At 38.6% G+C, this 57,671-nt stretch carries 61 protein-coding genes and 1 tRNA gene (2 of these 62 cut by a window edge); 21 read left to right on the top strand and 41 right to left on the bottom strand.

The features are described from left to right. On the top strand, window positions 1–405 hold the 3' portion of the coding sequence (locus H5159_RS07710; protein WP_002962772.1) for a hypothetical protein. Its footprint begins 3 nt before the window's first position; the window shows 405 of its 408 coding nt (coding positions 4–408); its start codon lies off the left edge, out of view; it ends in the stop codon at window positions 403–405. Window positions 406–593: 188 nt separating this feature from the next. On the opposite strand, the gene H5159_RS07705 is transcribed toward H5159_RS07710, so the two are convergent. The 8 genes from H5159_RS07705 to rlmE all read right to left on the bottom strand — a co-directional run bounded on the left by H5159_RS07705 (window position 594) and on the right by rlmE (window position 8,682). Then, the gene (locus H5159_RS07705) at window positions 594–2,219 is read right to left on the bottom strand and encodes a methyl-accepting chemotaxis protein (protein WP_182780097.1); all 1,626 of its coding nucleotides are present in this window, start codon (window positions 2,217–2,219) and stop codon (window positions 594–596) included. A gap of 208 nt (window positions 2,220–2,427) precedes the next feature. Then, window positions 2,428–2,512 (bottom strand) — tRNA-Leu (locus H5159_RS07700). Between the two features lie 80 nt (window positions 2,513–2,592). Continuing rightward, window positions 2,593–2,946, bottom strand: coding sequence for a preprotein translocase subunit SecG (gene secG / locus H5159_RS07695; protein WP_002962769.1), 354 nt, complete (start codon window positions 2,944–2,946; stop codon window positions 2,593–2,595). 1 nt (window position 2,947) lies between these two features. After that, window positions 2,948–3,697, bottom strand: a complete 750-nt coding sequence (gene tpiA, locus H5159_RS07690) for a triose-phosphate isomerase (protein ID WP_002962767.1) — start codon at window positions 3,695–3,697, stop codon at window positions 2,948–2,950. Between the two features lie 71 nt (window positions 3,698–3,768). Next, window positions 3,769–5,118 (bottom strand): phosphoglucosamine mutase, encoded by a 1,350-nt coding sequence (gene glmM, locus H5159_RS07685; RefSeq protein WP_002962765.1) that lies wholly within the window; start codon window positions 5,116–5,118, stop codon window positions 3,769–3,771. Next, complete coding sequence (gene folP, locus H5159_RS07680; RefSeq protein ID WP_154903580.1) at window positions 5,118–5,963, bottom strand: dihydropteroate synthase; 846 nt, start codon at window positions 5,961–5,963, stop codon at window positions 5,118–5,120. Before folP ends, glmM begins: the two co-directional genes overlap by 1 nt. Window positions 5,964–6,042: 79 nt before the next feature. Further along, window positions 6,043–7,986, bottom strand: coding sequence for an ATP-dependent zinc metalloprotease FtsH (gene ftsH / locus H5159_RS07675; RefSeq protein ID WP_220496439.1), 1,944 nt, complete (start codon window positions 7,984–7,986; stop codon window positions 6,043–6,045). Window positions 7,987–8,052: 66 nt separating this feature from the next. Next, on the bottom strand, window positions 8,053–8,682 hold the full coding sequence (gene rlmE / locus H5159_RS07670; RefSeq protein WP_182780095.1) for a 23S rRNA (uridine(2552)-2'-O)-methyltransferase RlmE: 630 nt from the start codon (window positions 8,680–8,682) through the stop codon (window positions 8,053–8,055). An 88-nt stretch (window positions 8,683–8,770) separates the two neighbouring features. Between rlmE and yhbY the strand changes: the two genes are divergently transcribed. Then, window positions 8,771–9,067, top strand: a complete 297-nt coding sequence (gene yhbY, locus H5159_RS07665; RefSeq protein ID WP_002963153.1) for a ribosome assembly RNA-binding protein YhbY — start codon at window positions 8,771–8,773, stop codon at window positions 9,065–9,067. 82 nt (window positions 9,068–9,149) lie between these two features. Here the strand turns inward: yhbY and H5159_RS07660 are convergent, their stop codons facing one another. Both H5159_RS07660 and H5159_RS07655 read right to left on the bottom strand, forming a co-directional pair. Further along, the gene (locus tag H5159_RS07660) at window positions 9,150–9,650 is read right to left on the bottom strand and encodes a histidine phosphatase family protein (RefSeq protein ID WP_002963152.1); all 501 of its coding nucleotides are present in this window, start codon (window positions 9,648–9,650) and stop codon (window positions 9,150–9,152) included. Continuing rightward, the gene (locus H5159_RS07655; RefSeq protein WP_024597089.1) at window positions 9,647–10,801 is read right to left on the bottom strand and encodes a serine hydrolase; all 1,155 of its coding nucleotides are present in this window, start codon (window positions 10,799–10,801) and stop codon (window positions 9,647–9,649) included. Before H5159_RS07655 ends, H5159_RS07660 begins: the two co-directional genes overlap by 4 nt. A 112-nt stretch (window positions 10,802–10,913) precedes the next feature. Between H5159_RS07655 and H5159_RS07650 the strand changes: the two genes are divergently transcribed. From H5159_RS07650 to H5159_RS07625, 6 genes are all read left to right on the top strand, one after another. Further along, a complete protein-coding gene (locus tag H5159_RS07650) occupies window positions 10,914–11,717 on the top strand; it encodes a hypothetical protein (RefSeq protein WP_002963149.1) in 804 nt (267 codons plus the stop codon). 478 nt (window positions 11,718–12,195) lie between these two features. Then, window positions 12,196–12,978 carry a MipA/OmpV family protein gene (locus H5159_RS07645; RefSeq protein WP_259399101.1) on the top strand — a complete coding sequence of 261 codons (783 nt, stop codon included), beginning with the start codon at window positions 12,196–12,198 and terminating at the stop codon, window positions 12,976–12,978. Next, window positions 12,968–13,351, top strand: a complete 384-nt coding sequence (locus H5159_RS07640; protein WP_024597091.1) for a DUF3019 domain-containing protein — start codon at window positions 12,968–12,970, stop codon at window positions 13,349–13,351. The genes H5159_RS07645 and H5159_RS07640 overlap by 11 nt, the downstream gene beginning before the upstream one ends. Window positions 13,352–13,375: 24 nt before the next feature. Next, on the top strand, window positions 13,376–14,080 hold the full coding sequence (locus H5159_RS07635) for a response regulator transcription factor (RefSeq protein WP_004335749.1): 705 nt from the start codon (window positions 13,376–13,378) through the stop codon (window positions 14,078–14,080). A 19-nt stretch (window positions 14,081–14,099) separates the two neighbouring features. Further along, window positions 14,100–15,392, top strand: coding sequence for a HAMP domain-containing sensor histidine kinase (locus H5159_RS07630; protein ID WP_182682682.1), 1,293 nt, complete (start codon window positions 14,100–14,102; stop codon window positions 15,390–15,392). A 204-nt stretch (window positions 15,393–15,596) separates the two neighbouring features. Next, a complete protein-coding gene (locus tag H5159_RS07625; RefSeq protein WP_138488731.1) occupies window positions 15,597–16,952 on the top strand; it encodes a sodium-dependent transporter in 1,356 nt (451 codons plus the stop codon). A gap of 78 nt (window positions 16,953–17,030) precedes the next feature. On the opposite strand, the gene H5159_RS07620 is transcribed toward H5159_RS07625, so the two are convergent. Then, window positions 17,031–17,480: a GNAT family N-acetyltransferase gene (locus tag H5159_RS07620; protein WP_004335742.1), complete on the bottom strand. Its 450-nt coding sequence runs from the start codon at window positions 17,478–17,480 to the stop codon at window positions 17,031–17,033. Window positions 17,481–17,549: 69 nt separating this feature from the next. Continuing rightward, entirely contained in the window at window positions 17,550–18,293 is a 744-nt protein-coding gene (locus tag H5159_RS07615) for a sporulation protein (protein WP_004335740.1), read from the bottom strand. A gap of 266 nt (window positions 18,294–18,559) precedes the next feature. Between H5159_RS07615 and H5159_RS07610 the strand changes: the two genes are divergently transcribed. Together H5159_RS07610 and H5159_RS07605 are read left to right on the top strand one after the other, a co-directional pair. Continuing rightward, on the top strand, window positions 18,560–20,134 hold the full coding sequence (locus H5159_RS07610; RefSeq protein WP_004335737.1) for a cation:proton antiporter family protein: 1,575 nt from the start codon (window positions 18,560–18,562) through the stop codon (window positions 20,132–20,134). A 350-nt stretch (window positions 20,135–20,484) separates the two neighbouring features. Further along, window positions 20,485–20,706, top strand: a complete 222-nt coding sequence (locus tag H5159_RS07605) for a DUF3820 family protein (RefSeq protein WP_024594942.1) — start codon at window positions 20,485–20,487, stop codon at window positions 20,704–20,706. A 91-nt stretch (window positions 20,707–20,797) separates the two neighbouring features. On the opposite strand, the gene H5159_RS07600 is transcribed toward H5159_RS07605, so the two are convergent. The 6 genes from H5159_RS07600 to ilvY form a co-directional block, all read right to left on the bottom strand. Then, window positions 20,798–22,045: an ATP-binding protein gene (locus tag H5159_RS07600; RefSeq protein WP_182695457.1), complete on the bottom strand. Its 1,248-nt coding sequence runs from the start codon at window positions 22,043–22,045 to the stop codon at window positions 20,798–20,800. 25 nt (window positions 22,046–22,070) lie between these two features. Beyond that, window positions 22,071–22,763 carry a response regulator gene (locus tag H5159_RS07595; protein WP_004335729.1) on the bottom strand — a complete coding sequence of 231 codons (693 nt, stop codon included), beginning with the start codon at window positions 22,761–22,763 and terminating at the stop codon, window positions 22,071–22,073. 14 nt (window positions 22,764–22,777) lie between these two features. Further along, on the bottom strand, window positions 22,778–23,158 hold the full coding sequence (locus H5159_RS07590) for a DUF3019 domain-containing protein (RefSeq protein ID WP_024594944.1): 381 nt from the start codon (window positions 23,156–23,158) through the stop codon (window positions 22,778–22,780). Between the two features lies 1 nt (window position 23,159). Continuing rightward, window positions 23,160–23,972 (bottom strand): MipA/OmpV family protein, encoded by an 813-nt coding sequence (locus H5159_RS07585; RefSeq protein ID WP_182780093.1) that lies wholly within the window; start codon window positions 23,970–23,972, stop codon window positions 23,160–23,162. A 401-nt stretch (window positions 23,973–24,373) separates the two neighbouring features. Then, on the bottom strand, window positions 24,374–25,420 hold the full coding sequence (locus H5159_RS07580; RefSeq protein WP_024594946.1) for a GGDEF domain-containing protein: 1,047 nt from the start codon (window positions 25,418–25,420) through the stop codon (window positions 24,374–24,376). 116 nt (window positions 25,421–25,536) lie between these two features. Beyond that, window positions 25,537–26,442: an HTH-type transcriptional activator IlvY gene (gene ilvY, locus H5159_RS07575; RefSeq protein WP_024594947.1), complete on the bottom strand. Its 906-nt coding sequence runs from the start codon at window positions 26,440–26,442 to the stop codon at window positions 25,537–25,539. A gap of 138 nt (window positions 26,443–26,580) precedes the next feature. Between ilvY and ilvC the strand changes: the two genes are divergently transcribed. Then, a complete protein-coding gene (ilvC, locus tag H5159_RS07570) occupies window positions 26,581–28,053 on the top strand; it encodes a ketol-acid reductoisomerase (protein ID WP_182724519.1) in 1,473 nt (490 codons plus the stop codon). Between the two features lie 192 nt (window positions 28,054–28,245). Then, window positions 28,246–30,165 (top strand): methyl-accepting chemotaxis protein, encoded by a 1,920-nt coding sequence (locus tag H5159_RS07565; protein ID WP_182737838.1) that lies wholly within the window; start codon window positions 28,246–28,248, stop codon window positions 30,163–30,165. A 94-nt stretch (window positions 30,166–30,259) separates the two neighbouring features. Here the strand turns inward: H5159_RS07565 and H5159_RS07560 are convergent, their stop codons facing one another. Further along, on the bottom strand, window positions 30,260–30,589 hold the full coding sequence (locus H5159_RS07560) for a GIY-YIG nuclease family protein (protein WP_024594786.1): 330 nt from the start codon (window positions 30,587–30,589) through the stop codon (window positions 30,260–30,262). Between the two features lie 107 nt (window positions 30,590–30,696). Between H5159_RS07560 and H5159_RS07555 the strand changes: the two genes are divergently transcribed. Then, window positions 30,697–31,056, top strand: a complete 360-nt coding sequence (locus tag H5159_RS07555) for an outer membrane protein assembly factor BamE (protein WP_004335706.1) — start codon at window positions 30,697–30,699, stop codon at window positions 31,054–31,056. A gap of 132 nt (window positions 31,057–31,188) precedes the next feature. On the opposite strand, the gene H5159_RS07550 is transcribed toward H5159_RS07555, so the two are convergent. After that, window positions 31,189–31,512 carry an RnfH family protein gene (locus H5159_RS07550; protein WP_138488725.1) on the bottom strand — a complete coding sequence of 108 codons (324 nt, stop codon included), beginning with the start codon at window positions 31,510–31,512 and terminating at the stop codon, window positions 31,189–31,191. Then, the gene (locus H5159_RS07545; RefSeq protein WP_182715998.1) at window positions 31,509–31,949 is read right to left on the bottom strand and encodes a type II toxin-antitoxin system RatA family toxin; all 441 of its coding nucleotides are present in this window, start codon (window positions 31,947–31,949) and stop codon (window positions 31,509–31,511) included. The genes H5159_RS07550 and H5159_RS07545 overlap by 4 nt, the downstream gene beginning before the upstream one ends. A gap of 146 nt (window positions 31,950–32,095) precedes the next feature. On the opposite strand from H5159_RS07545, the gene smpB reads away from it, so the two are divergent. Together smpB and H5159_RS07535 are read left to right on the top strand one after the other, a co-directional pair. Continuing rightward, window positions 32,096–32,575 (top strand): SsrA-binding protein SmpB, encoded by a 480-nt coding sequence (smpB, locus tag H5159_RS07540; protein WP_004335699.1) that lies wholly within the window; start codon window positions 32,096–32,098, stop codon window positions 32,573–32,575. Between the two features lie 425 nt (window positions 32,576–33,000). Beyond that, window positions 33,001–35,592: a TonB-dependent receptor gene (locus H5159_RS07535; protein WP_182737844.1), complete on the top strand. Its 2,592-nt coding sequence runs from the start codon at window positions 33,001–33,003 to the stop codon at window positions 35,590–35,592. Window positions 35,593–35,679: 87 nt separating this feature from the next. Here H5159_RS07535 and H5159_RS07530 read toward each other — a convergent pair whose 3' ends face one another. Together H5159_RS07530 and fadR are read right to left on the bottom strand one after the other, a co-directional pair. Next, window positions 35,680–36,285, bottom strand: coding sequence for a peroxiredoxin (locus tag H5159_RS07530; RefSeq protein ID WP_007378637.1), 606 nt, complete (start codon window positions 36,283–36,285; stop codon window positions 35,680–35,682). A gap of 362 nt (window positions 36,286–36,647) precedes the next feature. Then, window positions 36,648–37,361 (bottom strand): fatty acid metabolism transcriptional regulator FadR, encoded by a 714-nt coding sequence (gene fadR / locus H5159_RS07525; RefSeq protein ID WP_004335692.1) that lies wholly within the window; start codon window positions 37,359–37,361, stop codon window positions 36,648–36,650. 529 nt (window positions 37,362–37,890) lie between these two features. Here fadR and dsbB point away from each other — a divergent pair. Both dsbB and H5159_RS07515 read left to right on the top strand, forming a co-directional pair. Next, the gene (dsbB, locus tag H5159_RS07520; protein WP_024595347.1) at window positions 37,891–38,409 is read left to right on the top strand and encodes a disulfide bond formation protein DsbB; all 519 of its coding nucleotides are present in this window, start codon (window positions 37,891–37,893) and stop codon (window positions 38,407–38,409) included. 1 nt (window position 38,410) lies between these two features. After that, a complete protein-coding gene (locus tag H5159_RS07515) occupies window positions 38,411–38,713 on the top strand; it encodes a DUF6170 family protein (RefSeq protein ID WP_024595348.1) in 303 nt (100 codons plus the stop codon). A gap of 24 nt (window positions 38,714–38,737) precedes the next feature. Here the strand turns inward: H5159_RS07515 and H5159_RS07510 are convergent, their stop codons facing one another. Continuing rightward, the gene (locus H5159_RS07510; RefSeq protein WP_165723515.1) at window positions 38,738–39,034 is read right to left on the bottom strand and encodes a helix-hairpin-helix domain-containing protein; all 297 of its coding nucleotides are present in this window, start codon (window positions 39,032–39,034) and stop codon (window positions 38,738–38,740) included. Between the two features lie 314 nt (window positions 39,035–39,348). On the opposite strand from H5159_RS07510, the gene H5159_RS07505 reads away from it, so the two are divergent. Then, on the top strand, window positions 39,349–39,666 hold the full coding sequence (locus tag H5159_RS07505) for a YebG family protein (protein WP_004335683.1): 318 nt from the start codon (window positions 39,349–39,351) through the stop codon (window positions 39,664–39,666). A gap of 272 nt (window positions 39,667–39,938) precedes the next feature. Here H5159_RS07505 and putP read toward each other — a convergent pair whose 3' ends face one another. Further along, window positions 39,939–41,417, bottom strand: coding sequence for a sodium/proline symporter PutP (gene putP, locus H5159_RS07500; RefSeq protein ID WP_149602304.1), 1,479 nt, complete (start codon window positions 41,415–41,417; stop codon window positions 39,939–39,941). 331 nt (window positions 41,418–41,748) lie between these two features. Between putP and H5159_RS07495 the strand changes: the two genes are divergently transcribed. After that, window positions 41,749–42,975 (top strand): EAL and HDOD domain-containing protein, encoded by a 1,227-nt coding sequence (locus H5159_RS07495; RefSeq protein ID WP_182780092.1) that lies wholly within the window; start codon window positions 41,749–41,751, stop codon window positions 42,973–42,975. 145 nt (window positions 42,976–43,120) lie between these two features. Here the strand turns inward: H5159_RS07495 and H5159_RS07490 are convergent, their stop codons facing one another. From H5159_RS07490 to ccmA, 10 genes are read right to left on the bottom strand one after another with little or no spacing between them, the layout of a single operon-like run. Further along, window positions 43,121–43,852: a VacJ family lipoprotein gene (locus tag H5159_RS07490; protein WP_182780091.1), complete on the bottom strand. Its 732-nt coding sequence runs from the start codon at window positions 43,850–43,852 to the stop codon at window positions 43,121–43,123. A 9-nt stretch (window positions 43,853–43,861) separates the two neighbouring features. Beyond that, on the bottom strand, window positions 43,862–45,115 hold the full coding sequence (gene ccmI, locus H5159_RS07485) for a c-type cytochrome biogenesis protein CcmI (protein WP_024595353.1): 1,254 nt from the start codon (window positions 45,113–45,115) through the stop codon (window positions 43,862–43,864). Next, the gene (locus tag H5159_RS07480) at window positions 45,116–45,577 is read right to left on the bottom strand and encodes a cytochrome c-type biogenesis protein (protein WP_002959280.1); all 462 of its coding nucleotides are present in this window, start codon (window positions 45,575–45,577) and stop codon (window positions 45,116–45,118) included. It lies immediately after the preceding gene. After that, window positions 45,577–46,146 carry a redoxin family protein gene (locus tag H5159_RS07475; RefSeq protein WP_024595354.1) on the bottom strand — a complete coding sequence of 190 codons (570 nt, stop codon included), beginning with the start codon at window positions 46,144–46,146 and terminating at the stop codon, window positions 45,577–45,579. Before H5159_RS07475 ends, H5159_RS07480 begins: the two co-directional genes overlap by 1 nt. Then, window positions 46,143–48,113 carry a heme lyase CcmF/NrfE family subunit gene (locus tag H5159_RS07470; RefSeq protein WP_002959282.1) on the bottom strand — a complete coding sequence of 657 codons (1,971 nt, stop codon included), beginning with the start codon at window positions 48,111–48,113 and terminating at the stop codon, window positions 46,143–46,145. Before H5159_RS07470 ends, H5159_RS07475 begins: the two co-directional genes overlap by 4 nt. 2 nt (window positions 48,114–48,115) lie before the next feature. Further along, window positions 48,116–48,595 (bottom strand): cytochrome c maturation protein CcmE, encoded by a 480-nt coding sequence (ccmE, locus tag H5159_RS07465; protein ID WP_002959283.1) that lies wholly within the window; start codon window positions 48,593–48,595, stop codon window positions 48,116–48,118. Further along, entirely contained in the window at window positions 48,592–48,795 is a 204-nt protein-coding gene (gene ccmD, locus H5159_RS07460) for a heme exporter protein CcmD (RefSeq protein ID WP_002959284.1), read from the bottom strand. Before ccmD ends, ccmE begins: the two co-directional genes overlap by 4 nt. A gap of 2 nt (window positions 48,796–48,797) precedes the next feature. Further along, complete coding sequence (locus tag H5159_RS07455; RefSeq protein ID WP_002959285.1) at window positions 48,798–49,535, bottom strand: heme ABC transporter permease; 738 nt, start codon at window positions 49,533–49,535, stop codon at window positions 48,798–48,800. Next, window positions 49,535–50,221, bottom strand: a complete 687-nt coding sequence (gene ccmB, locus H5159_RS07450; RefSeq protein ID WP_002959286.1) for a heme exporter protein CcmB — start codon at window positions 50,219–50,221, stop codon at window positions 49,535–49,537. The genes H5159_RS07455 and ccmB overlap by 1 nt, the downstream gene beginning before the upstream one ends. Continuing rightward, the gene (gene ccmA / locus H5159_RS07445; RefSeq protein ID WP_152609331.1) at window positions 50,221–50,841 is read right to left on the bottom strand and encodes a cytochrome c biogenesis heme-transporting ATPase CcmA; all 621 of its coding nucleotides are present in this window, start codon (window positions 50,839–50,841) and stop codon (window positions 50,221–50,223) included. Before ccmA ends, ccmB begins: the two co-directional genes overlap by 1 nt. A 103-nt stretch (window positions 50,842–50,944) precedes the next feature. Here ccmA and H5159_RS07440 point away from each other — a divergent pair, with 103 nt between their 5' ends. After that, the gene (locus H5159_RS07440; protein WP_182780090.1) at window positions 50,945–53,398 is read left to right on the top strand and encodes a flagellar hook-length control protein FliK; all 2,454 of its coding nucleotides are present in this window, start codon (window positions 50,945–50,947) and stop codon (window positions 53,396–53,398) included. Between the two features lie 2 nt (window positions 53,399–53,400). Beyond that, window positions 53,401–53,709 (top strand): EscU/YscU/HrcU family type III secretion system export apparatus switch protein, encoded by a 309-nt coding sequence (locus H5159_RS07435; protein ID WP_138488715.1) that lies wholly within the window; start codon window positions 53,401–53,403, stop codon window positions 53,707–53,709. A 29-nt stretch (window positions 53,710–53,738) separates the two neighbouring features. Here H5159_RS07435 and H5159_RS07430 read toward each other — a convergent pair whose 3' ends face one another. The 6 genes in view from H5159_RS07430 to H5159_RS07405 are tightly spaced (at most 24 nt apart) and all read right to left on the bottom strand, a layout consistent with a single transcriptional unit that may run on beyond the window. Further along, complete coding sequence (locus tag H5159_RS07430; protein ID WP_024595394.1) at window positions 53,739–54,140, bottom strand: DUF2802 domain-containing protein; 402 nt, start codon at window positions 54,138–54,140, stop codon at window positions 53,739–53,741. A 17-nt stretch (window positions 54,141–54,157) separates the two neighbouring features. Continuing rightward, window positions 54,158–54,655, bottom strand: coding sequence for a chemotaxis protein CheW (locus tag H5159_RS07425; RefSeq protein WP_002959294.1), 498 nt, complete (start codon window positions 54,653–54,655; stop codon window positions 54,158–54,160). 24 nt (window positions 54,656–54,679) lie between these two features. Beyond that, the gene (locus tag H5159_RS07420) at window positions 54,680–55,471 is read right to left on the bottom strand and encodes a chemotaxis protein CheW (RefSeq protein ID WP_024595393.1); all 792 of its coding nucleotides are present in this window, start codon (window positions 55,469–55,471) and stop codon (window positions 54,680–54,682) included. 3 nt (window positions 55,472–55,474) lie between these two features. Next, window positions 55,475–56,245 (bottom strand): ParA family protein, encoded by a 771-nt coding sequence (locus H5159_RS07415; RefSeq protein WP_002959298.1) that lies wholly within the window; start codon window positions 56,243–56,245, stop codon window positions 55,475–55,477. 12 nt (window positions 56,246–56,257) lie between these two features. After that, a complete protein-coding gene (locus tag H5159_RS07410) occupies window positions 56,258–57,217 on the bottom strand; it encodes a flagellar motor protein MotB (protein ID WP_182721174.1) in 960 nt (319 codons plus the stop codon). Between the two features lies 1 nt (window position 57,218). After that, window positions 57,219–57,671, bottom strand: partial view of a flagellar motor protein gene (locus tag H5159_RS07405; RefSeq protein ID WP_024595391.1) — the 3' portion only. It continues 312 nt past the right edge of the window; the window shows 453 of its 765 coding nt (coding positions 313–765); its start codon lies beyond the right edge, outside the window — the gene reads right to left on this strand; the stop codon is at window positions 57,219–57,221.

Below are 57,671 nucleotides of genomic sequence, written 5' to 3'. Positions count from 1 at the left end.
AAAAAATTAATCCTAGCTAGTGCGCTTTCATTATGTTCTTTCGGTGCTTTGGCTGAAGTTGCAGTAATTGTAAATCCTGGTAATGCAAATGCACTTGATGCAGAGACTATTAAGAAAATTTACTTAGGAAAGGCCAAGTCGTTTGATAACGGCAATAAGGTCAACCCAGCAACTCAAAACGGTACCGCTATTGCTGATGAATTCAATTCTAAAGTGGTAGGTAAATCGAGCAGCCAATTAAATGCCTATTGGTCAAAACTTGTTTTTACAGGTAAAGGAACACCGCCTGAAAAGTTTGATTCAGATCAAGCTGTCATTGACTTTGTTGCCGCTAATGGTGATTCAATCGGCTATATAGATAGCAGTAAAGCAACTGACAAAGTTAAAGTGATTGCTACCTTTTAATTGCTATTATTAAATTAAAAAAACCACCTAATCGGTGGTTTTTTTATAACTTAACTTTAATAACAATTCGCTCGATTAAGTAAGATATTTTGAGGGAGAAAAACTGTTCAATAGAAATTTTAACACAGCTAGCGTCTGATCTGCCCTCTCAAATTGAATAAGCATTACTTCGAATTGATTTAGCTACGTTACTCAATTTTAAATTTAGCCGTGGCATCTAATAGGTTATCTGAAAGGTAATGAAGGTTTTTAGCTACATCCCTCACAGCCGTTAGCGAGTCCATTGTATCTTCAAATGATACGTGCATATTTGTCACGTTTTCTACAACCATAGCAGCAACTGATGTTTGCTCTTCTGTGGCAGCAGCAATTTGTGAGTTCATTCCATTTATTTCTAACATTTGCTCTGCAATTTTCTCTATAGAAATACCCGTTTTTTCTGCTGCAGTTGCATTATCTGTAGCCATATCTCTTGCAGTCGTCATTGCAGTAACTGATTCGTTAGCCGCTTCAGTTAAAGTAGTCAACAGCTCTCGAATCTCATTTGTAGAGTGAGCAGTTCGCGATGCAAGCTCTCTAACTTCATCAGCAACAACAGCAAAGCCTCGGCCATGCTCACCAGCACGGGCAGCCTCAATGGCAGCATTAAGTGCAAGTAAATTTGTTTGCTCCGCTATTGATGTAATAACATTTAATATTTGCGACACATTTTTTGTATCGTCTGCTAATTTATTGATAGTTGTAGCAGCGTGATTAATCTCATCACTTAACGTACGAGAAGCGGTTACTGATGTTTGTACTTGAGTTCGACTTTGCTCAACTTCTTTCTCAGCCGTTTGCGCTGCATGAGAAGCACTTGCAGCTGATTGAGAGATATCTCCTACACTCTGTTTCATCTCTTCCATCGATTGCTTTACAATCTCAGCATCAGTGGTTTGTTTAGTCGTTGCACGCTCCGCTTGTTCCATCCCCTGCACTAAGCGAGTAGAGTTTTCCATTAACGGTTCGCAAACCGCGATAATTTCTAACACCGTTTTTTTCAATATGCCAATAAAAGAGTTGAAGTTTATAGATACTTGGCCTATTTCATCTTCAGAGTTAACTGTCAATTTAGTGCTTAGCGAGCCTTTACCGCTTGCTAATAAGCTTAAATTATTTGCCGCATCACTTGCCGAAGAAGCAATTCGCTTAGCTATCCAAATAGCCATAAAGAGTAATAAAATAAGCGATACAATAGAAACAGCTAACATTAACGTAAGGGCGTAATCAGAGCGGTCCTTTGTGCTTGCAACAAGTTCAAAAAAACGATCGTCAGCTTTGACTTGTGCTGCCTTAAACTTTTCTAGGACATCGTTATAAAGCGCTGTTTTCCTCTGTGCTTGTTGTTGAATTTTACTAAAATCTGCTGTTCCATTTACCATGCCATTTGCGATAGTCGCTGATATTTTTTCGTAATTTGCGAGCTGCTCTTTAGTGTCACTGTGAATGTAAGAGGCATTTATTTTTTCTATCGCAATAATATTCAACTCAAGTTGCTTGTATGTGTCAGATGCTTTCTCGACTAAATCTTGCTCACCAAATGTTACGGCTTGGGTGTAAAGTTCGTCCAGCTTCTCTAAAATGCCAACATTAGCAGATGTTAACTTAACAACTTTGTAGGATGATTTTTCCATTTCATCAAGTGCAATTCTATTATCATTCATAGCAAAATAGTTGATCAGAACAATCACTAAAAATGCAACGACAGCAATACTCGTAATCGCATGTATTTTTTTACTTATGCTGAGATTTTGAAAAGTGAAGCCTGAAGCCATTGTGGATACCTTATTTTATTGTCTAAATCTATTATCGGCTTATTACTCATAAGTGTTAACTAAATTTGTAAAATTTCTAGTTTTTTTACAAATAATTCAAAATTCTACATAACTAATTGCCCTTTAAAAAAAGAAAGTACAAATAACATTCAATTTAAATCGCAGGCACAAAAAAACCAGTAACATTTCTGTTACTGGTTTCTAAATTTGGTGCGGATGGGGGGACTTGAACCCCCACGCCCGAAAGCACCACCCCCTCAAGGTGGCGTGTCTACCAATTCCACCACATCCGCATTTTTAAGCTTTCGCTTATTTGTTAAACATATGATTTATTTGAGGAGTATAAATCGTTTAACGATAGCATTACGCTAAATTAGTTCGGTACGTCAGAGCTTTGCTCTTTCGTAGATGTTACCGGAACATCTTCTTCAACAGGAACTACAGTTTCTACTGCAGGAGCTGCTTCTAGGTTTTCCCACTCGTCAGTCTTTTTAATTTGACCTGCAGTTAAGTTACCTAGCACAATGCTTAAAACAAAAAATACTGTTGCTAAGCTTGTGGTTGTTTTTGTCATAAAGTTACCAGCACCAGACGAACCAAAAACCGTGCCTGAAGCACCAGCACCAAATGAAGAACCCATATCTGCGCCTTTACCTTGTTGAATTAAAACCATTCCAACTAGAGCTAAAGCCACAACTAAATAAACTACTAATAAAATTTCGTACATCTTATACAGTCCCTTTTGCACTGTTACAGATTGCAGAAAAAGATTCTGCTTTTAGACTTGCGCCGCCAATTAAGCCGCCATCTATATCTGTTTGTGCAAATAATAATTCGCTATTTTTTTCATTAACGCTACCACCATATAAGATGGAAAGCCCTTGTGCTAAAGTGCTATCAAGTGCAGCAATTTTATCACGGATAAATTTATGAACAGTTTGTGCCTGCTCTGGCGATGCAGTCTTACCTGTGCCTATGGCCCAAACGGGCTCGTATGCTATCACAGAATCTTTCAGTGCTGCTACACCTAATTTTTCAATTACTGCATCAATTTGTGCAGCAACTACTTGTTCGGTTTGACCGTTTTCTTGCTCACTTTCACTTTCGCCAACACATAAAATTGGTGTTAACCCAACTTCTTGTGCTCTAGCAAACTTTTCAGCGACAGTTTCATTACTTTCGTTATAAATACTGCGGCGTTCAGAGTGACCAACGAGTACGTAAGTTGCACCTAAGTCTTTTAGAAGCTGTCCGTCTACTTCACCGGTAAACGCACCAGGTGTATTTTCAGAAACAGTTTGAGCACCTGTAGAAACACCACTAGCTATCATCGCAGGTACAAGTGGGAATGGAGGAAATAAAACAATGTCCATCTCTTGTGATTTTACATCGTTAATAGCATCAGACATTTGTTTAACTAGCTCTAACGAACCATTCATTTTCCAGTTGCCTGCGACCATCGCCTTGCGTATTGCCATTTTCCACTCCACATTAGAAAGCGGGCGAGATATTAACTTTTCTCGCCCAAAGTTACAAGAGGTTATTGTTATTAATCAGTCTGTTTGCTCATAGATTCTACAACAGCTGCAATTTTTTGAGCGCTGTCTATTACAATTTTTTCTTGCTCGGCTTCAACCATAACACGAACAACAGGTTCTGTGCCTGATTTGCGCAGTAAAACTCGGCCTTTGTCGCCTAAAGCAAGCTCAACTTCTGCTACAGCTGAAAGTACCTCTGGCGCTTTTGTCGGATCTGTTCCAGCGGTATAGCGCACGTTAATCATTTTCATTGGATATTTAGTAAAACCAGCACCCAAATCTTGTAGTGTACGGTTTTGTGCAACCATAGCTGCAAGTACTTGCAAACTTGATATAATGCCATCACCCGTGCTAATTAAATCTAAATTTAATACATGGCCTGAGCTTTCACCGCCAATTTTCCAGCCTTTTTGCTGTAGTAATTCCATTACATAGCGGTCACCCACTTTACTGCGAGCAAACTCGATACCTTTTGCTTTTAAAGCATTTTCAAGACCCATGTTAGACATTACAGTGCCAACTACACCTCCACCCAACATATCATCTTCGGCAGCTTGGCAAGCAATAATATAAACTAAATCGTCACCATCAAATACACGACCATTATGATCAACCATCATTACACGATCGCCATCCCCATCGTATGCAATACCTACGTCAGCTTTAAATTCAAGCACTTTGCGTTTAAGGGTATCTACATGAGTAGCGCCACATTCATGATTTATATTAACGCCATTAGGCTCGCATGCATGTGTTATAACTTCAGCGCCAAGTTCGCGCATGACAGAAGGAGCTATATGGTATGTAGCGCCATTTGCGCAATCGACAACAATTTTAAGCCCTTCTAAAGATAACCCTTGGGGGAACTGGCTCTTACAAAACTCTATATAACGGCCGTCTGCACTAACTAAACGCGAAGCTTTACCTAGTTTATCTGAAGCAACACATGTCATTTGCTCATCAAGCATCGCTTCAATTTGAAGCTCTACTTCATCGTCAAGCTTTAGACCCTGCCCATTGAAAAACTTAATACCGTTATCGTAATAAGGGTTATGTGAGGCACTAATTACTATACCTGCCTCTGCACGAAATGTTTGCGCTAAATACGCAACTGCAGGTGTCGGCATTGGACCCAGTAATACAACATCAATACCAGCGGCAATTAAACCAGCCTCAAGTGCAGTTTCAAGCATGTAGCCAGAAATACGCGTATCTTTACCTATAATGACTTTTTTAGTACCACTTTGAGATAATACGCGCCCTGCAGCCCAACCCAACTTCATTGCAAACTCAGGGTTAATAGGTGGCGTTCCTACTAGACCACGTACGCCATCAGTACCAAAATATTTTCTTTCTTTCATTATGCAATTCCTTTCTCGCAGGCTTGATATACACCAAGTACGTCTGCGGTTTCTTTAACGTCATGTACACGAATAATTTTTGCGCCATTTTGCGCCGCGATTAACGCACCCGCTAAGCTGCCCGCTAATCGCTCATTTGTTTCTCTATTTAATAGATTACCTATCATCGACTTACGAGATAATCCGGCCAATAATGGCAAACCTAACTTGTTAAAATCATCAAACTTAGCCAATATTTGATAGTTATGGCTAAGTGTTTTTCCAAATCCAAAACCAGGGTCTAGAATAAGTCGCTCAAACTTAATCCCTGCTGTTTCACATGCTTTAATACGTTCACTAAAAAACATATTTATATCTGCAAACAGATTGTCGTAATGAGGTGCGCACTGCATGCTGCGGGGTTGCCCTTGCATATGCATTAAACAAATTGCTACATCTTCATACTGCGCAACCGTTTCTAAGGCGTTTATTTCTTGTAGAGCTCTTACATCATTGACTATATCTGCCCCAGCGAGTATTGCTTGCTCCATTACTTGTGCTTTACTGGTATCAATTGAAATAACGCAATCACTGTACTCACGTATCGCTTTAATAGCAGGAATTACTCGGGCTAGTTCATCTTTCAAACTCACATCTGGCGCGCCGGGGCGGGTAGACTCTCCCCCAATGTCTAAAATTTGCGCACCATCCCCTAACAATTGCATTGCGCGCTTTAGCGCTATTTTGGGGTCTAAAAACTGCCCGCCGTCAGAAAATGAGTCTGGCGTTACATTCAATATTCCCATAATAACAGGCTTTTCAATATTGAGCGTACGTCCTCTGGGAAGCTTTAATATATTAGTCATTGCCAACCTTTATTCTTTTTCTAAATAGCTGATACAAAAAAGCCCCGAAATTCGGGGCTTTCACTAACTATTTTAACGATTATTCAGCTTTATCATCAAGGTTTGTTTCATCTTTTTTCGATGAATCATCAGTCTTTTGACTTTCATCAAGCACTGGCTCTTGAGGTTCTTGCTCTTTTACCGGCTTAGCTTCATGGCGGTCATGAGCATCGCGCGGCTCACGCACTGGTTGGCGCGCCATTAAATCATCAATTTGCTTAGCGTCGATTGTTTCGTATTTCATTAACGCGTCTTTCATTGAGTGAAGAATATCAATATTTTCTTTTAATATTTCTTCTGCTCTTTGGTAGTTACGATCTGAAAACAAGCGTACTTCAGCATCAATTATTTTAGCAGTATCATCCGACATACTAGATGCACGGCTTCCGCCACCACCCATATACATCTCGTTTTGATCTTCAGCGTAAAGCAATGGACCTAGCTTTTCACTTAAACCCCAATGTGTAACCATTTTACGTGCAATATCAGTTGCGCGCTCAATATCGTTACTTGCACCCGTTGTTACTTTGTCAGCACCATAAATAAGCGCTTCAGCAATACGGCCACCATAAAGGCTTGAAATCATTGATTCTAAAAGTTCTTTTGAATGACTAACACGGTCTTGTTCAGGCAAGTACATTGTTACACCTAGCGCACGGCCACGTGGAATAATAGATACTTTGTAAACTGGATCATGTTCAGGAACCATACGGCCCACAATTGCGTGGCCTGCTTCGTGATATGCTGTCATTTCTTTTTCTTGCTCGCTCATCACCATGGTTTTGCGCTCTGCGCCCATCATGATTTTATCTTTAGCAGCGTCAAATTCAGCCATACTTACAACACGTTTATTACCACGTGCAGCATAAAGTGCAGCTTCGTTTACTAAGTTCGCTAAATCAGCGCCAGAAAAACCAGGTGTTCCACGTGCTATAAGAGCCGCTTCTACGTTATCGCCTAATGGCACTTTACGCATGTGTACTTTAAGTATTTGCTCACGACCACGTATATCAGGTAAACCTACTTCTACTTGACGGTCAAAACGACCTGGACGAAGTAATGCAGGGTCTAGAACATCTGGTCGGTTAGTTGCCGCAATAACGATAATACCTTCGTTACCACCAAAACCATCCATTTCTACTAGCATTTGGTTGAGTGTTTGCTCACGTTCATCGTTACCGCCGCCCATACCTGCGCCACGTTTACGACCAACCGCATCAATCTCATCTATAAAGATAATACAAGGTGCCGCTTTTTTAGCTTGTTCAAACATATCACGTACACGTGACGCACCCACACCGACAAACATTTCAACAAAATCTGAACCAGAAATTGTAAAAAACGGTACTTTCGCTTCACCCGCAACAGCCTTTGCAAGTAACGTTTTACCAGTACCAGGAGGACCAACCATTAGTACGCCCTTAGGAATACTACCGCCAAGCTTTTGAAACTTAGAAGGGTCACGTAAAAAGTCTACCAATTCGGTAACATCTTCTTTCGCTTCATCACAACCAGCAACATCTGCAAACGTGGTTTTAATTTGATCTTCGCTCATTAAACGGGCTTTACTCTTACCAAATGACATAGCGCCTTTACCGCCACCGCCTTGCATTTGACGCATGAAGAATATCCATACACCAATAAGCAGTATCATCGGGAACCAAGAAATAAATATACTTGCTAAGAATGATTGTTCTTCAGGTTGTACACCCTTCACATTTACATCATTTTTAAGTAAATCATTTATTAAGTCTTCATCGTACATTGGCATCGTTGTTTGAAAACGCTCACCACTGCTCTTAGTACCAGTAATATTTCCTGTACCGCGGTCGATAATAACTTCTTGTAAAGAGCCACTGCGGACATCTTTAACAAATTGAGTGTAACTTGTTTGACGATCAACTTGCTCGCCACCATTAAAGCTCTGAAAGACTGACATCAGCACAACTGCAATCACCAGCCATAGTATTAAATTTTTCGCCATATCGCTCAAGGGGTTAACCTCTTGTATCCAATTAATTTAAATTCAACTAAACGCCAAGCAACTGTACTACAGTTTGTATCCAGTCGCTACTATATATACTTCCCGAGAACGGGCACGTGAGGCATCAGGTTTGCGTATTTTCACTGCTTTAAAACTATTACGTACATCTTGCAAGTATTGATCAAAGCCTTCACCTTGGAAAACCTTAACAATAAATGCGCCATTTTTCTTTAGTACTTGACTACACATATCCAGCGCAAGTTCTACCAAATACATACTACCCGCTTGATCTACTGAGTTATTACCACTCATATTTGGTGCCATGTCAGAGAGTACCACATCAACATTTTTACCATCAATACGTTTTAGCAACGCATTTAACACAGCTTCTTCACGAAAGTCACCTTGTAAAAAGTCAACACCCGCAAGTGAGTCCATAGGTAATATGTCACAGGCAATTACTTGACCTTTGTCACCTACTTTTTCTGCCAAATACTGTGACCAGCTTCCTGGAGCTGCTCCTAAATCAACAACGGTCATACCAAGGCGAAGTAACTTATCTCTATTTTGTACTTCATCTAATTTAAAAACCGCTCGGGAACGCCAGCCTTTTTTTTGCGCTTCTTGAACATATTTATCATCAAAATGTTCTTTCAGCCATCGCTGTGAACTGGCTGACTGTTTTTTATTTGTCATAAATTAACACGCAACTAATTAGTAATATTCTCTAGATGGCGTTAGAATACCCTTAATTCAAGCCATATTCAGCAAAATTTGTATAAACATGACATTATCAAACAAACAAAAGCAGTTTTTAAAAGGTCAGGCACATAGCCTCAAGCCTGTAGTTTTACTAGGTTCTAACGGTTTAACCGAAGGCGTAGTAGTCGAAATTCAAAGTGCATTAGAAATTCACGAATTAATCAAAGTTAAAGTTCCAACTGATGATCGTGAAACAAAAGCACTTATTTTTGAAGCAATCGTACGTGAAACTGGTGCGACTAAGCTACAAACGATAGGTCACACTATTGTGCTTTATCGTCAAAGTGTTGAGAAAAAAATACATTTACCACGTAACTAATTAATCCTATTTAAAGGATTTAGTACGTTTAAATTAAAAAACCAGCTTAATGCTGGTTTTTTGTTATATAACACTTTTTAATTTAAAAGCTCATTGTATGGTGCGTTACATCATAATCAGTGCCATTACTTCTGGGCTTATTATGCAATATAAAATACTGAGTAAATTGTGTCTCACTCATAGCTGGCACTTTTTCATTGGAGAGTAGTTCAGCCAGTTGCGGCGTCGTATTACTGTGCCCAATAACAACAACTACACCCTTTAGTTTGAGTAACTCATTTTTTAAATCACCTAGCTCACCTGCGTTATACACATTTAATTTGGTATTAAAATGTGCCTGCAAAGGTGCGGCTGTCTGCAACGTGCGTTTATAGTTGCTGCTAAAAAGATGTATATTTTGATGTTCTTTAAACAAAGTAACTAAATTATTTGCACGTGCCTTCCCCTCTTCTGAGAGCGCTGGGTTTTTCCCCGTTAACTTTTCGCTATGACGAAACAAATATACCTCGTCAGGTGCGGCAAATGCCAAACTACAATTAAATGACAAGGCTAAAAAAGTGATTGCTAATATTATTTTATTCATATTTTTTTACCTCGTTTGTATTCTAATAGCCTGTCGATAAATTCAGTTGTTAATTCATTTATTACGCCGGTTTCAGCATTAACGATTAAACTAAAACCAACATTTAAGTGGGGAAACACAACCACATCGCTTCTATATCCTTGCACCCAGCCACTATGATAGTAAAGCGTTTCATCAGCGTAATTATAAACCCGCCAACCTAGTCCGTAATAAGCCTCATTAAGGTGTTTTTTCCACACCCTGCGATGCATTTCTTTTTTTGTATGTGTATAAGGACGCGTTTGCTTTGCTAGAGTATCCAATGACAAAACATCTGGGTATTGCCCTAGCTGGGCTTTTAACCAAATGGCCATGTCATTTGCGCTTGCGTTTACACCCGCTGCAGGTCCCACTTTATAATAATTTTTTTTAAGCTTAGCGCTATACCAACGTTTTGTACCGCGCACGTGTGGTAATGCGTAATTTTCATCCTGAACCATAGATTCAAAACCTAAGCTGGCATCACTCATTTTTAAAGGCGCAAAAATAGTTTCTCGTAACCACTGCGCGTAACTTTTACCGCTGCTTTGTAATATCACATTACCTATAAGGCTAAACATAACATTTTGATAACCATAACATTCGCCTGGTTTGCAAATAGGTTTAACACTAAGTAATTTTTCAACAATACTGGGGTAATCCATACGAGACTCTATCAAATTATCGTACGCATTAGGCACTAAACCACTTGCATGACTTAGAAGGTGAAATACCTTTAAATCATCTTGATAAACAGTCCCTTTGAACTCAGTTATGTAATCGCTAACAGCTTTATCTAATTTAAGTAAACCCTCATTGGCTAATTTAGCTGATAACGAGCCTGCAAATGTTTTAGAAACAGACGCGAGCCTAAACCGGGTATGCTTATTTACTTTTTGTCCATTTCGGGTTTTAGTTACACCCATGGTGTGGATGTAGTCTGAGTTGTTTGTACTTACAATCGAAAGTGCAGCGCCTGGTATACCTTTATTTTTCAGTTTTTTTTGCGCATAACGGCCGTACTTTTTTACAAATGCATCCCAATCAGGATCTGCTTTTGCTGCAAAACTCACAGAGCTAAACAACAAACACAAAGCAGGTAGGCTATACAATAAAGATTTGAGATACTTCATTTTTATAAATTTTATCTTTTTAACTACATCTATGTAGATAATATCATGAAGTTTTGTTTGGACTAACGTACAATACGACGATTATTTGGTTTTTAGTGAGTGTTTAGTACTTATGCGTTTTTTAGTTGTGTCACTTTTTGTTATATTATCAACTGGTTGTACTCTTACAAAGCAGCCGGCCGAGCCACTGGCTATGCCATTAAAGCCAACATTAAAAAGTCAGACCTACCAGCTTGAGTACACCACAGAACACTCATCCCCAAAAGTTAAATCCGTTCAACTTCCTGCACATAAGGTGGTTAGAAACCAAACAGTAAAAATTATTACCGATAAGGCAAGTGTAACCGATAAACTTTTATCGCAAATTAGCCAAGCACTTAACGATAAACAGCTAAAAGTAACCACTAAAAATAACAGCGACTACACACTAACTATTCAGCAACTTGATTTAACTTTCACTGACGATGTTAAGTACGCAATAAAGCAACCTGAGAACCCTTTTACATTATATTCAGATATTGCTCAGCAATACCCAACTCAGGAATGCGCTGCAATATTTGCACAAGTAAGTATGCGCCTCACACACAAAGCATCAGGTGATGTTGTTTGGTTTGCTAAATCTTCTATTGATAGTGCAAGTTTTCATCGTGAGCCACTAGTTTATAGTTTCACCGAAGAGCAAAAAATAACTAATGAGCTTGAGGTTGTCGCTTTTGTCCATCAGCAAAATACTGATGAAGCCCGCATGGAAAGACTTGGAAAAGACATTCAAATTCCTCAGTACAAAACGTTGTCAAAGTTATCTAGCCTTGCCAAGCTTAGTGGTCCATGTAACAGAACAGAAGTAAGCGCATTAACGCCTATGATGCAGTTTTACTTAAGCAGTATATTAATCGATAAAATTAAAGTTCAGTAAATTAGGGTCTGTTGATCTTTACGGATTAAAATTTGTTCAAACTAGGGGCTATTTAATCGCGGCGCTCGGTTTGTAGCCTAGTGGGCTCGATAACTGCTCCTGCGTTATTCTAATGGCTTACATCCATGTAAGAATAAGTAAAAACCGAGCAACAAAGCGTAAATAGCCCTTAGGAAGAACCCATTGGGCAGCGCCTGTTTGGCATTAATGCTACGTTATCGCCCATTTATGGGGAATAGCCACACTGCATAGGCTCTGCCTTGCCTATATACCAAACAGACTGCTGAAAATTTAACCTTGAAAGTTCAACAGACCTAACACTTACTACATTTTTTTACAGATTAAAGGAACGAATTAACAATATACTACGCCTAATAACAAATAATAATTAGGCCCCATAGGGATGAGAAACACTTTGCTTAACCATACTTTAGTTAGCATAACATTGCTTTTTTGCTTTATTTTTAGCACCACAAGTATGGCAAGTAATCGCTATTATGCAGACAATACGTTAGAGCCAACCCAAGGCTTTGCCTGGGATTGGAGTGCAGGTGCGGGCTTTTATATTGAAGATTCTTACCTAATCGGTATCGAATCTTACGATAAGGGCGTTGAGCTTGATTTAAGTCTTGCTGTTTCTTACGATAAATTTTATCTTGATTTTGATCACAATCAACTCAGCGGTGGTCTTGTAATTGGTTACAGCCTTATAGATAAATTTGATTGGGGCTTAGATATACTTGGCACAAATACTCAAGCCGGGTTTGACGAAACAGGCCTCGGGTTTTATAACCATGGTGTTATAAAAGAACTCCAAGGTATTAAAAAACGTAATTACGATTTTGATGTTGGTCTTAGGCTCTCGCGCCGATTTGAAAACTCACAATTCTCCTTTGAATACCTTCATGACATATCTGGTGCCCATAATGGCTGGGTTATAAATAGCTTTTTTAGCCACATTTTGCCATGGCGAAACTGGGAGTTTAGGTCTGGTGTTGGTTTAAGCGCCTACTCTGCTGACTTTACCAATTATTACTTTGGCATTGATAGCGATGAAGCCACCAGCCTTCGCCCGATTTATACCAGCAATGCCAGTACTAGTATTATCTTTGAGTTCCATGCTGAATATCCAATAAGCCAAGATTGGGTGTTTTTATCCGGTTGGCTTACTACATGGTTTTCAAAAGAAATTGACGACAGCCCAATTATTTCCCAAGGATATCAACATAAAGCCAAGGTAGGCCTACGTTATGTATTTTAGATGGATCTGGGTATTACTGATCTTTCCCAGTACCTTTACTGTTAAAGCGCAGGACCCCCCTGAAGCACTCATAGCACTACCCGACACTTGTGTTGCACTGCGCGAAGGGCGTAATTGCTATGCCGATGTCACACTTACGTGGGAGCAACCTATCATTGGCAATTACTGCCTACGCGATGCAACTTCAAAGTACATTATGCAATGTTGGCTAAAGCAACAAAGTGGTACTTTTAATTATGCTTTTGACTCACAGCAAAGCATTTCATTTGAACTATTTGATAGCAATACATCCAAAGTCATCAGTACAGCAGAAGTAAAACTACAATGGGTTTATCAAAACAGACAAAAAAAACGCCGCTGGCGACTATTTTAATACCAATCGCATTAGGGATATTTTATGGATAACTACGGCACTATTTTACTTGTTGAAGACGATGCATCACTAGCGCAATGGGTTGCTGAATATTTAACAGAGCAAGGCTATACAACGCATGTTTGTCATCGTGGTGACGAAGTTGTTAGCAAGGTCAAAACGTTAAACCCAAATATTGTGCTCCTTGATATTATGCTCCCGGGGCAAGATGGTATCAGCGTATGTAGAGAGCTTCGTAGCTTTTATAATTCGCCTATTATAATGCTCACCGCACGCGATGAAGAGATGGATGAAGTTATTGGTTTAGAAGTTGGCGCAAGCGACTACATAATGAAACCGGTGCGTCCGCGTGCATTACTAGCGCGAATAAAAGCAGCACTGCGTCAAAACAATGAACCAAATAAACCACAGGTTAGCCAAAGCATTATTCAAGTTGGTGCACTTAGTATTAATACCGAATCTAGAAATGTGACCCTTAACGAGCAAGATATAAACATATCAAGCGCCGAATATCTATTATTACACTACCTTGCAAGCAATGCAGGTCAAGTTGTCTCACGCGATGCCGTATTTAAAGCGACGAAAGGTAGAGAGTACGACGGGCTTGATAGAAGTGTTGATGTACTTATTTCTGCACTTCGTAAAAAATTTAATGATGATCCACAAAACCCCGAAAAAATTAAAACTATTTGGGGCCGTGGATATTTACTTGTTTCTACCGCGTGGTAATAGAGCGATGAATAAATAAATGAAAAAGTTTTATATATCGCTTCTAGGCAGTGCACTTTTATCTATTGTGGTATTGGGCTGGCTTATTGATGCTTTTAGTCAACAAGCGCATACCCCACAAGATGAATTTAGTCAGCAAAGTAAAATGATCATGGGTTTTAATAAGCAGTTAGCTAACATACCTACATCTGAGCGCAGCGATTATGTAAAACAACTAGCCCGAGAGTTTGATGTTTTAATTGACTACAAGCCAAATGAGTCACTCGCCTTACCACCTTCTTTATTATTACAAATGCACACGCCAGGTGGGCTGATTTTAGAGGATCAGCAAGGCTTTTATATGCTTTATAGTAGCGACGTTTTAAATCCTTTTCACTTATCAATGCGCTTAGATAAAATTTTTGATAGCGAGCAGCATAACGACATTATATTAACTCTACTATTTTACGCAGGCCTATGTGTATTTATGGGGTTTATTATCGCGCCCTTAGCTAAACGGCTAACTGTCTTAAATGAAGCCGCTAAAAAGTTTGCCTCTGGTAATGTTCAAGCCCGAATAAAGGTATCGCACTTTACCTATATAAAAGATGTGGAACTTACTTTTAACCGCATGGCTAGCCAAATAGAGAAACTCGTCGCCGAAAACAAACTAATGGCCTCGAGCTTGTCTCACGACATCCGCACCCCTATCGCGTGCCTGCGATTTGGTTTAGATGCGGCATTAGATAGCCATGATGAGCAAAAAGTAAAACAGTATTTAACCCGTATGGAAAACGATTTAGATCATATGGAATCGATGCTTAGTAGCTATTTAGCATTTGCTACTTTAGAGCAAAACGCGAATAAACTAACCTATTCATCAACCAATATTAAATCCTACCTTGAAGATATTTTAGTTCAACTTGCACCAAAACTTGAAATGCAAATGCTCAACGTACAACTCAATAGTACAGATAAAATAATAAATGCAGATCTTCACTGGCTGGCCCGTGCAATTACTAACTTATTAACTAACGCATGTGATTTTGCAAACCAACATATTTACCTCAGTGCAAAGTTACACGAGCAACAGCTTATAATAACGGTAGAAGATGACGGCCCAGGTATCGCACAAGAGAACTTTAGTAATGTATTTAGCCCATTTTTTAGAGAGGAAGATCACCGTAACAGAGCCGATAAGAGTTATGGCCTTGGCCTAGCCATTGTTACCAAGGTAGCTGATTGGCATCATGGCAGCGTTAAAGTAAGTAAAAGCACCCAGTTAGGGGGGGCGTGCTTTACTCTCACTATTGCACAGCACCATAATCCGTAAAGCAATAGTTACAGACTGTAATTAACAATTATTAAACAAAATCAACTCGTTATTTTAAACGACTTAATAACAACAATTAAAATCGATGGTTATAACATACACTTTACTTATTAATTTGTGCTAGATCAGCAAATAAGCACTTTTTATTTTTTTACATTTCCAGTAGATTGTCACCGCCGTCACACAATAGAGAAGTACAATAATATGAGCGCAGTTAGAGGCGAGTTTAGCTCTCGCTTTGGTTTTATTATGGCCGCCGCGGGTTCTGCCGTTGGTTTGGGCAATATTTGGGGATTCCCTACACAAACAGCAAGTAATGGCGGTGCTGCATTTTTAGTCGCATATTTAGTGCTTGCGTTCTTTTTAGCCTACCCTGCTTTAATGGCTGAACTTATGATTGGACGTCATGGCCAAGCAAACGCAGTGTCATCACTTCAAAAAATATCTAATAAGCCATGGCAAAAACACTTTGCCTTTGCTGTTGGTTTTGGCGGTATTTTATGTGCTGGCTTTATACTAAGCTTTTACGCCATTGTTGCCGGTTGGATGCTCAGCGCCACAGCTGAACCCATAGCCACTTTAGTTGGTGCCAACACAGCATCTACATGGTTAAGCGAGCAATCACTTACTCGAAATATTATATTCACTATGATCTTTATCGTACTAACAGTCGCTATTATAAGTAGAGGCGTTGAAAACGGTATTGAGAAGTGGTCTAAGCGTTTAATGCCTGCACTTTTAGGCATTTTATTTGCACTTATTGCTTATGTGATGACGCAAGATGGTGCTATGGAAGGCTTAAAAGCCTACTTAGTTCCTGACTTTTCATCTATTTTTGACGCAAAACTATTAGTAAGTGCACTAGGGCAAGCTTTCTTCTCACTATCGCTTGGCACTAGCGTAATGATTATTTACGGCTCGTACATTAGTAAAAAAGAAAACCTCGTTTCTTTAGGTGCCTATGTAACCCTTATTGATGTATTTATAGCCTTTGTTGCAGGTTTACTGATTATTCCGGCTATGTACGTAGCACAAGCTCAAGGCGTTGAAATATTCTCGGCCACAACGGGTAAGCTACTCTCTGAAGATACATTAGTGTTTCAGGTACTCCCCGCTTTATTTGATGGAATGGGCGAAGTTGGCTTATTTGTGGGTTTTTCATTTTTTGCGTTAATGAGTATTGCCGCTTTAACATCATCTATTTCAATGTTAGAGGCGCCAGTATCATACACCGTAGAGCGCTTTGGGATGAAACGCGTTCAAGCAACGTGGTTAATTGGGGCGCTAATCGCTATCGTCAGTATTACAATTGTGTGTAACCTTAGCAGCTTATTTGGCTTAGTAATCACTCTCACTACAAAAGTAGCTCAGCCTTTACTTGGTCTTATGTGTTGTATATTTGTAGGCTGGATTTGGTATAGAGGCTCATTACTAAAAGCAATTCAAGAGGGTAACCCTGAAGTTCACAATACATTGTTTTGGAAAATATGGCCTTGGTATACTAAGTTTGTATGTCCACTTGCTATTGGCATGGTGTTTTTACATTCACTATTGAGCTAAATAATACCTTAGCCTTAAAATAGTTTTAAATAAAATAGCCCACATTAGTGGGCTTTTTTATAGCTGCTTAAATTGGATTTATTGAGTGAGTTTTAAAATCATATCTTGATGAGGTATACCGTCTTCTAGATATTCACTTTTGTAATCTTCAAAGCCAAAGGAGCGGTAAAAATCAAGTAAGTAGGTTTGTGCGCCAATATAAATATCTCGTTCAGGCCACCGCTCTTTACAGCATTCTATAGCTTTACTTACAAGTACAGTGGCGTCGCCTTTGCCACGCGCACTTTTACTTACCAGCACGCGCCCTATTGCGCTGTATTGCTCATTTTTTTCATAGCATCGGGCATAAGTGTGTAGCCGCCCATTGTCTAGTGTATATAAATGCTGTGTATTTAAATCAATATCTACATCATCAAGTTCAGGGTAAGGGCACGCCTGCTCTACAACAAATACGTCTACACGTCCTCGCATAATAGTAAAAAGAGTATGCGCATCTAAAGCATTAAACTGCTCACATTTAAATTGCATTTTAAATCCTATAAACAATAAACCCAGCCTAGGCCGGGTTTAATAAAATTATTCACTTGTTAGTTTATATTAAGCAAATAAGCGCTCTAGTTGGTCGCACAACTGCGATAAATTCACGTGGTCATGCTCTATCGTTAAATCTACATAACCATCGCCTCTAAAGGCCCTGTCTAGCTCTATAAGCACGTGTGTTTTATGTGCCTCTGGTACAAATGACAACTCGATCTCTTGAATGCCAAATAAACTACGGCTATTTGGCTTATATTCAAGTTCCTGATAACAGCCCGATAACGATTGAAATGTTGAAGCGCGCAAATGGCCTTTTTCTACATCAGCTTTCATTAAGCTAAAACCTAGCTTTTCCATCGCCTGCATGCACGTTTTAACAGCTTCATTAGGGTAAATATGTAAATGGTCTTTATCGCTCGGATCAAGTGCTAAATCAATATCTAAACCTGTTTCAAGCCACACATGAGATTGATTGTAACCTGCATTAATTTCTGTAATAGGTGTTTCAGAATGAAGACGTGCTTCAAAAGGGATACTTTTAACTTCGCCAGGCTCAATTGTACCTATATCTGTAATTCGCCATTGGTCAATCACATGATTGGTAAAATAATCGCCATCATCACCTGCCACTTTAACACGGGTCATAAGTAATAAATCTAAGCCTGCAATATCTTGGCTAACATCACCTGCGGTAATGACTATTTGTGCATTAAAAAGCTGACCAGGTTGTAGGTGTTCAGTCTCTAAAACAGTATCTACTTTTGCAGCACCAATACCTACCGACGCTAAAATCTTTTTAAACATATATTTCTCCTTAAGCTGAGCGGTTCTATTATTTGCTCTTGCTTAAACTTCTTCGTTATTGCATCTTAACCATATTTAAAAGCCAATGTCAGTGAAAAAATGTTATTTACATGCTATTTACGATTAAATATATGTTTGATGCGCATTTTTTATACACAGCTAGGCAAGTATTTGATTAGACGCGTTCATTTTTAGGTCTATTTTTATTTTCAATGGTATAAATTTTTCGTTACACTGCAACCCCAAATGAAGTGATATTAAGAATTATGGAACTAATCTATTTTGCCGCCGCGTTTGTGTGTGGCTTTGCTGTTTATCAGTTAAAGCTGCCTCCTCTTATTGGATTTTTATTAGCAGGTTTTGCTTTAAATTTATCGGGTTATAAAAGTACAGAGTTGCTCGATACAATAGCAGCACTTGGCGTAACCCTTCTTCTTTTTAGTATTGGTTTAAAGCTAAAGGTAAACAGTTTAATTAAACCCCAAGTGTGGGCGCCTGCAACATTGCATATTATTTTTAGCAGTGCGCTTTTTAGTGGCTTTATGTTATTGCTTGGTGTTTTCGCCATTCCACTGTTTATTGATTTAAGTTGGCAAAGTGCTTTATTGGTTGGGTTTGCGCTTAGTTTTTCAAGTACTGTATTTGCAGTAAAAGTGCTTGAAGAACGCGGAGAAATGGCAAGTCTTCACGGTAAAATAGCCATTGGTATACTAGTCATGCAAGATATCTTTGCTGTTATCTTTTTAGCGATTAGTACAGGTAAAATTCCAAATGTATGGGCAATTGCATTAATAATTGCTCTGCCTTTATTACGACCTGTCATGTATGGCGTATTAAATCGCTCTAAACATGGTGAACTATTACCATTATTTGGTTTTTTCTTTGCTTTAGTTGCTGGTTATCATGCATTTGAATTTGCAGGATTAAAAGGCGACCTAGGCGCACTCATAATTGGGATGATGTTTGCACCACATAAAAAAGCAGGAGAACTATCAAAATCTCTGCTTAATTTAAAAGACATATTATTAGTCGGTTTTTTCTTAAGTATTGGCTTGAGCGCAGAGCTAACCACTAGCTCATTAATCGTTGCTATCATACTTGTTTTAGTTTTACCTATTAAAATAGCGCTTTATTACGTGTTCACAAATATATTCAAACTACGCGCACGTACATCATTACTTACCGCCTTTAGTTTATCTAACTACAGTGAATTTGGGTTAATTGTATGTGCAGTAGCAGCTAGCACAGGCATGATCACTTCTGAGTGGCTGGCCGTAATGGCAATTGCTGTTTCTATTACCTTTGTAATTGCCTCGCCGTTAAATAAGCGCTCAAACGAGCTATACGTAAAAATAGAGCACTGGCTATTAAAGTTTGAAAGCAAAACTCGTTTAGCTGAAGAGCTACCTGTTAACCTAAACGATACTAAAATAGTCATTTTTGGTATGGGACGTATTGGTACTGGTGCTTATGAAACAATCAACGCGACTCACCCAAATGTTGTTGCAGGCATAGATATAAAACCTGAAGTGGTAGATAAGCACGTTAACAGAGGCCGCAACGTATTAATTGCTGATGCAACAGATCCTGACTTTTGGCAACGAGTAAATCATTCGCAAGTAGAAATGGTCATGCTTGCAATGCCAAAGCATATGCAAAATATTTTTGCGCTAGAGCAACTACAAGCCTCAGGTTATAAAGGCCAAGTAACAGCTATTGCAAACTACCCTGATCAACAAAAAGAGCTAGAAGAAATGGGTGTTCATTCTACTTATAACTTTTACTTAGAAGCAGGTAGTGGTTTTGCAGAGCACGTTAAACAAGAGCTATTTAACGAATAATCACTTTTTATAACGTCTATAAATAACAAAGCCTTAAAATCATTAAGGCTTTGTTATTAGTTTTTAAATGAAAAGCAATTCTATTTACATTCCTTTACAAGCCATTTCACCACGACCATAAAAAACAGGTAGACTATCCATGTTGGTTAAATAAAACCCCATGTTCTAATAATAACTTAATTAGATCCCAGCTAATTAAAGTTCAAATAGGTTTATATTAATCAACAAAAAATTATTAAATCAGAGGGCCTACTCCCTCGCAAAATAGGCTGTTTCTTGCCCGTCACAGCCTATTTTATATTTCTAAAATCCCTTACACTTACGCAGACTTTAAAACCTAAGTAACTCTTATGGATCCAAAACAATTAAAAATAGCTGTAAATACAACGATGCCTTTTGGGAAATATGCTGGGCGCCCTTTATTACTACTACCAGAACCTTATTTGGTGTGGTTCAAACAGCAGGGATTTCCTAACTCGAAACTTGGTAGCCAACTAGCGATGATGTATGAGGTTAAACTAAATGGCCTTGAGCAAATGTTAATGCCATTACTTGAAAAAAATAAAAAATAATTGAGAACTTTTTTAAATACTTGCGGTCTATTATATTGCTACTTGTTGATTTTGGTTTTTAACCGCAAAAAAAGCGCCTTAGGCGCTTTTTTTATGTCTTAAATTTAAGAGGTAAATATACAATAAATTTAGCACCACCTAAGCTTGAGCTTTCTGCTTTACACTCTCCTTGGTGCCACGACACAATTTTAGCAACTATAGCAAGCCCTAAACCAAAGCCACCAGTGTCCTTGCCTCTACTTTTATCTAATCGAGTAAAAGGCTTAAATACGTTTTCTCGCTCAACGGGGTCAATCCCTTCACCATCATCTTCAACAATCAATACGATGTGAGTTGCCTCTTGTAGCAATGAAATTTTGACTTGTTGATGAGTGTATTTGAGCGCATTGCCAATTAAATTTTGAAATACTCGCGCCATAAAGTGGCTATCACAGTAGTAATTTAAATGCTCAGGGAGGTTTATAGAGAGCGTTGTTCTAGCTTCAAAATTTAGCTTTTCAACAGTGGTTTTTACCAGCCCAGCTAAATCGCAGTTTATTGGCTGTAAACTTGGTTGTTGAGAGTCTAATCGCGCGTATTCAAGCATTTCAGAAACTAGTGACTCAAGCTCACTAATATCTGTTTGCATGTTTGTTAGGTATTTTTCGCCTTTTTCGTCAAGCATTTGTTCTTGTAGCATGACTATTGCAAACTTTAAACGTGCTAGTGGTGTTCTAAACTCATGCGACACCGATGAGGTAAGTTCTTGCTGCGCACTAAGTAAAAACTCAATACGTTGCTGCATTACCTTTAATGTATCAGTTATAGGTAAAAAGAAAGACTTAGAAGAGTCATTTAGTTGAAAGTCTTGCAAACCCTCTACCGCTTCACACGCTTTACGTAGCTTTTCAAAGTCACGCCAGAGTAAAAAGCTCCATAGCCCAACTGGTATACCTACAATAATAAGTAGTAATAAATACGGCCAAACAGAAGATGATTGCTGCGTTAATACGCCTACCGGTCCTACTTGAAGTAATGAATCATTACCGAGATCTACATACCAAACAATGCGTTGTTGCTTATCATACAAATATAAGTAGTGGTTTTGATTTAGCTGCGATTGTTGTTTTTGAGGAAGTATTAAATCACGTCGTTCAATCACTTTACTTTCAAAGTTATGCTTTAGTTTTTTAAGACCATTTGGGGTTTGTGAAAGCAACCACAGTGATTGCCCAAACTCATCGTCTAAGAAGACCTGCTGCTGCGACTCTTCATAGGGCCACAGCTGCTCAATAACACCACTTACAACAAATAATGAAACAATGATATATAAGTATAAGCTGGTAAACAGTTTTCCCATTACAGCCGATTAACCTTAAATAGTTCTAAAGATCCCATGCATCAGAAACAAATAAATAGCCTTGTCCCCATACGGTTTTTATACGATACGGCTTATCACTATTATCGCCTAATTTTTTACGAATTCGTGATACGCGTACATCCACAGTTCTATCAAGTCCGTCGTATTGACGGCCAATCATATGTTGGTGCACATGTTCTCTGCTTAGTACTTCACCCGCATTTGACGCTAATAGCCATAGTAGTTCAAACTCGTGCGAAGTTAATACAATCTCTGAATCACTTAGTTTTACAATACGGCTTGTTTTATCGATGACTAAATCACCAAACTGCAGTTCTTCACTAGACTTTACTATTGGTTGCCCACGTCGTAGTAATGCATTGATCCGCGCTAGTAATACACGTGGCTCTGCTGGTTTTATTACATAATCATCAGCACCAAGTTCTAAACCAAGCACTTGGTCGAAGTCTTCACCTTTAGCAGTCAACATTAAAATTGGTAGAGTAAATTTATCTCTTACTTGGCGGCAAACGCTAAAGCCATCTTTACCTGGCAGCATAACGTCTAGAATCATTAAATCGGGTGTATTGTTTTCTAGGTAATTAAACACTTCGTCACCGCGGTCTAACACTTCGACTTCAAGGCCATTATGTTCAAGGTAATCTTTTGTTAGCTGTTGTAAACCGAGATCATCTTCAACAAGTAAAATTTTTGGCATTAGTTGCTCCTAAATTAAAAAAAGCTCCACGGAGAGCGAAGCCTACGCCTATTTTTTTTAGCATGGGCGCTTTGTACTTCAACCTGTGTTTTTGCTATTAACACACCCGTATGAGGATTGATTAAGGAGTATATGGTCTCCACCTGAACACGCGCTTTATAATTAAATTGCCCAGAACGCTGCTGCTGCCAGCATTGAAGTAGTTGTTCTTGTTGATACAAACAGACATCACTATAGGTGTTTAATAGCCATTTAAACTGTAAATCAAGATCGCAAAAATCCTGCTGTTCGGAAACCACGCAGACTTTTGGAGAAACACTAAAAACAGGGGTTTGTGCCACACTAAAACCACTAAAAAAAGTGGTAATAAACACAACTAATATTGAATACTTCATATTAAAAAGTACGATCGAATCCTATAAATGCAGTCATTGAATAAGTACGTTCAAAGAGCGGACTGCCATCCATAGCCGAATAGTCGTAATATGCTACATGAAAACGAAGAGAGTCAGCCTTACTCAGTGGCCAACGGGCGTCGATTTTAGCATAAGGTTGCCAACTACTACCAACGTCTATTTTGCCAAATTGAGTTTCACCCTCATTAAGTCCATAAAAATAGCTATTTAGTTCCGCAGATTTATAGTTTATTCCAAGTGTTGGCTTTATTTTAAGCTTTCCTAGCACAGTATGATATTGCCACTGCAATGCACCGCGTACACCTCGATAAACATCGGTTATATCATGCAGAGCCTGAACTGAAAAAACATGGTCATCATTTACATAGTGATATGCAATACCCGCATCCAAGGCAATTTGCCGTTTATGCAAATTATCAATATCAGCGTAGCGAGAGGACGAGGCTTCATTTTGCATTACAAACTGATTATTAAGAGCACTACTTTGCAATGCAAATACATTTTTAGGGTGCCAGTCTATAAAAAAGCGAGATTCAGAGTTGAGTTCACTAACTAGATTAAAGTGATGCTTTGGGGATTGTGAAAATGAATAGCCAAGGCGGCCATTATCAAAAAACCATTGCTCTGCATAAAACGCAATTTGTGGAATAAGCACAAGCGGAATATTATCTCCACCATGCAAAGGGTTGGTTATAACTCCAGCCCCAACGCTTAAACTCAAATGCAGGCAATCAGTTGTTATATCTTGCTCTGTATAATCGTCAGCATGCTTGCTTGCCTGTGTTGCTTGCACCGAAAGGCAAGCAAACAAAGTGCTAAAACATAGAGCAGTTAATAAGGAGAAGGAATACCGCATCAGCGTACATCAAAGTATTAAATTAAGTAAGTTCCCCATACTAGCAAGGTCTTTTTAAACTAGCTCTAGCTGGTTACAATTATTCACAATTTGTATACACAAATGTTAACTTTTGTGTTTTTGAAGTGACAAACCCTTCAAATTAGTTATGTGCGTTGGCTAAGCTGGCACTGCTTTGAGAAACTTTGGAAATGAGGGATAACCTCGCAAATGCTTTAATTCAAATAAAATCTGCAGGAAGCCAACTCTAACAACTTTTTTTTATTAACCTTACAAGCTACTAGGTTACCAAAGTTAATAGCGGCTTTAGCCGTAATAAATCAAGCTTCTGATGCTTATTAAATATCAGGGGCTATTTCTATTCGGTTTCGGCCATGTGTTTTTGCGATATATAAGGCTCTATCTGCACGCTCAACTAAAACTGAGCTATTAGTAAATGGACGTAAAATAGCTAAACCAAAACTTGCAGAAATAGCACGTTTAGCTGTTATATCATGCTTTTTACGAATCGCTAATTTCGCAATAGCTAAACGTATACAATCGGCAAACGCTATTATATCGTTAATAGTGTCAAAATAAGCTGTTATACAAAACTCTTCGCCACCGTATCTATATATATTTGCTGTTTCAGTTGTATTTTCTCTCACTTTTTTGGCAACTAACCTCAACACTTCGTCACCCTTTTGATGACCAAAGTCATCGTTAAAACGTTTAAAGTGATCAATATCAAACATAATTAGTACGGCAAGAGAATCTTCCTGTGCTTTCTCTGAGTATTCAAAACAAAATTTTACGATATCTGAATCAAACTTACCTCGGTTATAAAACCCCGTAAGCGTGTCGGTATCAGCTGCTTCTTTTGAAATATTAAGTGCTTCTTTTAAATCTTTTATTTCGTTGTAAGCAACAGCTAACTTAGTTTGAAATTCTCTAGCATAATCCTGCATAGCAATAGAATCGTCGGTTAAGCGCTCTACACAACCTAATATTTCATTATAAGAATTTACATCAGCAAGCATATTTAATTCATTTTGTGAATCAACTAAACTTGTTGTAAAGCTTTTGGAATGTTCAAGCGTGGTGCTTATATCTTGCTGGACTTGCTCCATGGTTGTATGGAACTTTTCAGTCATTTCTTGAAAGAAAGCCAGATCGTCTTGCGTTAAATGCTTATCAAAAATTTCTTTTGCTTTGTCTTGTGAGCATGTTTGTTGCTCAGCAATAACATGGTCTAATTCAGCATTTAATGAAGGGTTACTCCCTTGAATGTAACAGTACCAAATTGCATAGTTGATAGGCGTAACCGGCATGCGGTATTTTACCATCAAAGGAATCGCCTTTTTAAGGCATTGAGCAGAATGAGCAAGTGATACGGCGTGGTTCATAAATAAACTCTCAAGCGTCATTGTTTTTATTATTAGCACTCAATGTTAAGTAATAGTAAACTCATACGCAACCTATATTAATACTATTTAACTAATTTACTTGCTCTGTGTGTATATTAAATTGCTTTTGCTTCTAAAGTTTGCGCAATATTCCACAACGCACTGATTGCAGGGTCATTTAACTCTTTTCTTAATACCGCCAAACCGATATCAAACCCTTCAGGTGCTTGCATTTTTGGTGTTAGTATTTGTACCTTATCTTGCAGCGGGCTGTTATCTAGCACTATTTTAGGGACCATAGCGACACCTAGTCCTAAGCTCACCATAGATACCATTGCTTCATGTCCTGCAACTTGAGCGTAGATTTTTCCGTGAATATTATTTTTGCGCCACCAGTGCTCTAACCTTTGGCGAGAAAAACCTTGTTCTGGGACAATAAACTCTAAATCAGACCAATTAATGTCATCACTATTTTGTGTAAGCTTTTGTGTGATCGGACATTGAATTTTTGGGCCAATTAATAAAAGTGGTGAGTGCCCAATATCAACAAAGGCAATTTGCGACGGTAATTTATTAGGCTTAGCTGCAATTGCCATTAATTCGTGGCCATCAAGCACACGATTTATAGCAAGTGCTGGGTCGCCTGTATTTAATGTTATCTCTATGTACTGATGCTGCGCACGAAGTTGTTCTAATATTTGATGTAAAAAACTATAAGATGCAGTTACAGAACAATAAATACTTACTTTGCCGTAAATATGCTGTTGTGGGTCTTTTACATTCGTTTTAAAACGTTGCCAATTAGCAAGCGTTGCCGTTGCGTAATCAATAAAGGACTCCCCCTCACGCGTTAACTTAACGCTTCGGTTATCGCGGATAAACAATGCTACTCCAACTTCTTCTTCCAAATGTTTTATATTTCGGCTCAAAGTGGGTGCGCTTATGTGGCAAAGCTCACTTGCGCGCCCAAAGTGAAGTGTTTTAGCCAACGCTAAAAAGTAGTTTAAGTGCTTATGTTCCATCCAACCCCCTGCATTTCATATTATGAAACACTTTAATTCAAATATATCATTTTACGCAAGCAACGATTTTACATATGGTGTTTGTAAGCGCAGTAAACATTGCGCATCTAACAAACATGACTTTATAGGACACTAACAATGGCGAATTATTTCAATACCTTACCTTTACGCGAGCAATTAGCGCAATTAGCGCAATGTGAATTTATGGACGCAGGCGAATTTGCCGATGGCGTTGATGCACTTAAAGGTAAAAAACTAGTTATTGTAGGCTGTGGCGCACAAGGTTTAAACCAAGGCTTAAACTTACGTGACTCTGGTTTAGATGTTTCTTACACATTACGCGCATCAGCTATTTCTGAGCGTCGCCAATCATTTTTGAACGCATCTGAAAACGGCTTTACTGTTGGCACTTACGAAGAACTAATCCCAACAGCTGATGTAGTACTTAATTTAACACCAGATAAGCAACATACTGCTGTAGTAAGTGCAATTATGCCGCTTATGAAAAAAGGCTCTACACTTGCCTACTCTCATGGCTTTAATATTGTTGAAGAAGGCATGCAAGTACGTGAAGACATTACTGTAATCATGGTTGCGCCTAAGTGTCCTGGTTCTGAAGTACGTGAAGAATACAAACGCGGTTTTGGTGTACCAACTCTAATTGCTGTTCACCCAGAAAATGACCCTCAAGGTCATGGTTTAGCACAAGCTAAAGCGTATGCAGCAGGGACTGGCGGACACCGTGCAGGAGTACTTAAATCATCATTTATTGCTGAAGTTAAGTCAGACCTAATGGGCGAGCAAACCATTTTATGTGGCATGTTACAAACTGGCTCTATTTTATGTTTTGATAAAATGATAGAAAAAGGCGTTGATGCGGGTTATGCATCAAAGCTAATTCAATACGGCTGGGAAGTAATTACCGAAGCACTTAAGTACGGCGGCGTTACAAACATGCTTGACCGCCTTTCAAACCCTGCAAAAGTAAAAGCGTTCGAACTAAGCGAAGAGCTAAAACTAATTATGCGCCCGCTTTATAATAAGCATCAAGATGACATCATTGACGGCACTTTCTCACGCACTATGATGGAAGACTGGAATAACGATGACGTAAACTTACTTAAATGGCGCGCTGAAACAGCAGAGACTAACTTTGAAAAGACCCCTGCTGGCGATGTAGAAATCTCAGAACAGGAATTTTTTGATAACGGTATTTTAATGGTAGCAATGGTAAAAGCAGGTGTTGAACTTGCTTTTGAAACCATGACAGCAGCCGGTATTATTGAAGAGTCAGCTTACTACGAGTCTTTACATGAAACGCCATTAATTGCTAATACTATTGCACGCAAAAAGCTTTTTGAAATGAACCGTACAATTTCTGACACTGCAGAGTATGGATGTTACCTATATAACCATGCATGTTTACCATTACTTGCAGATTTTATGAAAAAAATTGATACAGATGTTATTGGTAAAGGCCTTGGCGAGCACTGTAACCAAGTTGATAACCAAACATTAATTCAAATTAACGCCGCCCTTCGTGAACACCCAGTTGAAAAAGTAGGTGCTAAATTACGTGGCTACATGTCAGCAATGAAAAAGATTGTTTAACCCTAAACGATAAATGTTTCGCTTGTTAGAAACCAAGCCCATATGCTTTGCTTATGGGCTTTTTTATGCATATTCATAAAAATTTAACCATAACACGCTACCTTCTATTCATTTCACAGTAGGCAATATCTAGCTCTAAATAAATAATGTGCTAGTATAGTCCTCTACTCAGTTGTAAAATTAATTAATATCATGACGATACAAAACCTTTCTATTACTCAAAAAATCACAGCTTTAGGCAGTGTTATTGCTATATGCGTAGCGGCACTGATTGGCTTGACCTCTTTATACAGCTCTAAAGACATAATTGAGCAACGTATGATCGAGTCAGAGCTACCTAGTAAACTGCAAACAATCAGTAATCATATAGGCGGTGAAATTAACGAGTTACTTGGTGCTGCTCAGCAACTATCATCAAACGAATTTGTTTTACAATGGGCTCAGTCTAGTAATCAAGACGACACTTTATTATTAAAAGAATTAAATCGTGTTGCCCAGCAATACGATTTAGCAACAGCATCTTGGGCAAATAGAGACACTGCACAGTACTGGAACCAAAATGGTTTTTTGCGTGTGTTAAAAAACGATACAGCTGATGGCTGGTTTTTTGCGTTCAAACAATCAAAACAACCTTATTCTATCAGTATTTATCAAGAGTCAGCCAATGATGTGAAAATGTTTGTAAATCATCAGCAAGCTAATGGTACTGGTTTAGCAGGTCTTGCAAAAAGCATCACTGATATGCAAAAGCTATTACAGCAATTTAAAATTGAGCAAACAGGTTTTGTATTTATTGCAGATAAAAATGGATTAATTCAACTTCATAAAGATGCCAATAAAGTAGCAAAAGCAAATATTGACGATTTATATACTGCAAATATTCACAGCCAACTATTTAATAGTAATGGCTTTGCACTAGAAGAAATTAGCTTAAATGGCGAACCTACTCTTATAGCTGCAACCCCAATTAAAAACACTGACTTATATGTTGTAGCTCAAGTACCAAAAAGTGAAGTATTCGCAAGTGTAAACACCCTACAATGGCAAATATTTACTTTTACAGTAATTACCGCGTTAGTTGCTAGCTTGATTAGTTACTTACTTGCTCGCTCTCTTTCATCTCCACTTTCTAAAATGGCTGAGTTATTTTCACGCTTAGGCTCTGGCGATGCAAACTTAGCGTACCGCTTACCAGAATCAAGCCAACCAGAGCTCAACAATCTAAGTAATGGCTTTAACCAGTTTATAAATAAAATAGAAACAGCGATTACTCAAGTTGCCAGTGAAAGCCACGATATTCGCCAAAGTTCTGATCATGTATTTGAACAGGCAAAACGAAACTCGCAAGCAATTGATAATCAAAAAGAGCAAACAATATCTGTCGCAGCAGCTATCAACGAAATGGGCGCTACAGTGCAAGAAATAGCACAAAGCGCAGCGAATACAGCTAAGTTAACCGATAACAGCCGTGAGAACACCATTCAAAGCCACAAACAAGTATTACAAAGCCAGGCAACTATCTCAGCCCTAGCTAGCGATATTGATGGCATAACAGAGCAAGTTACTTTGCTTTCTAAAAAAACGGTTGATATAGCAAGTATTGTGGATTCAATTAGAGGGATATCGGATCAGACTAATCTACTTGCTTTAAACGCGGCAATTGAATCTGCTCGCGCAGGTGAGCACGGCCGAGGCTTTGCTGTTGTTGCTGATGAAGTACGCGCTCTGGCAAACCGTACATCGCAATCAACCACCGAAATTCAATCTATGATTGAAGAGCTTACAAGAATATCTGATGATGTAGTTAACGATATTAGCCAATCAAAAGATAAAGCGCAGCAAAGCGTTGGAGCCATGCAAAGCTCAGTAGAATTACTCGATGCGATAGCCGAAACAGCTAATCAAATAAACGATATGGCTACGCTTATTGCAACTGCAACTGAGCAGCAAAGTAATGTGGTTGCTGATGTAGGTCGTAACATAGAGCAAATAAGTGAAATTAGCGATAAAGCAATGAGCGAGCAAATCAATACAGAGCAAGCTATTCGTGACTTGGCAAACAGCGCTCAAACACTCGATGCACTTGTCGCTACCTTTGAAAAACATCGCTAAGCAGCTATAACTGCTATATTTCCTTTGTGAGCAAAAGCTATATTAAAAGCTAGCTTTTGCCCACAGCGGATACGGTTTAATCTAAATAAATTAACTAAATGATTTTAGTGTCGCCGGTATTAAATGCTAAAACGTATGCTTCTTTTTTGGCTCTAGGGAGCTTTTTTAATTGATACTCAAGTTTACTTGCTTCACTTTTATTACCAACTTGTTGTTGATGAATAAGTAAAAGCGGCCCTTTCCCTCTAAGGTTTTTGGCCCCTTTGCCGGCTTGATGAGTTGCAAAGCGTTTTTCAACATTAGTTGTGATCCCTGTGTACCAATGACCAAATCGTGTCTCAACTATATATAAAAACCAAGTAGACTCCGTTTTTAAAATATTCGTTTCGATGTGCTGTAAACTTTTTTCATTATTTATGGTCAAAACATTACCTTAACGCCCTTAACATAAAACAATTGCTTAAAAGGGTTTTACCTTCAGTGACTAATCGGTATCATGCAGATTATAAAAAATAAGGATCACAACTAACAATGCAGTCGTTAAAAACTTTTTCTCTTTGGCTTATCGTTGCTTTAACACTTAGCTCAGCAGCAGGTTGCTCTAGCTGGGTATACCGAATTAACATCCCACAAGGCAACTTTTTAGAGCAATCGGATGTTGAAAAACTTCGTGTAAATATGACTCGAGAGCAAGTTGTTTACGTATTAGGCAGACCTATTGCCGAAGACGCCTTTGATAACAATACTTGGCGTTATATTTACAGCTTCAATAAAGGCCGTAAAAACGAGCAAAATAAAGAGTTAGTAATTAACTTTGAAAATGAAAAGTTAGTTTCAATTTCAGGTGATTATGACCAACCTGAAAACTTTACTACACCGCTCGAGCAATAAATTTCTCAAGTGGTAAAAAAAGGTGAGCATGGCTCACCTTTTTTATTGGTTTATTTAAAAGCTTTTACCATTTTAAACAACGTCAGCGTGTGATTTAATCCGTTAAATTTTCCACGTTTATATCGATTTTCGTTACTTTTCGAGTGGGCGGCCACCCGTTATTTTATTTGCACGCCCTTCTTCTTTAGCTTTTTCTGCACGCTTTCTACGCGCATCTTTAGGATCTGCAATTAATGGACGATATATTTCTATACGGTCACCGTCTTTTAACTCATAGTTAGCTTTTACAGTTCGATTCCACACACCTAAAGTTAGCGATGTAGCATCTATCTCAGGGCACTTTTGTATAATACCTGACTGAATAACAGCTTGCTCGACTGTAGTCCCTAGTGGCACTTCAATTGATAAACACGTGGCCGTGGTTGGTAATGCAAATACCACCTCAACATTAATCATGCTCTCGCTCCATAAACCTGTTTTGCACGTTGAGTAAATGCACTCACCATATTTTTTGCAACATCGTTAAAAATCTTACCAAAGGCAAGCTCTATTAACTTACTTGAAAATTCAAATTCTAGTTGCAAGTGAACTTTACATGCTTTGGCGTCAAGCTCTTGAAAGTGCCAACGTCCTTTTAACATCTTAAATGGTCCATCAACAAGGCTTAGTAACACTGTTTGCTCATCAACAAAGGTGTTTTCGGTGGTAAACCACTTTTTTATACCCGCCTTGGATATTTCTAAACTCGCGGTCATGTTATTATCATGCTGTGAAACAATTTTTGAGTCTGAGCAATTTGGTAAAAACTGCGAATAAGCTTCTACATCATTAACTAGATCAAACATCTCTTTAGTGCTGTACATAACCAGCGCACTTTTTTCTATTTGTGGCATACTCACTCCCAACTGTGTGGGCGAATTTTAGCAAGCTTTGCGCGTTTCCCCAAATTTTCATGCTGCTTAAATTAAAGCTTAATTTTTAAAAGCATTATTAAAAAATCGATGTAAAACATCTCACATTACGTATATTATAGGGCACTATGGCTAAGAAAAATTCATCAAAATCGACAAGTAATACCATCGCGCTAAACAAAAAAGCGCGACATGAGTATTTTTTACACGATAAGTTTGAAGCAGGTGTTGAACTACAAGGCTGGGAAGTAAAAAGTATCCGAGCAGGTAAGGTAAACATCACCGAAACTTATATTCATCTTAAAAATGGCGAAGCATTTTTGCTTGGCGCGCAAATCCAGCCACTTAATAGTGCATCAACCCATGTAATTTGCGATCCGTTGCGTTATCGTAAGTTACTATTAAGCAGACGCGAACTTGACCGTCTACTCGGTGCAACAGAGCGAGATGGCTATTCATTAATAGCTACAGCTATGTACTGGAAAAAATGTTGGGTAAAACTTGAATTTCATCTAGCAAAAGGTAAAAAGTTGCACGATAAACGTGACGACGGGAAAAATAAAGATTGGTCTCGCGAAAAAGAACGTTTAATGAAACACAAAGTATAAGCACAGCGCCTAACTAACAAGTTAGGCGTTTTTTTATTAAAAAACCAACTATTATTTGTTTTATTAATATACAACAAGATTACTATTCATTCAGAATATACATGTAAATAATTTATTACAATTTTATTGTGAATTAATTAATTTAATTATTACTCGCATTTAGGCTGTATTTGTTATTTCCAAAATAAAGCATATGCGCCTATTTCAACCTTCTTCAGCGCATAACATCTGTTTTAAAATCATCCAAAAACACACAAAAAACCATACTAAAATCACATTTCAGTCTAATTGCTAACACTTAAGTTACATGATATTAATGTCGTCGCTTGTTATATCAATCCGCTTAAATATGGGATTTATTTAACAATTTAAAAAGGATTGGTATAGAGCAACTAAATTTATAACATATCAACAAGGACTTAAGGATGAAGCAATCAACTGCATTTACACCTAGCTTAATTGCAGGTGCTACAATCGCACTTTCAGCAGGTTTTACAACAACAACTTACGCTGCTGAAGAAGCTAAAAAAGTAGAGCGCATTGAAGTAACTGGCTCACGAATCAAACGTTCAGATATCGAAGGACCTTCTCCGGTTCAATCAATCGCAAGAGCTGATATTGAGAACATGGGTTATGACAACCTACAACAACTCCTCGAAAGAATGCCTGTCGCGGGTAGCGGTACTTTCTCAACACGTGGTAACAACCAAGACTCAACTGCAAATGGGTCTGCTGCTGTTAGTTTACGTGGCTTAGGTGCTGATGCTACGCTCGTACTAATCAATGGCCGTCGTGTATCTATTAGTGCATTTGCCGAAGGTATCACAAACTCATTTGTAGATATTAACAGTATCCCAGTTTCTGCCATTGAGCGAATCGATATACTAAAAGATGGTGCTTCAGCTATCTACGGCTCAGACGCAGTGGCGGGTGTGGTAAACGTAATCTTGAAAAAAGACATTGACGGTGTTGAAGTTAATTTGGGCTACGGTGGTACTGATGGTCCCAATTATGAAGAAACAACAGCAAGTTTAGTATGGGGTACTACTAGCGAGAAAAGTAGCGCGTCAGTTATTATCGATTACTTTAAAAATACATCTCTTTCTTCTGATGAAATGGGCAGCTTAGGTACAGCAAATCAATCACCTTATGGTGGTGAAGATTTTCGCTCATCTCGTGGCTTCCCTGGATATTTTTATGTAGACGGTGTTAAAACAATTGATCCGGCTTGTCCTGCTGAAAATGCAACTTCAAGCGGCAGTTGTTTATTTGATTACGGCCCCTACGGTTATATCGCACCAGCGTCTGAACGCGTGGGTGCTATTTCTCAATTTGAATATAACTTTGATAATGGCATTACGGGCTTTTTAGAAATGGCAGTACAGCACAATACGTCTGTTGCGGCCGGAGCCCCTACTCCACTTGATGAAGATGCAGGCTTAACTGTCCCAGCTAGCCACCCTAACAATCCATTTGGTGAAGACATTCAAATTGGTCGTTACCGTACAGTTGATGCTGGCGCACGCCAATGGGATATTGAATCAGATACTCTTCGCTTTGTTGCAGGGCTTAGAGGTGAGTTTAATGACTGGAGCTGGGAAACTGCTGTACAAAAAGGCCGAAGTAAATCTTTGCAAACAGGTGATAGAACACAAGGTTGGGTGCGTACTGATTTCTTACAACAAGAAATTGATGCAGGAAACTACAATCCATTTGGTGGCACATACAACGACCCTGCTGTAATTGATCGTATTACAACAAGCTTAGTGCGTCGTGGTGAGTCTCACATGACTTCCTTTGATGCAAACATTACAGGTGAAGCATTTAGTTTTGGCGATGATGTAGTAATGATGGCTGCAGGTATTGAGTACCGTGAAGAAGACGTTAATGACATTCCAGATGATCAATTTCAACGTGGTTTAATATTTGGCACAGAGTCTGTATCTGCATCTGCAGATCGTGAACAATACGCAGCCTATGTCGAGTTTTCTATCCCTCTTGCTGATAATTTAGAGCTACAACTTGCTGGCCGTTACGATGACTACAGTGACTTCGGTACAACAACAAACCCTAAAGTAGCTCTTCGCTGGGCGCCTACTGATGAAATCACAGTGCGTGGCTCTTGGGCACAAGGCTTTAGAGCGCCTTCTTTGGCACAAGTTGGTTTAGGTCCATCTCAAGAAAGCCAATTCTTTGTAGATACATACCGATGTGAAGCAACGGGCCTTGATTGTGATGCACTTGATTACAACATTGAATTTGCTGGTAACCCTGACCTTGAAGCTGAAGAATCAGAATCATGGAATGTCGGCTTTATTTGGGCGCCTTCTGCTGAGTTTGGTTTAAGTGTCGATGTGTGGAGCATCACTCAAGATAACAAAATTGATGAGCAAGAGTTTGGTCCAATTTATAACTCTGAGTGTAATAACCAAGATAGTACTGTATGTGTGCGCTTAACACCTACAGGTGGCGATAGCTTAGGAACAATTCAAAAAATTTACAGCACATTTGAAAACGTTTCTTCGCAAGAAGTATCTGGAGTTGATGTTTCAGCTAACTACAATCACTCACTTGATGACTTAGGTTTATTGAAATTTAATTTAGAATGGGCATACCAAAATAAATTTGAAAAAGATGGCCGCGATTACACCGGTGAGTATGGCTATCCAGAGCACCGCTGGATTTTCTCTACAAACTGGGAAATTGGCGAGTTTAATACAAACGTAAACATCAGTTATGTAGGTGAGTTTGAAGATACCCCTGATATTGATTTTGACGGTAATTTAGACTTTGATAGCAATACATCACGTATGATTGATTCGCAAACATTGGTAGACTTACAAACATCTTATCGTGTTACTGACTCAACTAAAGTATCGCTAGGTGTAAATAACTTATTTGATGAAGAGCCACCATTTGCAATTGGTGATGGCGACGCTGATCTATACGGTTATGCCTCAGGTGTACACAACCCTAGAGGCCGATACTTCTACACTAAAGTTAGTTTCTCGTTTTAACTTTGCGAGCTTATTTTAAAGTGAGCTAACGCTACAAATAAAAAAACCGCCAATTGGCGGTTTTTTTATTTAAAACTAAGGGCTAAATTATAGCTCGCCTTCGTTTTCAGATAAGAACTTAGCAACGCCTTCAGGGCTTGCGTCCATACCTTTTTTACCTTCAGTCCAACCAGCAGGACATACTTCACCGTGCTCAGTGTGGAACGCTAGCGCATCAACCATGCGAAGCATTTCGTCGATGTTACGACCTAGTGGTAAATCGTTCACTACTTGGTGACGTACGTTACCTTCTTCATCAATTAAGAAAGAACCACGGAACGCAACACCCGCTTCTGGATGCTCAACGTCATATGCTTTACAAATTTCGTGTTTAACGTCTGCAACTAGTGCGTATTGAACTTTACCAATACCGCCGTCTGCAACAGCAGTGTTACGCCATGCGTTATGTGAGAATTGTGAATCGATAGAAACACCAATTACTTCTACGCCACGCTTTTGAAACTCTTCAAAACGCTTATCAAATGCAATAAGTTCAGAAGGACATACAAACGTGAAATCTAGTGGGTAAAAGAAGATAACTGCTTTTTTACCTTTAATTGTTTCATGAAGGTTATAGCTATCTACAATTTCACCGTTACCAAGAACAGCTGCAGCGGTAAAGTCTGGTGCCTGGCGGCCTACTAATACACCCATTTTATTCTCCAAATATTTTGAGTTTGTTTTCAATTGCTTTCGCAATGCTGGTACTTATATGGGCGCTAAAAATTAAAAACCAATAGCGCATACATATAATTAATTGGCATTCTAAAGTTATTCACTGCAAAAGAACAATCGCATTTAACGATGTGAGCAATCGAAAATAACGAACACTTGCAACTTGCACTAATATGCTTAAATAATAGGTCTATTTTAAAGGGTAAGTTGCGTTGTAACTAAGTAGAAATTTTAAAAATATCGAAGTGGTTTATACATTAAACTTTTTAGAATTTCATATACGGTGGCGCTAAATTTTATAGATATAAAAAAACCTGCAAATGCAGGTTTCTCGCTTAGACTTAGTCCATTATATCTGAGGGCATATCACCACGGATTTTTTGCCAAATCTCACCTGTTTGATGACCGTATTTACGCATCATCGAAATAGCACCATCATGCTCTTTATTTTCTGCCAAAATGGTTAAATCTTTATAAAACTGACGAGCAAGTTCACGAGTTCCGGCATCAGAGAAGTAATGACAACCAATCTTTGAATAAAAGCCTCTAAAACCATTAAGTATTAATACATAAATACGGTTATTACCCGCAACGGCTAATTCGTGATGCACTTTATAATCATAGTCGGCAAATGCTTGAGCGGTGTCTTCTAGCTCATGGCTTTGTGATAAAATTTCAATTACGCGTTCAGGATTTAACTTAATTGCAGCACGTGTATAAATAGCACTAATATTAGTACGTGCAGATAAAAGCTGATCTGTCAGCTCTGGCATCTTGTCTTCATCTAAGCGCGCTAATGTTTCAAGAATGTTTAAGCCAGACGTTTCCCAAAAGTTATTTACTTTTGTAGGTTTACCATGCTGAATTGTTAGCCAACCATCACGCGCTAAACGCTGTAGTACTTCTCTCAAGGTTGTTCTTGTAACACCAATTAACTCTGAAAGTTCTCGCTCGGCAGGTAAAATTGAACCTGGAGGGAAATCGCCGTTCCAAATGGACTCAACTATATATTCTTCAGCAAATCCTGCTGGGCTTTTCGCTTTAAAAATTCTCATCCAGTTCCCACTCGAATTAATCAACACTCATCGTTTTACACGAATAACTGACTGATTGTACCAGACGAAGCACAACTAACAAGTAAAGTAATATATATTAATAAAGCAAATGGGTAGAAATTTAAAATTAATAAATAATTAAATTTGGGTTTCTCTAATTTAGCTACAATGCATGAATATCTAGAGTAATATTCATTGTAGGTACATTGTTATTATGGAGATATTTTTATTTACGCAGCGCCTGAGCTTAATTAACTTATCCCGCACTTGCCATAAGAAAAGTACAAAAAAGTACAACCATAAAAAATTCTTTAGATGATGCATCACCTTAGTATAAGTAAGCAATATAACTGAGCTTATGTATCGATGGGAAAATAATAGAACGTCATTTAACCTTTGCTAAGGCTGAATTGAGTAGTCATTAATTTCATCTTATAAAAAGCGACTTCGGTAGCTTTTTTTTCCTTTTTGTTGCTGCATACTTTATCCTACGTCATAATCTAACGTCCTATTAAAACGCGGAATTTTTATGAACTGGCTTGCACAATTACCTACCCAACGAACCCCGTGGCTTTTATTTACAGCTATCGTTTTTTTACTTGAAGTTACCGCTCTTTTCTTTCAATACAAAATGGGGTTAGCGCCTTGCATAATGTGTATATATCAACGCACTGCAGTATTGGGGTTATTAGGCGCAGGGATTGTAGGCTCAAGTAAACCACAAAGTAAAACTGTGCGTATGATAGCGTATGTTATTTGGGGAATATCGAGTGTTTGGGGATACTTAATTGCTCGCGAACATATTGATATGCAGACCACCACAGACCCTTTTGCATTTAGCTGCGAGTTTGAACCAAATTTCCCATCATTTATGCCACTACATGAATGGATACCTAGCTTTTTTCAAGCTACCGGGGATTGTGGAAATATAGATTGGCAGTTTGTTGGCATGAGCATGCCTGCTTGGATGGAAGTGATATTTGGGATTTTCTCACTAACGCTATTTATTATAATTATTGCCCGTTTATCAATTAAAAAGTCGATTTGATATGTTTACATTTTTTTCAAGCCAATTAGACCAGCTTAAGCATTTAAAAGTACGCCAGCGTCAAGACGTAATTGCGCTTGCATTAAGTCAGCTATCGCCAACTGATAAAGTTCTATTGCGTATTATAAAGTTGCTATTACTTAGCCCACTATTTTTAATATTCACTGTATTTAAAGGTTGGATATTAATACCATTTTTGATACTTGGCGGATTGTGCTATCCACTATTAACTACACCTATTGAAATTAACTTTGCTAAAAAGCACTTAAGCGATGCGCTAAAACAATTTAATCAGGGCGCCTAGCACCCTGATTACTTTTTAGAAATATTAAAGTGAAAGTTTCCCCTCTAATTTAGCTAAAAGTTTTTTGCCAATCCCTTTAACTTGCGATAAATCACTAACGCTTTTAAATTCGCCATTTTCTTCACGATAATCCACAATTGCCTGCGCTTTTTTCTTACCTATACCAGGTAACTTAGCAAGCATCTCTGCATCAGCATTATTTATACTAATTGTCTCAGCTTGAGGCATTTGCTTAGTTACTTCTGATAATTGTGCATACGCGGTAGTCGCGGGTAGTAAACATAATAAACTTATGATGAGTAAATTTTTTAACGTTTTCATTAAACTTGCCCTTATTCTTCTTTTCTTAATTTTGAGTATTGCTCAGGAAATCAATAAATAAGGAACTGTAAAGTTCATCACTTAAAGTGTACCTAAACGCATTATCACTATGATCCGAAATCCTGAAAATGCAGCTGGTACAACAAAGTGATTGCTTAACTAAAGTAAAGTTACCGTTTTTTGTCAAATTTAAGACACCTAAAAATTAATACTTCGCGCTTGCAAATTTACTTACAAACCATTACTGTACATAAAAACAGTAATCTAATGGTTTTTTAAAAACCACGGTGCCAAGCAATTTTGCAGGAGAAATCATGGCTGTTGTTGTTAAATATGTTGTAGAACGAAACGGAGTCGAGCGTATGACGTTTACTACCAAAAAAGAAGCGGATGCTTATGACAAGATGCTCGATATAGCAGAATCACTTGAGCTGATGCTAGAAAAGGTAGACGTACCGCTTAGTGAGCAACAAATTGAATCACTTGCTTTAGAAATAGCGAAAAGCAAAGATGATTTTATGACCATATTAAAAGGTGGCAAAGATCCAGCTGTTACCAAAGCGCCAGCAAAAAGTAAAAAGTCAGATAACGTTGCATCAATTGAAGATAACAACGATAAAAAAGTAAGTTAATTCATAGAGTGTTCCCTCCTCGAACGGGACAAACTAAATAAAAAAGGGAGCAACTAAGTTGCTCCCTTTTTTATTATACTAATTCGCTTAATTAAATGATCTCTTTAGGGTGGAAAAACGTGTTGATAGCTAGGCAAAAATTCGATATTTAGTTGTACTAAATGAGAATTTTTTAACGCCGGTAGCAACACGTTTAGCCCCGCAAAATGATTAAGTATTATTGCGGATTGGTATTAATTACTACTCACTTTAAAATAAGTAGTAATTGCTAATTAAAGCTCTTTTTCTACTTCATCAAATAAAGCAGTGATGTTTTGCTCAGGCTCTTTTGTTACTAAGCTAACAACAACAATTGCAATACTCGCTAAAATAAAGCCCGGTACTATTTCGTACATAAAGCTACTTAAGCTTTCACCATTGATAGTAAATGGTCCATATATCCAAATTAGCACAGTAAATGCGCCTACTAACATACCAGCTAACGCACCAGCAAAGTTCATGCGTTTCCAATAAAGGCTAAACAATACAAGTGGTCCAAACGCAGCACCAAAGCCAGCCCACGCATTACTTACTAGGTCTAAAATAGAGCTATCTCTGTCGTAAGCTAAATAAATAGCGAACATAGCAACTACGGCAACACTTATACGGCCAACAGCAACTAGCTCTTTATCACTGGCATCTTTACGTAAGAATGTTTTATAGAAATCTTCTGTTAATGAACTTGAACTAACCAATAATTGAGATGAGATAGTACTCATAATCGCAGCCAAAATTGCAGCAAGTAAAAAGCCAGCAATAAGTGGGTGGAACAGCAACTCAGAAAGAATTAAGAAAATTGTTTCAGGGTCTTCAACTACAATGTTGTTCTCATAAGTATAAGCTGCACCAAATATACCAGTACCAACAGCACCAATGGCAGCAACAATCATCCATGTCATACCAATACGGCGTGCTTTAGGCATATCTTTAACACTACGTACCGACATAAAACGAACAATGATATGTGGTTGGCCAAAATAACCTAAACCCCAAGCCATTGCAGAAATAATACCTAATGCAGAACCTGCACCAATCCAGTTAAGCATATCTGGATTTACGCTATGTAAAGTTGATTCTAAAGGTTGTTCAAGCAAAGAGTATGCAACCGTTGGTACTAGAATAAGTGCAATGAACATAATACAACCTTGCACAAAGTCAGTTAAGCTTACAGCTAAAAAACCACCAAACAAGGTATATAAAACAACTACGCCCGTTGTAATGTATAAACCCATTTCATAAGTTAAACCAAATGAGCTTTCAAACAATTTACCACCAGCGACAACACCAGATGAAGTATAAAGAGTAAAGAAAACAATAATTACCACAGCTGATACAACACGTAATAGGTTGGATTTATCATTGAAGCGATTTGAAAAGTAGTCTGGGATGGTTATAGAGTCATTTGCTTTTTCAGTGTAAACACGTAATCTCGGTGCAACTAACAGATAGTTTAACCAAGCACCAATCACCAAGCCAATTGCTATCCATGTACTACTAAAACCAGTAACAAACATCGCACCAGGTAGGCCCATTAAAATCCAGCCACTCATATCAGATGCACCTGCAGACAGTGCAGCTACACTTGGAGATAGATTTCGTCCACCTAACATGTAACCAGATACATCGTCAGTAGATTGCTTATATGCATATAGTCCGATACCTAACATTACAATAAAATATAATGCTAGTGAAATAATCATTCCTGTTTCCAAATTAGCCTCCGCATAATTATTAATAATAGGCTTTAATCCAAATAATGACTCTTAAAATTTTATAGTTAAGACACTATTGGGGTAAAAACCATTCTCGCTGACTATATCATGCTTGATAATAAAATCTCCAACTTGTTGCCCTCACCTGATACAAAAATACTCATGTTGAATAATTTTAAAGCGAATTGGTGAAATATAATAAATTAAATACTAGAAAGACCTTAATTTTTAATGATAATTTATTAATCTAGCAAATATACGTAATGCTATTTTGAGTCTTTTGCCATATATTATTACAATAACTAATTAGATTACTCTTACGGAACTGTTTATGTATTTTTACGCTGCACGCCAACCTATTTTAGACAGAGATAAAAAGCTCATCGGGTATGAACTTTTATTTCGCGATGGCGTTGATAACGTATTTCCCGATATAGACGGTGACGAGGCAACTACACGACTAATTGAAGGTAGTCAGTTTAATTTCGGCTTAGAAGATTTAACCGACAATAAACCCGCCTATATAAATTTCACCCTAGAAACGCTATCAAAGGGCTACCCAACACTACTGGGCAAAGATACTGTAGTTGTAGAAATCCTTGAAACTGTGCAACCTGGGAAGCGATTATTAGCCATAGTGAAAGATCTAAAAGATAAAGGTTACACTATTGCTCTTGATGACTATATTCATCAGCCTGTTTGGCGCCACTTTTATCAATTTATTGATATTATTAAAATAGACTTTTTAGCATCTGATATAGATACAATAAAAACGGTTCTTAATGATTTAAAACTGCACTCGCATATTAAGTTACTTGCCGAAAAAGTAGAAACCTATGAAATTTACCAACAAGCTCTAGAGCTTGGTTTTGATTATTTCCAAGGATTTTTCTTCTCCAAACCGGAAATGGTACAAAGTAAGGCTCTACCGCCTTCAGAAATGGCATTAGCTGAATTACTTTACGAAACATCAAGCGTTGATATGGATCTTAAAAAAATCACTGATGTGTTTGAGCGTGATGTAAACCTATCTTACAAATTACTTAGGTATTCAAATTCTGCTGCCTTTGCAAGGCGTGCTGAAATAAGTACCATTAAGCAAGCCCTTATAGTGCTTGGCGCTAACGAAATTAAAAAACTATTATCATTATTATTTGCAGCGCAAGTATCAGCAGATAAACCTATAGAGCTAATTAGGCTATCGCTTACGCGCGCTCGTTTTGGTGAGTTACTCGCTATATCCCATGGACAATTTAAAGATACCGGCATGGCATTTTTAACCGGTATGATGTCTCTTATGGATGCTATTTTAGATGAGAGTATGGAAAGCGTTATGAAAAAGCTTCCACTTTCGAATGACATAAAAGCAGCCTTATTAAACGATGAAGGCTTGCTGGCAAAATATTTAAACTTAGTTAAGTATTATGAACAAGCTAACTGGTCAGCCGCAAACGAATTAACGAAAGAGCTAAACCTAGGTGAAAAAGTTCCTGATGCCTATCATGAAGCACTGACTTGGGTTAATGAGCAAATGCAGTTAGTAGTTAACGAAAAATAAGTAACCCGAACTCTGGTTAAGATATTTACTAATTTATTGAATTATAATGATATCTAAGTTTATTTTTCTCTAGCCAAAGTTCAGATTATATAAACAGTCAATAAAAACGCCAGCATTTAGCTGGCGTTTTTATCATTGGCTTCAATTATAAACTTTCTAAAAAGTCTTCATCAAAATCAGCTGGCTCTTCTTTTATAGGTGGGTTGCCATCGTACAGCTCATAAATTTGACGCTGGAAGTAAATATCTTTTACAAATAAGTACGGATCAAGTGAATCATTTAATAGCCCTTCTTGTGGTATTAAAGCTGCACGCGCCTCAACTGCTTTTAAAACAAATACTAAAATAGTTTGTGGAGTCGTTAGCGCAACTTCAGGTAATACAAAGTTATCGACTACATCACCGGTCAGGTTACGTGCTGTTGTTGGCCCCATACCTGGTAGCATTAAATAGGCGCCATCACCTACGCCCCATACACCCAACGTTTGTCCAAAGTCTTCATCGACTATTTCAAGACCTAGTGAGCTTGCAACATCAAAGATACCAAACAGACCGACAGTAGAGTTAACTAAAAAGCGTGCTAAGCTCACACTTGCATTACCCGGTTTACCTTGCAAACCCGCATTGATCATATCTACAGGTGCGGTGATATTACCTGTAAAATTAACAATACCGTTTCTTACCGGTATAGGCGTTACTTCAACATAACCTACAGCAACTGGGCGCAATAAATAAGCATCCAGTACATCCATATTAAAGTCATATAATGGACGATTAATACTTTGCAGCGGATCTCTGTCATCTACTTTGCTTTGAGGTACTTGAGCACAGCCGGCTAGTATCAATAAACATAAAAAAGTAAAACTGTGTTTTAACATCTAACGTCCTTAAGGTATTAATGTATCAATTTGAAGTTGGTAGTCACTTACACTTTCACGCTTTAACGCCTGTGAATGACCTTCTAGCTCACCAGAGCTTGGCATAACAGAGTCATCGATAGAAATACGCGCCGAAATAATAATATTTTCTGCACTAGATAAGTTAAGCCCTGCAACCATTGCACTACTATCACTCAACTCAACTGTAATTGGAAATGAATATTTAGTCAGCTTAACAGCAGCTAATGGCATAGGTGAGCCAGTTGCAGCTTTTGCAAATATAAACAAAATACCGTCTTTTGGCTGTTTATCAATAAGCTCTTTTGCAATGTCGACTGTAACTGCAATAGCACCCGTTGTAGTAGTAACTGGCATAACTGAGCCTTCACTTTGCATTTGTTGCTCAATATCAGCAATACGTTCGGAGATCATGTTATAACGTGAATCATTTTTTTCCATGCTCGCCAATAAAACTTCAAATGCAGTTTTAGCTTGCGGCCAATCTTTACGTTCATACGCTATCAGGGCTAGTAACGAAATAGCATCTAAATTAGTAGGCTCAACGTTTAGCACTTTTGAAAGCATACCTGCCGCGCGAGTCATATTAGCTTCGCTACCTTCAAGTAATAAAACCTGACTGTAACTAATAAGAACCTGCATATTATCAGGGTTCATACGTAGTGCTTTATCAAATGACTGCTGCGCCATGTCAAATTCATTAAGCGACATAGCCACTCGACCAAGTAGCATCCAAGCAACTTCATCATCGCCAGAGCGGCTAAGTTTAGTACGAAGCGCCAATGCAAAAGCCTGCAGCTCATTTTGACTAAGCGGCTCACCTTTTTGCATTACAGCACGCTCGCCATAATCAGCTAAATTATCCATTGCGTCATGCCAAGCCGAAATTTGCTGCTGACTGCCTGTAAAACTATAAAAAATCCCTGTAAGCGCAAGAACAAATGCACCGCCTGTTAAAGCAAAAATACGATTATTACCTTTGCTGTTAAGTGATTTCTCTGGTGATAGCTCGTTCAATAAGCGACGTTTTAATTCAACAATTGATTCTGCGTGATTTACGCTATCAATGCGTTGATTATCTAAATCAGTTTGCAAATCGACTAAACGCTGCTCATAAATACTAATTAATTCAGCATTGGCGTTATGAGTAATCGTTTGAACACGCTCTTTTTTTAAAAAAGGTATCATAACAAAGCTAAGAGCAACCAGTGTGAGTAAGGCAAAACACGCCCACATTAAAATCATTTAGCTTTGCTCCTGACGTTTATTTTGTTCAATTAGCTTCGCTAGCAGCATTTCATCGTCGCTGCTCCATGTTTGTTTTACTGATGCTTTTCGTTGGCGAATAACAATAAAACCAAAGCCAACAATTACAATTAACACAGGTAGTACCCACAGCACTAAAGTCGCTGGTGTAACAGGTGGGTCGTAATGAACAAAATAGCCAAAGCGGTCAATCATATAATCAATCACTTCGTCTTTACTTTTACCTTCTTTAACCAATACGAGTACTTTATCGCGCAAGTCTTTAGCAACAACAGCGTCGGAGTCCGCAATGTTTTGATTTTGACACTTAGGGCAACGTAGCTCTTTGGTTAACTCTTCAAACAATATTGCTTGTTTGTTGTTATCAAATTGATAGCGATCTTGCTGTGCAAACGCACCCATGCTTACAAAAAGGCTAAGCGTAAGTAGTAACCACTTCATTATTTAAGCTCCTGCATAATTGGCGCAAATTTAGCTCGCCATACTCGCGGATTTATATCACCGGTGTGATGTAACAAAATAGTGCCGTTTTTATCGACTAAAAAAGTTTCTGGCGCACCCGACACGCCTAAATCCAACGACAAAGTACGGTGTAAATCTAAAATATTAAATTGGTAAGGGTCACCTGCACGTTGCAGCATATCAGTGACTTCGCTGCGAAGTGATTGCATATCAAACGGGCCATCAAAATCAGAGTCGTAACCTTGTACGTAATATAGTCCAATAATTTTAACGCCTTGCTCACGTAACTTAGTTAAATAACCAAGTTCGACTAAACATGTTGGGCACCACGTACCCCATACATTTAATAAGTAAACTTCACCTTTTAACGACTCGTTGGTCCACTGCTTATTGTCTTGCATTAAATCAGGTAAATTAAACGCTGGCATTTCTTGACCTATCCGCCCTGTTTGAATTTCACGAGGGTTGGCAAAAAGACCTTGGTATAAAAATACACACACAAAAGCAAACACTAAAAGCGGCGCAATAGCTAAAATTTTACGGTTCATAAAACACTCTCCGGTACATCTTTACGGGCTGTTTTAGCTGATGTACGGTAACGTTTATCAAACAAAATCATGAAACCTGCAAATGACATAAGCACGCCACCAATCCATATCCAGCGTACAAATGGTTTATGATAAATGCGAAGTGACCATGCATCACCACTTAATTGCTCACCTAATGCTAAATATAAATCACGTTTAAAACCGGCATCTATTGCCGCCTCAGTCATAAACTGCATACCAATGTCATATTTACGTTTTTCGGCGTGTAAACGTGTTACTAGCTCATTATTTTTAAGCACAGATACAACGCCCGCATGACCGCTGTAGTTTGGCCCACGAATAGTTTTAACGCCATCAAAGCGATATTCATACTCATTAAGCTGTGCTATTTCACCCGGTTTCATCGATACATCACGCTCTACTGAATAAGCCGAGGTAAGTGTTACGCCCGCAATAATAAATGCAATACCAATATGCCCAAGTACCATAGCCCAGTAACTTACAGTAAAGCGTTTTAAGCCTTCTTTTAAGCTCCCGTGCACAGCTGCTTTGGTGTAAATATCAATCCCTGTTGATATTGCAATCCAAACCGCCAGTGTTGTCGCTAATAACGTAAGTGGTTTTACTAAATCGTAACTTGAGAATAACCAAGCGCAGGTAATCACAACACTTGCTAATACGCCCATTAATATTTTGTTTTGCAAAAAAGCCCACTTGTTTTGCTTCCAACGTAAAAGTGGTCCGATCCCCATCAAAATAGCAAACGGTACTAAAATTATTGCAAACATCTTATTAAAAAACGGTTCGCCAATAGAAATGCTACCTAAGCCCATTTCTTTATGAACCATTGGCAACAATGTACCTAACATAACAATTAATGTAGCAACAACTAAAAATATATTATTGAGCCATAAGGCCACTTCGCGCGATACCAGCTTGTATCGTCCTTCACTGTGAACTTGTGACACACGCATTGCATATAACGCCAAGCCACCACCGACAACGATGCCTAAAAAGGCGAGTATAAATAAGCCTCTATCGGGGTCTGTAGCAAACGCATGTACCGATACAATAATACCCGAGCGTACAATAAACGTACCTAGCAAACTTAAAGAGAATGCTGCAATTGCGAGTAATACGGTCCATGATTTAAATATGCCGCGCTTTTCTGTCACACTTAATGAATGCAGTAATGCGGTTGCAACAAGCCAAGGCATAAGCGCTGCGTTTTCTACTGGATCCCAAAACCACCAGCCGCCCCAGCCTAGTTCTGAATACGCCCACCAGCTACCAATAGTAAGGCCTAAACCTAAGAAACCCCACGCAGTCATCGTCCACGGGCGTGACCATTTAGCCCATGTGTTATCAAGTTTACCTGTTAACAATGCAGCTATAGCAAAAGAGAAAGCAACCGACAGCCCCACATAACCCATGTACAGTAATGGTGGATGAATAATCATACCTGGATCTTGAAGCAGCGGATTCAAGTCACGCCCTTCTACCGGAAAATAAGGAAGTAGGCGCTCAAACGGGCTTGAAAGCAGTAAGGTGTACATCATAAAACCTACACCTAAAAAGCCAAGTACACCCAGTACGCGAGCACGTAATACCCAAGGTAATGATTTAGAACGCGCTGCTACAGCAGCAGTCCAACCCGCTTGCATTACTAACCATAATAAAATAGCACCTTCATGACCGCCCCACGTAGAGGTGATTTTATAGTACCAAGGCAGCGTACTACTTGAATGATACGCTACGTAAGATACGGTAAAGTCGTCTGTTAAACTTGCATAAATAAGTGCAGCAAAAGAGATTAGTACAAAAGCAAACTGGCCTATTGCTAAAGATGGAGCCGCACGCATTAACCGAAGATTACCAGTATGCGCGCCCCAAAGAGGAAAAATACACAGTAAAACGCTTAGCACCATGGCAAGCGTTAAAGAAAAATAACCAATTTCTGGGATCATAGCTAATTACCACTATCTAAGTTGTATTTTGGTTTTTCGTGCTTAATACCTTTAACTGCCTCTGCAACTTCTGCTGGCATATATTCTTCGTCATGCTTTGCTAGCACTTCAAATGCTTCAATAACATTAGGCTCGACTAATACGCCCTGCGCTACAATGCCTTGCCCCTCACGAAACAAGTCTGGCAATATGCCTTGATAACGCACAGTCACTAATGGACCTGTATCTATTAGCTTAAAGCTTACTTGTAAGCTTTGTTCATTACGCTCAACCGTGCCTGGCACAACCATGCCGCCAATACGTAACTTTTGACCTATATGTGGTTTTTCTTTGTTAGGGCCTTTGCCATCAATTAATTCGCTTGGCGTATAAAAAAGATTAATATTTTCTTGCAGTGCATAAAGCACTAAACCAATTGACCCACCAATACCAAACAGTACGGCAATAATTACCAATAGTCGCTTTTTACGTCTTGGATTCATGAGATTTGTTCCTGCTTAGCTTTTTTAATTCGCGCTTCACGTATTATTTGTTGCTCCACTGAAGCCATAATACGTTTGGTGTCTCTCAAAGAGTTCACTAAAATACCGAGTAAAATAAGTGCGCATGTACCAAAAGAAAGCCAGACATAAAATCCATAACCTCCCATTGCAATAAAATCAGAAAAAGAGTCAAACTGCATAATTACCCCTTATTTAACAACGAGCGAACCCACGGTCGGTGCTTTTCTCGTTGCAAAATTTCATTTTTAAGACGAATTAAAGTCACTGTTCCAACAAAAGCAGCAAAGGCTAAAATATTAACCATAAGAGGCCAAAACATACTTGGATCTATTGCTTTTGTATCTAGCTTTGTAATGCTTGCACCTTGGTGTAACGTATTCCACCACTCAACAGAGTAATGAATAATAGGTAAATTAATTACGCCAACAATTGCTAAAATAGAAGCCGCACGCCCTGCTGACTTCTTATCTTCAAATGCATGGTAAAGCGAAAGCACGCCAAGATATAAAAATAATAAAATAAGTTCAGACGTTAAACGCGCATCCCATACCCACCAAGCACCCCACATAGGTTTACCCCATGCAGCGCCAGTAATAAGCGCTATAGCAGTAATACATGCACCGACAGGCGCAATAGCAATAACAGCAAGCTCGGCATTTCGTAGCTGCCATACAAGTGCAACGATAGCGGCAATCGCCATTGATGAGTAAGCCCCCATAGATAAAATGGCAGAAGGCACATGAATAAAGATGATACGGTAGCTGTCTTTTTGTTGGTAATCGGCAGGTGCAAAACCAAGCCCCCATACCCATCCAACAATCATACTAACTACGGTAACTACGGCAAAATATGGCAGTAACGTATTGCATAACTGGTATGCACGCTCTGCTTTAGCATAGGGATGTAACCACTTCCACATTAACTTACACTCACTTTTAAAGCTGACGATATGGCAATTGGTGCGCTTATAATAGCAATAAGTAACATTGCACCAAGGATGGCAAGCTGCCCACTATAATCCAGTGACATTGTACTGGTATCGATAGCCGACGTTGCAAAAATCAAAACAGGAATATACAAAGGCAGTACGAGTAAACTCATCAAAATACCCCCTTTTTGTAACCCCACAGTAAGCCCTGCGCCTATTGCGCCAATAAAGCTCAATAATGGTGTGCCTAATAATAATGTTAAAACGGTTGCTGTTAACGCCGTACTTTCTAGGTTTAACAACAATGCAAATAGCGGAGTCATTAATACAAGCGGTAAACCTGTCACCACCCAATGAGCAGCCACTTTAGCAAGTACGGTTAGCGATAATGGATAAGAGGATGCAATTAACTGCTCCAACGAGCCATCGTTAAAATCATCCCTAAACAACTTATCTAAACCCAACATGGTAGAGAGTAATGCGGCAACCCAAATAATACCTGGCGCCATTCTCGCAAGTAGACCGGGCTCAGGCCCTATTGCTAACGGAAATAATGAAATTACAATTAAGAAGAATAAAATAGGATTTACAATTTCGGCGCGCTGGCGAAACGCAAGTTTTACATCTTTGGTAAATACCGCACTAAATAGCAACCAATAAGAGTGTTGACGAGTCATTAGTGGCGATACTCCAGTGTAACCGTTTGTAAGTTACTAAAGTGGGTCGTTAAGTCTTGGTGGGTCGTTAATAAAATGGCACCACCGCTTTGTAAGTGTTCAGTAAATCGCTGCTGTAAAAAGGCGACACCGCTTTTATCAAGCGCGGTAAATGGCTCATCAAGTACCCATAATTTAGCATCACTTAACCAAAGCCTAACAAGCGCTACACGTCGTTGTTGTCCAGCAGATAGCATTCTAACGGGTACATCTTCAAGTCCAACAAGGCCAAGTTGCGCTAAAATAGGATATAAATCAGGCTCATTTATGTAGCCATTAATTTGTAACCAGTGGCGAACATTTTCAACTGCACTAAGCTGAGTACTTACACCTGTTTTATGCCCTATAAAAAGCAGCTCTCTGGCATACTCTTCATAGTACTTAGATATAGGTTGATCTTGGAACAGAACAGACCCTTCATCAGGCACAGAAAAGCCAGCAATAATACGCAGTAGCGATGTTTTACCAGCCCCATTAGGACCCGCTAATTGCATGATTTGACCGCTATTAAGGCTAAAATTAAGATCCGCAAACAAACAACGATCTTGCTTGATGCAGGTGACGGACTTAATGTGTAACAAGATGACGATTCTCTCTGCCAAAAATTAGGCGTTAGTCTACCATAATGATAGGGTAATACGAATATTGCTTTATAATCGATTAACAAAAACTTGATTTAAAATAATGAATACACCAACGCAAATAACATTATCTAACTCATTGGTTATCAATCAATCTGCTCACAGCCAGACCAATGAGTTACCACAGTTACCTAGTGAGGTACTTGCGGCTAAAAACATCCAATTTTCGAAAGACTCGATTACGCTTGATGTATTTATTGATAAGCATTGGCAAACATTAAGGCTTGGCACTACAAGCGCACCACAAAACCTGCAAAAAATAGTCAGTGCTAACATACAGATCAGCCCTGATGGTAAGCAGCTCAACATCTCGCCAAACAGTACAACCCTTACTTTAAATCAGCCAGTACAATTGCAGCGCTTGTTAAATTATGTAAGCACGGGCACTGAGCTACAAAGCCAACCAATGGATGTACAAGTTGCTGTATCCCCTTCTCCCAAGTTAGTTATTGATAAACTCAACGCAAGTATTGCCATAAATAAAGACGTGGCCCAGTTACTTACAACTGAACAGCCTTTAAAAGTAGTTGTTAGTACGACTAATAAAGGCGCACAGATTAATATTATTAACCGCTTTGCTGATACGGTTCACTCGCAACCACTTAGCCAAACTAAACTTACTAATTTACTCGCGGCCTTATTACCCAGTGCGCAGCTTCAAGTAACACCAAAACTGGCTATTTTAACTCATCCTCAAAAGTCAGGTTCATTTACAACACCTATTACTAATCAACAACTTGCCGAGCTACCTAATACACCTATTAAAGTAAATTTAGTGAACCAGGCAGATAAATTATTTATTAAAACCGATACAAACAATATAAAAGTAACGCTTAACAACTCATTCTCAAAACCATTTAACGAGTTACTTTTAGCGCAAAAAAGCAATGCACCTGAAGTAGCCGTTTCTGCGAGTAATATTAAAGTAAATCCATTATTGACCCTAAATAGTCCAATAAAATCGTGGCTACAAAATAGTTTTAGTGATTTAAAAACGCGAATTAATGATGCGGTTAAATATTTTGAAAATAAGCCTTTTGCTACAATAAGTAAATCTGAGTTAACGCAGCTATCAACTTCGCCCGCGCAACAAAAAACGTCTTTAGCTATACAACTGAGTGAATCACCGCTAATTAGAGTTAACATTACTCAAAGTGTGAGTACTGCGTTAAATAACAATACGAGCAATATTTTGCCAGAGCACTTTTCAAGGCTCCCGCCGATTGTACAATTAACGCAACTAGTAAAAGGAAGTGTTAGTGTTTGGCAAACATCTGCAAACACAGCAGCAACGTACACGCCAATAACAAATAATTCTACTCCAGGTGAAGTGGCGAGCGCTAAGCCAAGTGATTTAAAAACAAGCCAATTAAGCTCCCTTATTACTAGTGAAAACAGTAAATCGAACACCTTGCTTAACCCTACCAATGAAGTAGTCACTAAGGGACTTACCACCTCCTCAGCACAGCTTGCAATAAACGATAACAATCAAAACAACACAAGCACAGTGAACACTAAAAGCATTACCTTGTTAACTGAGCCGTTATCTAATGCGCCCTCTCGTAGTCAAATGCTACAACCAATAGAAGCAAAACTATTAAGTACATTATTAAAGCTTCCTGATGCCACAACCCCTACAGATAGGTTGGCTTACAATAAACAACTTTTAAGCAGTCAAATTACTGATATTACAAATAAGGCAACAAAAGACACCCCTGATTTAACTCGCTTAATTAATCAAGCATTTAACCGTATGGTTTCAAGTAATAACATAAACCCTGCAACCATACAGCGTGAGATACTTGCTACTTTACAGCCCACTCAACTAGCGGGTGATATGCTGCAAAGTAGTTTCACTAAAGGGCTTGAGCAGGTGGCTGTGAGTATTTTAGCTGCGCCTCTGATTAGCCAATCAGTAACGCCTATCAGTTTTAATAATCAAACTGGCTTAGATGCTCTCTTACAAGTACTTATACCTACTTTTAAAATGGGTAACACGGGAGCAAAAATGCTTGAACAGCTTCAACAAGCTCAAGTACAAGCTTTGGCCAGCGAAATCGTACACGTTAAAAACACACTTACCCAAGTGAGTGTCTCAACACCAAATCAACAGCCAGACACAAACCCGCTTGCACAATTTTTATTACCGATGAGATTACCTCCAGAAGCAGCCCAAACAGAAATAACACTTGGACAGTATAAAAAGCCAAGCGCCGTTAAATTAGAAGATAAAAATGTATGGTTTGTCAGATTAAACTTTGATTATGCCCAACTTGGGCAGCTACAAATTACTGCAGAGTTAATGGATAAAGCACTCGATTGCCAGCTATTAGCCTCGAGCCAAGAAGTAAGTGCAATTGCTCACCCTCACTTAGATAATTTAAGATCAAAACTAGCTAAACATGGCTTACAAGTTGGCGAACTCAATTTAAGGCGAGGCGATGCCAACAATCAGGCATTCTATAAATCTCACGCAATTATTAATATTAAGGTTTAGCTATGAGTGAAACACCGATTAATAAATCAGCCATTGGGCTTTTGTACGAAGCTGGTAACACACCCACTGTAAGTGTTAAGGGGTTTGGTGAATTAGCTGATGAAATAATAGCAGCGGCTAAACTAAAAGGAATTATGATCCACGAAGATGCAGCACTTGCTAAAACGTTGTCGCATTTAGAGTTAGGAGAAGAAATTCCTAAAGAGCTTTATTATGTTATTGCAGAGCTTATTGCGTTTTCGTATGTATTAAGAGGTCAATTTCCGCCAGGTTGGCAGGATTTTCAAGGTAAGTTAAATATTAAGGCTTGAGCCAATTTATCCGCACATAAAAAAAGGCGCTAAGCACCTTTTTGTTTATGTAATGAAAATAGTAATTCGGCTTCTGCTCGTGGTAGTTCGCACTCGCGTATTACTTCATCAAGGTCTGCACCTAACTCAACCATTTTTACAGCACGAGAGTAAATTTTAGCATCAGGGTCATCGTATTTTTGCGCCGCTTGCTGTTGCATTAAATCTTGGTTTTGTTGTTCAACTTCAAGCACTCGCTTACCAATACTTAAGAGCCCGGTTCTAATCTCCGAAATTTCACTGCGCAAAATATGAGTCTGCTCAGAGCTATCTTTAAGCTGCTGCGATACAGCATTAATTTCATTCGCGTGTTTATTTTTTAATGCAATAATTAACGCCAGCGATATAAGTCCTACCGCTAACGCTGATATAGCTATACTAAGTAACACCATAATTTATTTGGTAAAGCTTATATATCGCTTAACTCATCCCATTCGTCATCACTGAGTAACTTATTTAAATCAACCAAAATCAGTAATTCATTATCGCGGTTACAAACACCTTGAATAAACTTAGCGCTTTCTTCAGTACCAACATTTGGCGCACTGTCGATTTCAGAGCTGCGCAAGTAAACCACTTCCGATACGCTGTCGGCTAAAATACCAATAACTTGCTCTTCTGCTTCAATAATTAAGATGCGAGAGTTGTCAGTTGCATCAGCAGCTAGCAAACCAAAACGTGCACGAGTATCAATAACGGTAACAACGTTGCCGCGTAAGTTAATAATACCAATCACATATGAAGGTGCACCTGGTACAGGAGCTATCTCTGTATAACGAAGTATTTCTTGTACTTGCATTACATTTACGCCGTAAGTTTCTTCCTCTAGCTTAAACGTAACCCACTGTAAAATTTCATCGTTATTATCTGCGTTTTTATTTGCTGACAGTAATTTATCTTGATTCATGCTATTACCCCGTAATGGTCATTACTACTGACGGCTATCTAAGCCTTTCTCTAATAATATATTTAAATTATCTACGTCTATCAAAGCACACATTTTTTCTTTTATAACGCCAGCAAGCCATGGGCGCTTGCTTTTATTTGTACGCCATTTTACATCTTCTTTACTCAATGTAATGTTATTTATCAACTTTTCAGCTAATAAACCCCACTGGCTATCACCTAGTGTAATCAAATATTGATAATCTAAAGATGCCTCTAATTTATCATCATATTTTTCTGGCATAACCCAACGCGCAGTATCAACAACATTAAGCTTTTCTTCTCTGTTGAGCATAACGCCTTTAAACCATTTCGGCTTACCAAACAAATGATTTACTTCACCTAATTGATGTATTCCACCAAGTGCTTTTAATGGCACAGCCAAGGTCAAGCCAGCAACTTCAAAAAACAATGCCTGAAATTCACCATCAAAATAGTCTGATTGGCTAGTAGTTACAATCTCCAGCTCTGGCTTTTCTATAGTAGTAATTGCAGGTGCTATTACTTCCTCGTCAACCACTTCATTAACTTTTTCAGTTTCAAACGCTGGCTCAGCTATTGGCTCAATTTCAACATTGAGCAAGTCATTATCAAATGTACTCTCTGCTGCTTTTAATTGTTCTTTAGGTTTTGAATGAATATGCTGTTGTGAATCATCTGGGATTTGCTCAAGTAATTTTGCAACTGGCTCAAGGTTATCTACAGGCTCATCTTCACATAACAAAGCCCCAAGGTATTGTTTCATTACTTTTTCATTAGCAAACAATTGCTTACTCATTCATTAACCTTGTTCAATTAAATATTCTAGCAGTGCTTTATATGCGTATACACCGCGCGAGCGAGGACAATACTCTACAGGTACTTTTTGTGCAAAGCTTGCATCTCTAAATTTGGTATCCACCGGTATCACACCTGGCCAAACTTTATCACCATATGTACTTTGCAATGTTTTGTATGCTTCTAACGATGCTTTAGTACGTTTGTCGTACATGGTAGGAATTATAGTATATTGATAATCTTTTGCTTGAGAGGATTGCATCAAATCCATAGTACGCATCATTCTATCAAGCCCTTTGAGTGCTAAAAACTCCGTTTGCACTGGCACTAAAATTCGCTCACTTGCTGCAAGCGCATTGACCATTAACACCCCTAAAACTGGAGGGCAATCTAAAATGGCATAATCGTAATGTTCGCTAATTTTTGCAAGCGCTTTTTTTAGTATTAACCCCATCCCTGTTTTATTACCCATACTTCGATCAAGCGTAGCTATTGCCATAGTCGCAGGTAAAATATCCAAGTTTTGAAGTGTTGATGGACACAAAGCTTGGAGTATCTCTTCACTTTGCATACTTGTACCACGGGCAAAAATATCGTACACACTGACTTCTAAATCCTCTGAGTCAATGCCAAAGTAATAAGTGAGTGACGCATGAGGGTCTGTATCTATAAGCAATACACGTTTACCTTGTAATGCCAAAATACCGGCAAGGCTCACTGCGGTTGTTGTTTTACCAACCCCTCCTTTTTGATTAGCGACAGTCCAAATCTTCACATTACATCCTAATTACTGTTCATTGCGCGTTGTTATGCGAATACCGCCATGAGGCAAACGAATTACTTTTATTGTATCGTCATCTGAAGGAAGTTCAATTTCAGGTTCAATCACTGCAGGCTCATCAGCTTGCCCGTCACTTTTAACCTCTTGTTTTGGCGGTAATCCATACTTAGAAAGTGCGATAACAACTTTACGATTTTCTGCGCGCCCTTGTTCTGTATCGTTACTTGCAAAAGGTGAATATTGGCCATAACCTTCTATCGCCATTCTAGCTGAATTAATGCCTAATGCTTCCAGCTCTACTAAAATTGACGTGGCTCTAGCTACCGACAGTTCCCAGTTCGAACGAAATATCTCATTACGAATACTTTCATCATCAGTATAACCTCGTACTCTTACATAGTTATCTACTGGTGCAATAATATCTTTAACAATCTTGACGACCTGCTTTGCTCGAGAGTGTGCAACTGAACTACCGCTTGAAAATAACATACCTGAGCTTAGCTCTATAATCAGCCAATCTTGGTTAAGCTCTAAACTGGCTTCTCCATCACGGATTTCATCAATAAGCGCTGACTGTAATTTAATTAATAAACTATCAAGAGGTTTGCCTAAATACTTTTGCTGGATATTGCTTGTATCACTTTGGCCGTCGAGTAGCTCAGGACCTTGCTCTTCTTTTAATATACTTTCGCCATAAAGAACTTCTTGTTCAGGTGTCACTCTATCTGTCAATATTCCATTACCGTTGACACCTTCACCTTGCTGGGAGTATTGGCGAGCTGACTTATCAAAAACCTGTTCAAGGGAATCTGACAATATTTGGAATTGTTCTTCTTTATTAATCGCTATCGCATACAGAACCACAAAAAAAGCAAACATAATAGTCATGTAATCGGCATACGATACAAGCCAACGTTCGGTATGTTGACTTTTAGCAGCAGAGTGACGAAGTCGTCGGCGTAACATGTTATTCGTCCACTAAATTAGGGCGCTCTACACGATAGGCTTCAAGCTTTAATTCTATATTTACTGGGCTTTCACCTATGCTTATTGCAATAACGCCTTCAGCAAGCATTTCATGGTAAAGCATTTTTTGCTCTACACGCTGTTTTAACTTATTTGCCATAGGTAAAAACAATAAATTAGCTAAACCAACACCATAAATGGTCGCAATAAATGCCGTTGCAACGCCGGCGCCAAGCATTTGTGGATCGGTAATAAACGACATTGCCTGTATTAAGCCAAGCACCGCACCTAAAATACCAATGGTAGGGCTGTAACCCCCCATTGCTTCATAAACACGCGCGGCTTCAAGCAAACGATCGCGTTCTAGCAGTAAATCAATTTCAAGCGTGTCTCGTAGTTTTTGCTCTGAGCAGCCATCGACAAGTAAGCTTAAACCTTTTGCTGCATACGCATC

It is taken from the genome of Pseudoalteromonas sp. SG43-1, from assembly GCF_014164415.1.
Classification (GTDB): Bacteria; Pseudomonadota; Gammaproteobacteria; order Enterobacterales; family Alteromonadaceae; genus Pseudoalteromonas; species Pseudoalteromonas distincta.
The sequence above is the reverse complement of the archived record's forward strand: the minus strand, read 5'-3'. Positions and strand labels throughout refer to the sequence as shown.

Coding starts and splice junctions, on each gene's coding strand:
- H5159_RS07705 (WP_182780097.1), bottom strand. CDS start 2,219: ATGGCTTCAGGCTTCACTTTTCAAAATCTCAGCATAAGTAAAAAAATA.
- secG (WP_002962769.1), bottom strand. CDS start 2,946: ATGTACGAAATTTTATTAGTAGTTTATTTAGTTGTGGCTTTAGCTCTA.
- tpiA (WP_002962767.1), bottom strand. CDS start 3,697: ATGGCAATACGCAAGGCGATGGTCGCAGGCAACTGGAAAATGAATGGT.
- glmM (WP_002962765.1), bottom strand. CDS start 5,118: ATGAAAGAAAGAAAATATTTTGGTACTGATGGCGTACGTGGTCTAGTA.
- folP (WP_154903580.1), bottom strand. CDS start 5,963: ATGACTAATATATTAAAGCTTCCCAGAGGACGTACGCTCAATATTGAA.
- ftsH (WP_220496439.1), bottom strand. CDS start 7,986: ATGGCGAAAAATTTAATACTATGGCTGGTGATTGCAGTTGTGCTGATG.
- rlmE (WP_182780095.1), bottom strand. CDS start 8,682: ATGACAAATAAAAAACAGTCAGCCAGTTCACAGCGATGGCTGAAAGAA.
- yhbY (WP_002963153.1), top strand. CDS start 8,771: ATGACATTATCAAACAAACAAAAGCAGTTTTTAAAAGGTCAGGCACAT.
- H5159_RS07660 (WP_002963152.1), bottom strand. CDS start 9,650: ATGAATAAAATAATATTAGCAATCACTTTTTTAGCCTTGTCATTTAAT.
- H5159_RS07655 (WP_024597089.1), bottom strand. CDS start 10,801: ATGAAGTATCTCAAATCTTTATTGTATAGCCTACCTGCTTTGTGTTTG.
- H5159_RS07650 (WP_002963149.1), top strand. CDS start 10,914: ATGCGTTTTTTAGTTGTGTCACTTTTTGTTATATTATCAACTGGTTGT.
- H5159_RS07645 (WP_259399101.1), top strand. CDS start 12,196: ATGGCAAGTAATCGCTATTATGCAGACAATACGTTAGAGCCAACCCAA.
- H5159_RS07640 (WP_024597091.1), top strand. CDS start 12,968: ATGTATTTTAGATGGATCTGGGTATTACTGATCTTTCCCAGTACCTTT.
- H5159_RS07635 (WP_004335749.1), top strand. CDS start 13,376: ATGGATAACTACGGCACTATTTTACTTGTTGAAGACGATGCATCACTA.
- H5159_RS07630 (WP_182682682.1), top strand. CDS start 14,100: ATGAAAAAGTTTTATATATCGCTTCTAGGCAGTGCACTTTTATCTATT.
- H5159_RS07625 (WP_138488731.1), top strand. CDS start 15,597: ATGAGCGCAGTTAGAGGCGAGTTTAGCTCTCGCTTTGGTTTTATTATG.
- H5159_RS07620 (WP_004335742.1), bottom strand. CDS start 17,480: ATGCAATTTAAATGTGAGCAGTTTAATGCTTTAGATGCGCATACTCTT.
- H5159_RS07615 (WP_004335740.1), bottom strand. CDS start 18,293: ATGTTTAAAAAGATTTTAGCGTCGGTAGGTATTGGTGCTGCAAAAGTA.
- H5159_RS07610 (WP_004335737.1), top strand. CDS start 18,560: ATGGAACTAATCTATTTTGCCGCCGCGTTTGTGTGTGGCTTTGCTGTT.
- H5159_RS07605 (WP_024594942.1), top strand. CDS start 20,485: ATGGATCCAAAACAATTAAAAATAGCTGTAAATACAACGATGCCTTTT.
- H5159_RS07600 (WP_182695457.1), bottom strand. CDS start 22,045: ATGGGAAAACTGTTTACCAGCTTATACTTATATATCATTGTTTCATTA.
- H5159_RS07595 (WP_004335729.1), bottom strand. CDS start 22,763: ATGCCAAAAATTTTACTTGTTGAAGATGATCTCGGTTTACAACAGCTA.
- H5159_RS07590 (WP_024594944.1), bottom strand. CDS start 23,158: ATGAAGTATTCAATATTAGTTGTGTTTATTACCACTTTTTTTAGTGGT.
- H5159_RS07580 (WP_024594946.1), bottom strand. CDS start 25,420: ATGAACCACGCCGTATCACTTGCTCATTCTGCTCAATGCCTTAAAAAG.
- ilvY (WP_024594947.1), bottom strand. CDS start 26,442: ATGGAACATAAGCACTTAAACTACTTTTTAGCGTTGGCTAAAACACTT.
- ilvC (WP_182724519.1), top strand. CDS start 26,581: ATGGCGAATTATTTCAATACCTTACCTTTACGCGAGCAATTAGCGCAA.
- H5159_RS07565 (WP_182737838.1), top strand. CDS start 28,246: ATGACGATACAAAACCTTTCTATTACTCAAAAAATCACAGCTTTAGGC.
- H5159_RS07555 (WP_004335706.1), top strand. CDS start 30,697: ATGCAGTCGTTAAAAACTTTTTCTCTTTGGCTTATCGTTGCTTTAACA.
- H5159_RS07550 (WP_138488725.1), bottom strand. CDS start 31,512: ATGATTAATGTTGAGGTGGTATTTGCATTACCAACCACGGCCACGTGT.
- H5159_RS07545 (WP_182715998.1), bottom strand. CDS start 31,949: ATGCCACAAATAGAAAAAAGTGCGCTGGTTATGTACAGCACTAAAGAG.
- smpB (WP_004335699.1), top strand. CDS start 32,096: ATGGCTAAGAAAAATTCATCAAAATCGACAAGTAATACCATCGCGCTA.
- H5159_RS07535 (WP_182737844.1), top strand. CDS start 33,001: ATGAAGCAATCAACTGCATTTACACCTAGCTTAATTGCAGGTGCTACA.
- H5159_RS07530 (WP_007378637.1), bottom strand. CDS start 36,285: ATGGGTGTATTAGTAGGCCGCCAGGCACCAGACTTTACCGCTGCAGCT.
- fadR (WP_004335692.1), bottom strand. CDS start 37,361: ATGAGAATTTTTAAAGCGAAAAGCCCAGCAGGATTTGCTGAAGAATAT.
- dsbB (WP_024595347.1), top strand. CDS start 37,891: ATGAACTGGCTTGCACAATTACCTACCCAACGAACCCCGTGGCTTTTA.
- H5159_RS07515 (WP_024595348.1), top strand. CDS start 38,411: ATGTTTACATTTTTTTCAAGCCAATTAGACCAGCTTAAGCATTTAAAA.
- H5159_RS07510 (WP_165723515.1), bottom strand. CDS start 39,034: ATGAAAACGTTAAAAAATTTACTCATCATAAGTTTATTATGTTTACTA.
- H5159_RS07505 (WP_004335683.1), top strand. CDS start 39,349: ATGGCTGTTGTTGTTAAATATGTTGTAGAACGAAACGGAGTCGAGCGT.
- H5159_RS07495 (WP_182780092.1), top strand. CDS start 41,749: ATGTATTTTTACGCTGCACGCCAACCTATTTTAGACAGAGATAAAAAG.
- H5159_RS07490 (WP_182780091.1), bottom strand. CDS start 43,852: ATGTTAAAACACAGTTTTACTTTTTTATGTTTATTGATACTAGCCGGC.
- ccmI (WP_024595353.1), bottom strand. CDS start 45,115: ATGATTTTAATGTGGGCGTGTTTTGCCTTACTCACACTGGTTGCTCTT.
- H5159_RS07480 (WP_002959280.1), bottom strand. CDS start 45,577: ATGAAGTGGTTACTACTTACGCTTAGCCTTTTTGTAAGCATGGGTGCG.
- H5159_RS07475 (WP_024595354.1), bottom strand. CDS start 46,146: ATGAACCGTAAAATTTTAGCTATTGCGCCGCTTTTAGTGTTTGCTTTT.
- H5159_RS07470 (WP_002959282.1), bottom strand. CDS start 48,113: ATGATCCCAGAAATTGGTTATTTTTCTTTAACGCTTGCCATGGTGCTA.
- ccmE (WP_002959283.1), bottom strand. CDS start 48,595: ATGAATCCAAGACGTAAAAAGCGACTATTGGTAATTATTGCCGTACTG.
- ccmD (WP_002959284.1), bottom strand. CDS start 48,795: ATGCAGTTTGACTCTTTTTCTGATTTTATTGCAATGGGAGGTTATGGA.
- H5159_RS07455 (WP_002959285.1), bottom strand. CDS start 49,535: ATGTGGAAGTGGTTACATCCCTATGCTAAAGCAGAGCGTGCATACCAG.
- ccmB (WP_002959286.1), bottom strand. CDS start 50,221: ATGACTCGTCAACACTCTTATTGGTTGCTATTTAGTGCGGTATTTACC.
- H5159_RS07440 (WP_182780090.1), top strand. CDS start 50,945: ATGAATACACCAACGCAAATAACATTATCTAACTCATTGGTTATCAAT.
- H5159_RS07435 (WP_138488715.1), top strand. CDS start 53,401: ATGAGTGAAACACCGATTAATAAATCAGCCATTGGGCTTTTGTACGAA.
- H5159_RS07430 (WP_024595394.1), bottom strand. CDS start 54,140: ATGGTGTTACTTAGTATAGCTATATCAGCGTTAGCGGTAGGACTTATA.
- H5159_RS07425 (WP_002959294.1), bottom strand. CDS start 54,655: ATGAATCAAGATAAATTACTGTCAGCAAATAAAAACGCAGATAATAAC.
- H5159_RS07420 (WP_024595393.1), bottom strand. CDS start 55,471: ATGAGTAAGCAATTGTTTGCTAATGAAAAAGTAATGAAACAATACCTT.
- H5159_RS07410 (WP_182721174.1), bottom strand. CDS start 57,217: ATGTTACGCCGACGACTTCGTCACTCTGCTGCTAAAAGTCAACATACC.